Origin of the sequence: Brackiella oedipodis DSM 13743 (assembly GCF_000621025.1) — a bacterium.
GTDB lineage: Bacteria > Pseudomonadota > Gammaproteobacteria > Burkholderiales > Burkholderiaceae_B > Oligella > Oligella oedipodis.
Window position 1 is genome coordinate 113,494 of the sequence record NZ_JHZJ01000009.1, and the last position, 57,671, is coordinate 171,164.

Below are 57,671 nucleotides of genomic sequence, written 5' to 3' on the forward strand. Positions count from 1 at the left end.
TGAAGTCATTGGCCATCACATCTAATTTTTTTTGAGTCTCGCCTTGCACATTTTGTTGTTCTAGACTGCCCAGTACTCCCCCTAGGGCGCCTTGACGCACGGCTTGATGGATACGGCGACATGAGGCAGCGATTTGCTGGATGAGGGCGATTAACTGCGCATCGAGTTGGTGCTGTGCCTGATGCTGCTCTAAAAATTGTGCGAGCGTTTGCGTAGACATATCGTTTCCTTTGAATAAATATAAATTTCTAGTGCTTTGCTGATAATTTCATGAACGTTGCGCGATAAATTGTTGGCACTAGCCACCCGTTGAATAGCTTTGTGCATGGCATCGCGATAGGGCTGCGCATAGCGCTTCCAGTTATCAAGACAGCGGGCTAGGCGTGCTGCCACCTCTGGATTAATTTGGTTGAGATACAACACTTGATCCGCCCAAAACTCATAACCTTCACCATTTTTATGATGGAAATTCTGCATATTATTCATGCAAAATTGGAATAATAAGGAACGCGCCCGGTTAGGGTTGCGAATATTAAAGGCTGGATGCGCCATCAATGCTTCCGCCTGTGCCAGACTGACAGAAGGCGAACTGGCCTGAATGGCAAACCACTTATCAATCACGAGTGCATCATGCTGCCAGTGTTCAAAGAAGCGAGCTAGGGCATGGCTGCGGACATCTTCAGGGCCATAGTCGGTGATCGCACTCAGGGCAGTGATGCCATCGGTCATATTATTATGGTTCTTAAACAGCGTTTGGCTATACACTTGTGCTTCAGGATGCTCGATGCTCATGAGCATTTTCAGTGCTTGTTGGCGCAAACGACGTTTACCCACACTAATCGGATCAGGACTATAGGCGCGCTCGGGTTCATGAGCCTGCAAGATGGCCCAGTACGCTTGGCTAAATTGTTTGGCTAGCGTCTGCTGCAGGAGTTGATGAGCGGCCACCAGAGCTTGCGGATCCGCTTGGCGCATTTGTTCTAACAAAATCCTTAAGCTAGGCAAGCTCAATAAGCACGCTTTATAGGCCGGATCGAGCTGTTGATCTTGCAGAGTGGCCTGCCAAATCCTGAAGATCTCAGGCTTGATAGAGTGGCTATCAGGGTTAGCCGAGTCGCTAGCAAATTCTTCGGCCAGCGCCAAGGTAGTGCTTGTCAGTAACTCTTGTAAGGCTTGCCAACGTGTAAAGTGATTACTATCGTGGCTGGCCAGGACAGCCAGGTCGCTATCGCTGTAGTCATATTCCACCACTACGGGCGCCGAAAAATCACGCAATAAAGAAGGAATAGGGGCTGATTTGACTGCGTTGAGCGTCCAAGTCTCTTGGGCTTGCTTGAGTTCTAATAGCACTTCTTGCTGTGTTTGACCGGCTAACTCAAAGCTCAATGCCTGCCCTTGAGCATCTAATAAGCCAAGTTTAAATGGAATATGGAAAGGCTGTTTATGGAAGTCTTGACGGCGTTTTTCAACGCCGACGAGGTCGCACGATTGTTGCAAGGTAATTTCGCAAGTCTGCGCCGCTTTATCATAGTTTAGGGTGACTTCTACCCTTGGTGTGCCCGCTTGGCTATACCAATGTCGAAATACGGCTAAATCCTTGCCTGGATGTTGTTCCTTATAGACGGCTTGCATAGTTTCAAGAAAATCATCGCAAGTTACGGCCTGACCATCAAAGGTATGGAAATAATTGGCAATACCTTGCTGAAAACCCGCTTCACCCAATAACGTGTGTTGCATACGAATGACTTCAGCGCCTTTTTCATAGACAGTAGCGGTATAAAAATTACCGATTTCTTCGTAACTATCGGGTCGGATAGGATGCGCCATAGGGCTGGCATCTTCTGGGAACTGCGCCATTCTCAGTAGGTTGACGTCCTCAATACGCTTCACAGCTCGTGCGCTTTGGGCAGCCGTATCGTCCAGGCCACGCGCCCGTATATCCGCCGAAAACTCTTGTTCACGAAAAACGGTTAAACCTTCTTTGAGACTAAGTTGAAACCAATCGCGACATGTGACGCGATTGCCACTCCAGTTATGAAAATACTCATGTCCAATAACATCTTCGACGCCGATAAAATTTTGGTCGGTCGAGGTTTCTGGGGTGGCCAAGACATAGGCAGCATTGAAAATATTCAGTCCCTTATTCTCCATGGCGCCCATATTAAAGTCGCGTACCGCCACAATCATGAAACGATCTAAATCAAGCTCAAGATTAAAGCGTTTTTCGTCCCATTTGAGTGCTCGCTCGAGACTTTGCAAGGCCCATAGTGATTGTTTACCTGAGCCTTTATCGGTATAAACTTGCAATAAAACTTCTTTACCGCTTTTGGTTTGCGTGGTGGTTTCACGAACATCAAAATCACCCGCGACTAGGGCAAATAAATAACTTGGTTTTGCAAAAGGATCATGCCAGACGGCTTCATGGCGGCCGTGTTCGAGCTCACGTTGTGAAACTAAATTACCATTTGAAAGTAGGTAAGGAAATTGAGCCTTGTCTGCTTGCATCGTTACGGTATAGATACTCATCACATCGGGGCGATCTGGAAAGAAGGTGATGCGTCGAAAACCCTCGGCCTCACATTGGGTAAAGAATTGCCCTTGAGAAATATATAAGCCCATGAGATTGCTATTAGTGCTGGGATTACAACTATTACAAATCTCTAGCACAAACTCGCCTTGCATGGCCGTAATCGTTAAGAGGTCACCCTGCAAATCATATTGCTCGGTGCCCAGCGCTTGTTGATTGCAATGAATACTTTGTAATTCTATATTCTCGCCATTGAGAACCAGATCACATGCCTGCGCCTGTTTGGCTTTAAAATGCAGCTTACTTTTGACAATCGTATGCTGCGGTTGCAAATCAAAAAATAACTCTACGGTTAGCAGTTCAAAAGGATAAGGTTGATAATCACGACGATAAACCGTGGTGGCTTGAGATTGAGTAGTAGACATACATGACTGTGCTTAAAAATGTGCAAGAAAGCTTATTGGACTCGTTGATGAGAGCTAGGGGTTATTATATAAAGCTCAGAGGACGGACTCAATAATGCAGTGTGGTACTGATAGGATAAACCAAAATGAATTGCCAAAAAATAATGACTAGCTGGCAGCAGCGTTGTTTGGCGTTGTTGCTGATCTTGATGTTAGGCGCTTGCGCTAGCCAAGAACCCGCGACGCTGACCACGCAACAACAAGTATTTTCTGAATGGCCATTACATGCCACAAATAAGACCTATACCATTGTAAATCTCAATGATTTGGATTTAGAACAAAAACAATATGCCAAGTTATTAGCGAACTATATGCCACGCACAGGTCTAACACCGGCCGCTAAAGCCAGTCAGGCAGGTTTTGAAGTGTCTTTTAGTTATGGTAGCCAAGACAAACAAAGTCTAGTGCAAGATGTTTTGTATGATGAGCCGTTTATTTATCCGAGTATTTGGTATAGTGGTTGGCGCGGCCCCTTTTGGGGCGGTGGTTTTTATACCCAACCCCAAGTCATCACCCGCACGGTTGAATATCGGCGCTATCGTCTCCATATAACGATTACGGATGCCAAACACAAAAAAGCCGTTTACCAAAGTAATGTCATTACCGATTCAGACCGTCTAACCCTGAGCCAGGCGATGCCGTACCTGATGCTATCGGCCTTCAAAGATTTTCCGGCTGCTAATGGCAGTAGTCAATATATCCGACTTAATTTTTCACTTTATGACACAAATCACGCAAACAATCACACCGACAATTAATTTAGCGACCCCGACTGAGGATGCCTTGGCAACGGCCTCGACACTGTTATTAGCCCCATGGGGCTTGCAAACGCACCATTTGGATCAAGCGCTCGCAGATATTTATAGTCATCATGTCGATTATGCGGATTTGTATTTTCAATATTCTCGCGCCGAGAGTTGGGCGCTCGAAGAGGGCATCGTTAAAGCAGGTAGTTTTGGGATTGAACAAGGTGTAGGCGTGCGTGCCGTCAGCGACGAAAAAACCGCCTTTGCTTATTCCGATACCTTATCGCCTCAAGCCCTACAAGAAGCCGCCGCTGTGGTCAAAACCATTGGCCAAGCGGGAGCCAATGGGCAACAAAGAATCCTGACCCCAAGGGCTTTACAGGCACCCTCTTTATATCAAGCCATTGATCCTAGTAATAGCTTGGATGCAAGCCAAAAAGTGCAGTTACTCGAACGGCTTGAGGGCTTTGCCAAAAAAATGGATCCCAGGGTCATCCAAGTCATGGCGGGTTTAGCCATGGAGTATGAGGCTGTACTCATTGCTAATAGTCAAGGTCGCCTAGTGGCAGATGTGCGTCCTTTGGTGCGTCTTTCGCTCACAGTCATCGCCGAAAAAAATGGTCGCCGTGAGACGGGGGTTGCAGGTGGTGGTGGCCGCTTTGATTTGGCCTATTTTGATGATGCCAAACTCAAGGAGTATGCACAGCAGGCCGTGCGTTCAGCACTGATTAACCTCGAAGCCCGACCAGCGCCAGCGGGTCAAATGCCAGTGGTCTTGGGCAATGGATGGCCAGGTATTTTGATTCATGAAGCGGTGGGTCATGGTCTTGAAGGCGATTTTAATCGCAAAGGTTCCAGCGTGTTTTCTGGACAAATTGGCCAGCGCGTAGCAGCCAAAGGCGTCACCGTGGTCGATGATGGCAGTATTGCGCAACGCCGCGGTTCGCTCAACATCGACGATGAAGGTAATCCGACGCAACGTAACGTCCTGATCGAAGACGGTATTCTCAAAGGCTATATGCAAGATACCCTTAACGCTCGTCTCATGAACTTGCCAGTGACCGGTAACGGCCGGCGTCAATCCTTTGCGCATTTACCGATGCCGCGAATGACCAACACTTATATGATGTCTGGCGAGCACGATCCACAAGAAATCATTGAGTCAATTGACAATGGTCTTTATGCCGTCAATTTTGGTGGAGGTCAGGTTGATATTACAAGTGGCAAGTTTGTCTTCTCGGCTTCCGAAGCCTACAAAGTAGAAAACGGTAAAATTCTCTATCCAGTAAAGGGCGCCACCCTTATTGGTAGTGGCCTAGAGGCCATGAACCAGGTCAAAATGGTGGGAAATGATATGGCCTTAGATACGGGGGTAGGGACTTGTGGTAAAGAAGGTCAAAGTGTGGTGGTTGGCGTGGGTTCGCCGACGCTGCGTATCGATGGCCTAACCGTTGGCGGTACCGCCTAGCTCGTCGCCACCCTGGGTAATTGTGCGCAAATGGCTACAAAGCACACAAAAAATCCTGTAAAAACTAGTATTTCACAAAAATTGTGCTAGGATTAAATCATGAATAAGCTTGCAGTGTTTGTCTTTTATTTTTTTAGTTTTTCAATGCCATGTGCGGAGAAAAGGACAACACTTGCTTAGCTAACCCAAATCCTTAAAAGCCGCCAAGACCACTGGCGGCTTTTTTAGTTTTTGATCACAAGAGGGTGGGGCTAAAGCCACCCATCACAAGAGGAGAAAGCAGGTGTCGTATAATACCGATGATAATCGTATCCAAGAAATTCGCGAGCTCAGTCCGCCATCCCATTTAATCAGAGAGTTTCCTTGTACCCCAGAAGTATCTAATGTGGTGCACAATGCTAGACAAGCCATACATAATATCTTGCACGATCAAGACGATAGGCTTGTGATCGTGATTGGTCCATGCTCTATTCATGACCCCAAAGCCGCGCTTGAGTATGCAGATCTGCTCCAAAAAGCCCGCCAGACTTATCAAAATGAACTAGAAATCATTATGCGGGTGTACTTCGAAAAACCCCGCACTACCGTCGGTTGGAAAGGTCTGATTAATGACCCAGATTTAGACAAAAGCTTCAATATCAATAAAGGCTTACGAACGGCTCGTGATTTATTGGTTAAAATTAACCAAAAGGGCTTACCAGCGGGTTCAGAGTATTTAGATATGATTTCGCCACAATACATTGCGGACTTGATTTCTTGGGGCGCCATTGGTGCGCGTACCACAGAGAGTCAAGTGCATCGAGAACTGGCCTCCGGTTTATCGTGTCCTGTGGGTTTCAAAAACGGCACAAACGGTGACACTAAGATTGCCATTGATGCCATTAAAGCCGCCTCACAACCGCACAATTTCTTGTCTGTCACCAAGGGCGGTCATTCTGCGATTGTCAAAACCAAGGGGAATGAAGATTGTCATATCATTCTGCGGGGCGGTAAGCAGCCGAATTACCAGGCCGAGTTTGTGGCGAGTGCCGTGCAGGATCTACAAAATGCCAAGGTCAAAAGCAAACTCATGATCGATACTAGCCATGCTAATAGCTCCAAAAAGCCTGAGAATCAGCCCTTGGTGGCCGCCGATATCGCGCAGCAAATCGCCAATGGTGATCCACATATTTGTGGTGTCATGATCGAAAGTCATTTGGTGGCGGGTCGTCAGGATCATATTGAAGGCGAGCCTTTGGTATACGGCCAGAGTATTACGGACGGCTGTATCGATTGGGCCACCTCAGAACAAGTATTAGCGCAGTTGGCGCAAGCCGTCAAAGAGCGCAGAACCAAAAGTAAGGTATGAATCAAGAAGTATCAGCACATAGTGCCAAGCACGTTGTCATCGGATTGTCTGGAGGGGTGGACTCTTCAGTCAGTGCTTGGCTGCTCAAACAACAAGGCTACAAAGTCACGGGTCTTTTCATGAAGAACTGGGAAGACGATGATGATTCCGAATACTGTTCTTCGCGCCAAGATTGGTTGGATGCCGCCAGTGTCGCAGACCTTCTAGGCATAGATATAGAAGCGGTGAATTTTGCCGCCGAATACAAGGAGCGTGTCTTTGCTGAGTTTTTACGAGAGTATGCGGCTGGACGCACACCTAATCCAGATGTCTTGTGTAATGCAGAGATTAAATTCAAAGCGTTTTTGGATCACGCCATGCATTTAGGGGCTGATTATATTGCGACAGGGCATTATGCACGCGTGCGGCAAGTACATATCAATGACAGGACTGAGTATCAGCTCCTAAAAGGCTTAGATGCTAACAAAGACCAAAGCTATTTCTTGCATCGCCTTAATCAGGCGCAATTAAGCAAGGCCTTATTTCCCCTCGGAGAAATTACCAAGCCTGAAGTACGACAAATTGCTCAGGACTTAGGGCTGCCCAATGCTGCCAAAAAAGATTCTACGGGCATTTGCTTTATTGGTGAGCGACCGTTTCGCGAGTTTCTCAATCGTTACTTACCTACGCACGAAGGCCCGATTCTGACCGATGAGGGTCAAGAAATCGGGCGTCACCACGGTTTGGCTTTTTACACCCTTGGCCAACGTAAAGGCTTAGGCATAGGGGGCGTCAAGGGGTATCAAAGCGATTCAGGCGAAGCGCCTGCCTGGTATGTGGCGCGTAAAGACTTGGCTAACAATATTCTGTACGTTGTCAATGGTCACGATCATCCCTGGCTGTTACAATCTGACTTGCAGGCCGCGGATGTGAGTTGGATTGCCGGTTATGCTCCACAAGCGGGGGCTTACGGCGCCAAAACACGCTATCGTCAAGCTGATGCGCCGTGCCAATTATTAGACAAATCTGATCAACAAACATTCTCTTTACATTTTCAACAACCCCAATGGGCCGTTACACCTGGGCAATCTGCGGTGTTATACCAAGATGATATTTGCTTAGGGGGCGGTATTATTATCTAAGATTACCTATGAAAATCGCTTCGCAACTTAGTTCCTTAAATGCTTTATCACCGCTTGATGGTCGCTATGCCTCCAAAAGTGATGCACTTCGCCCCTACCTGTCTGAAGCGGGGTTTATGGCGCATCGGGTTGAGGTTGAAGTGGCGTGGCTCAAGGCCTTGGCGGCAGCAGCGCTACCTGAACTGCCAGCTTTTGATCCTAAAGCGCTACAAGTGCTTGACGACTTAGTCGCAAATTTCACCGAGGCCGATGCACAACGCATCAAAGAGATAGAAAAAACCACCAATCATGATGTCAAAGCGGTGGAATATTTCCTCAAAGAAAAGGTCGCGGATCACGCCGATCTCGCGAAAGCCGCCGAATTTATTCATTTTGCATGTACCTCTGAAGATATTAACAATACCTCTCATGCGCTGATGCTATCGCGTGTACGAGATCAGGTGATTGTTCCTAAATTGCAGCAGGTTTTGCAATTTTTAGTGCAAGCGGCACATGATTTTGCTGAGCAACCACTTTTGTCACGCACTCACGGTCAACCGGCGACACCGTCTACCATGGGTAAGGAATTTGCCAATATTGCTGCACGCCTCAAAAAAGCCATCAGCCATATCCAAGCGGTGCAACCTTTAGCTAAACTCAACGGTGCTACCGGGAACTTTAATGCTCATTTAAGTGCCTATCCAGAGATTGATTGGCCAGCGCTTAGTCATAACGTATTGAGTCAGTTTGGCCTAACCCAAAACCCCTACACGATTCAGATTGAGCCGCATGATTGGATGGCCGAATTATTTGATGCCATCGCGCGAGCTAATACGATTTTGATCGATATGAATCGTGATATTTGGGGCTATATTGCCTTGGGGTATTTCAAGCAACGCCTCAAAGAGGGCGAGGTAGGCTCATCGACCATGCCGCACAAGGTTAACCCTATCGACTTTGAAAACTCAGAAGGGAATTTGGGCTTGGCCAATGCCGTTCTCAAGCACCTCTCCGAAAAACTGCCAATCTCACGTTGGCAACGTGACTTAACGGATTCTACGGTACTGCGTAATCTCGGTGTGGCCTTAGGCTATTGTATGGTGGCGTATGATTCCTGCCTCAAAGGCTTAAACAAACTGGAGCTCAACGCAGAAGCGATCAATGCCGACATTAATAATACCTGGGAAGTACTAGCCGAGGCTGTGCAAACCGTTATGCGTCGTTATGGTCTGCCACAACCTTATGAGCAACTCAAAGCCTTAACGCGTGGTCGCGGCATTACGCAAGACGCTTTGCAACGCTTTATTGCAGACCTAGAGCTCCCTACTGAGGCCAAAAACTACCTCCAAAACCTCACGCCACAGACTTATCTGGGTATAGCAACGCAGTTAGCCAAAGATATCAAAGAGTAAACCCTGTGTTTACCTCAAAAAAAACCGCTAAGATGTATGCCACACCTTAGCGGTTTTTTTGTAGCTTGCGCCTTTACATATAACGACCAATGTATTTAAAAGGCACGGCTTGACTTAAGGTATCGACCTCACCAAGTGTCGTGAGCCAATACACAAATAAGGCACAGCAAGCCAGCGCAATAATAGCTTTGACAAAGAGCTTGGGTTCGTGCGTAACGTCCAGACAGGCCACGCTAATTTCGTTGATCATTAAGACCCTGCCCGTAAAGAACGGCCGGATCACCCGTAGCTTATGTTTGAACAAAAAGATAGAAAAAATTGTCATGTGAATGACGACGACAAGCAGCGCGGCACAACCAGAAACAAAATGCAAAAGATTAATGGAATCTTGCCAACCTTCGGGGAGATGATGACTGAGAATGCCTTTGTAGGCGTCTGGGATATAGATTAAGAAATCAGTCGCTGACCACAATAATAACAGCACGAGAATCATCACAATCGAGAGACCCGCGAGAGGATTATGACCAAAGCGATGGTATTTTTTGCTCATCACAAATTCATAAATGGCCTTAGGACTCTTTAGGAATTGTTGAAAGCGCGCATAATAGGTGCCAATAAAGCCCCACACAATACGAAATAGTACTAAAGTTAGGACGGCATAGATGCTGCGCCGATGCCAGCTATCAAATAGTTCTTGTTGGGACTCCTGTCCATATAGCAGGCCTTGCATACTAAAAATGGCTAGCAGAGTGGCAATGAACAAAAGCCAGTTACAGATACGCGTTGGCCAATCCCAAATATTAACTGTACTGAGCTTGTCTTTTTTGAACATGATCGAATGAGAATTTAAAAACGATTTAACATTATAAATTATAGGTTTGCTGCCTACATTAACCAACCGTAATTTACATAAAGGCAACAGGCGCGTATTTTGAGAGCGTAGATTTTTCCAATTGCGAGTCATGAGTGAAATTTTTCACATAGGGGCTAGGGATAACGTTAAACTTTTATAATTAGTTCTTTTATAGATGAAGGGGTCATTGGCTTTATGGATTTGCAATCGTTGAATGTCAAGCTGTTACAGCGAGTGGGCAGCTTAGGTTTAATACTCGCTCTAGCGGCTTGTGCCTCGTCTCCAGCCAAGAATCCAGTCAAACATAAGGTCCGCAAAGAGGTGCCTCGAGTGGCCTTTGATGCCTCACAAATCAAGGCCGGCTCCGAAAAAACCATGCTCGTGGGCTTGGCCTATATCCTAGAAGGCACCACCCACGTACGCCATGCGTCCAACATTGATGTCGTACTTAATCCTGTGACTGAGAGCAGCACACAATGGTTTAACGAGGTCTGTCACAAAGGTCGTGTCCTGGAAGGTGAGGGTGAGGCGGCGTATCGTCAACATATCTACACCACCAAAACCAATGAATACGGTCAATATGTGTTCTTGGATGTGCCCGTTGGGGAGTATTATCTGACCAGTCGCATGTATTGGTTTGATACCAAACCGATGAGTGGTCCAGTGCAGTATGGTGGATTGGTAGCCAAAAAACTCAAACTAGAGTCTGGCCCCAATACCATCAATATCACCTCTGATGATCGCTGTCCAATGTATTATCACTAGTTAAGTATTTGCTTTAAGAGTTAATCATAAGTGAGTGTAAATATTAGCAAAATGGCTTGATTATTGAAACTTTGGCTTATTACAATAGAGAGCGTTTATCAACATATTTATAAGGTAACCATTTTATGAACAAAATGCGTATTGCAACGCTGACAGGCGTAGCCTTGTTGTCTTTGAGTTTGAGTGCATGTTCTATTTTCCATCGCGGAGAATCAGGTCACAAACACGTCACTTCGCTCCAAAAATACAAAGAAGCACGCGCCGGTAACAATCCTGAGCGCTTAGTCATTCAGTCTCGTGACAATAATAATTTTGTCATCTATATGGGTAGCCTCACTGCCAAAAAGGGCAAAAAAAATCAAGGCCAAACGCTCGATGTGGCTGGTAAAACCTATCACACGTCTAATTTGAACATTCCATTACACGAGATTAAACGCCCGTTTGTTGCCAAGACGAATGACGGCAAACCTGCCTTGGCTTTACGACTTAAGCCAGAAGCTGTGAGCAAATTACAACAAGCCCGCAAACAAGGTTACACCGTGATTTTGGCCAGCCTCAATAACTCTGTATTCTCTGAAGTCAATGGCGCAGGCGCCAACTTAGCGGATGGTGTGTTATTATTCCCAATGCCTACACTCGTTAGCGCGAGGGATGCAGCAGACGCCTTACGTTAATAAGTGAATTATTATTCCAGTATTAGGTACTTTACTGTAGCTAAAATTTGACAACAGACTACATAACTGGGTATAAATACTGCATAATACGGTTTACGTAGATCGTAATAGTTTTCAAACCATAGAAGGAAATTTTTTCATGAAATTATCTCGCAAATTAGCATTACTAGCTTTACCTTTAGCATTAGCGGTTACTGGTTGTGCTAACCACAATCACCATCACGATTCTGACGCTGCTGCAGCTCAAACTGTTCAAGCCGCTGACTTACAAGTTTTCCAAGCGTCTAACACTGCAGTACAAGGCTTCCGTCCTGTAAAAATTTCTGAGAAACAAACTATCTACGTTTCTCAAGCGCCAGTTTTCTCTCGCGCTCAAGTGACCGATGTTAACTTGGCTCAAGACCAACAAGGCCGTTCTTTCGTAGTCCTAACGCTTGATCCAGCAGCTCAACAAGCACTTTCTAAAGTACCTAATACTCGTGGTTACGTGACGCTAGTAGGCGGTCAAGTGGCTTCACTCAGCGGTACTCGCCAAAACAACAACTTCTTGTTGCAAACTCGCAGCCCACAAGTTTCTTCAGCAATCGTTAGCTCTGTCTTCCCACAAAAAGCAGCAGCTATCGCTAACAGCGCTAATGCGACTAACGCTACCAACGCTAAGAAATAAACACAATATGTTTGTGCGCATTGCACGATTGACTAAGTCGATCAGGTGCAATGCCGCTTTCAAGGCTTCAGGCACGTTTACCTAGTAAACGTGCCTTTATTTTTAACTAAAACAAGGGGAGGTCAAATGCAGTATTTTGCGCTTAGGTTTTTGGTGTTTGGCATTGTGATTGTCCTAACACCTATTTTCTTTATCTTGGCGGCTGTGTCATCCAATGTGTGGTGGGTATTTGCCATAATTACCCTCGCACTATCGCTGGTGGGTATTTGGGATTTAATCCAACCCAACCACTCGGTACGCCGTAACTATCCTGTCATCGGTAATTTGCGTTTTATCTTTGAGGCGATTCGCCCAGAAATTCGTCAATATTTCATCGAAAGCGACGAAGACAATTTACCTTTTTCTCGTGAAGAGCGCAGCATCGTATATCAACGTGCCAAACAGCAAATCGATAAACGTCCTTTCGGTACCATCGAAAATGTGTATCGAGATGGCTACGAGTGGATTGGCCATTCCATGGTGCCCAGCAAAATCGAGGACTATGACTTTAGACGTCGGATAGGGAGCAAAGCTTGTACGCAGCCCTATGATTGCTCTATTTTCAATATTTCAGCCATGAGTTTTGGGGCCTTATCTGCCAATGCCGTGTTATCTCTTAATAAGGGCGCACAGTTAGGTGGTTTTGCGCATGATACGGGTGAAGGCGGGATTAGTCGTTACCATATCAAGCATGGTGGAGATCTTATTTGGAATATTGGTTCGGGGTATTTTGGTTGTCGAGACGCAGAGGGTAATTTTAGTCCCGAAGAGTTTGCAAAACGCGCTACCATGCCACAAGTCAAAATGATCGAGATTAAATTATCCCAAGGTGCCAAGCCCGGTCATGGTGGGGTATTACCGGGACCCAAAGTGACCCCTGAAATTGCCGAAGCTCGAGGCATCCAAGTGGGGCAAGAATGCGACTCGCCCAATAGCCATAGTGCCTTTTCTACACCTGTGGGTCTCTTAGAATTTGTGCAACAATTGCGGCAATTATCGGGTGGTAAACCCGTCGGCTTTAAGCTCTGTATTGGTCATGTCTGGGAGTGGTTTTCTATCGCTAAAGCCATGGTAAAAACAGGCATTGTACCTGACTTTATTACCGTTGATGGCGCCGAAGGTGGGACGGGAGCAGCACCTGTTGAATTCTGTGATCATGTAGGGCTACCCATGAAAGAAGCCCTACGTTTGGTGCACAACACCCTCAAGGGTATTGGCCTGCGTGATCAAGTCAAAATCGCCGCCGCAGGTAAAATTGTGACCGGTTTTGATGTGCTCAAGACACTTGCGCTAGGCGCAGACTGGTGCAATAGTGCGCGTGGTTTTATGTTCTCTTTAGGGTGTATCCAGGCGCAAAAATGTCACACCAATACCTGTCCGACAGGCATTGCAACGCAAGATCCTATGCGTCAAAAAGCCCTTGTGGTGGAAGACAAGAGCTGGCGCGTTAAAAACTTTCATCACAATACCTTGCTGGCCTTTGGCGAGTTATTAGCGGCGACAGGTCTTGAGCGACCTGATCAATTACAAGCTCACCACGTCGTTTCGCGCGTCTCCAGCAATGAGATTAAGCTATGGTCCGCCTTGTACCCCGAAGTAGAAGAGGGTGCTTTATTGCGTGGAGAATATAAGTTACGGATTTTTGAAGTGGCCTGGCCACTAGCAACGCCGGATTCGTTCAAACCACAAAATACGACCGAAGCGGTAGAGAAAAAAGTCAACCAAGCTTACAACGATTCTTCTTCAGAGCAGGATCACGATCAGGATTAAAGTGTCCAAGATATTGTGCTCACCGTAACCATGGTGGTAAACCACAAAAAATGCCAAGCAAATTTGCTTGGCATTTTTTGTTGCACGGTGGAACGGTTGAGTCGTTAAGCGGTAGGGCTAATGACTCATTTGTTGTTCTTCTTGTTGACACAATGACACAAAGTTCTGAATAAAGCGTCGACGCTCTGGTAATTGGTCTTTGTTTTGGACTTTTTGGGTAAAGGATTTTACAAAGGAGAGCATCATATCGACATTGTCATCAGGAATGGCTTTGTTACTACTGATGTAGTCATTGATCGTATCGGTGCTTTCACCCTCTTTGTACATATCGTAGATGTGACCTACAACATCGCCCGCTTGTTGACAACTCAGGGCAGGTGATGAGCCAGTATCAGGTGCTGAATCATCTGAGGTTGACTCAAAGGCTTCTTCAGCGCTCAGTTCCTTAGGTGCTGGGGTGGTGATTTTAGGGCTTGTTTGGGCTGGGATATTACTGTCTTGGTTGACAGAGGCGTGCTCATTGTCATCGAATAGAACTTTTTGGGCCGCTTGCCAGAGAATAAATATCACGGCGGCCACTATAATAAATAATAATAGAAATTTTCCAATGGCTTTCATACAATATCCAGAATGAACCAGGCGTTAATCACGTTAATCATTAAGTATGCAAATCATGCAGTATCAAAGATGATACAGCAAATTGACTTATACTGGTTATCTTTTTAGGATATATGTCGGTATCTAAATCTGTCAAAAAATTTTTTAATAAGGACAACCATGAGCAGTAAGCGATGGGTATTAAGCGTATTGGCCGCTTCTTCATTAGTAGGGCTTGGTGTGAATGCTCAAGCGTCCGAAAATGCGAATGCTGATTTAGAGCATGTTACGAATGCACAGGCTTGCATTGATCGCATGCAGAAATTTAACGAAGAGCAACTCGATGGACAAATAGATGCTCAAGAGCTTGCTTATGCGATTTTGCATTTACAAAAGGATAATCGCCTACCCCAAAAATATCTTAGTAAGCACAAAGCCCGCTCACTCGGTTGGGTGCCGGGGGCAGCCTTTGATGATATAGAAGCGCTCAAAGGCAAAGCGCTGGGTGGTGATCATTTTGGTAACTATGAAAATAAACTACCCCGTAATGGCTATCATGAGGCCGATCTCGATTATCAAGGTAAGCAGCGCAATGCCAAACGTCTGGTTTATACACCCTATGCCAAACCCGCCTATGTCACCATTAATCATTACCAAAGCTTCATAAAGGTACCCTCATGTCAGTAGTTTATAATTCTCGCCAACTCAAAAAACTCTTTACCAATTTGGCGGCTGACGGCGCGCAATTTTGCGAGCTCAGAGACTTGCACTCTCTCCAGGACGCTTATGCCCTCATACAAAAGCAATTGCATTTGCCTGAGCATTTTGGCGCTAATTTAGATGCGTTGTATGACGTGCTGAGCAATGATGTCACAGGACCGGTGGTCATGGTGTGGCCTGATCGGCTTCAGAGTAAAGAAGCCATGGGGGATGATTACCGCGCCTTACTGAATGTTTTATTAGATGTAGCCGCCCAAAGAGAGGATTTTGTCCTATTCTACTAACAAAAAAACCGAATCCTAGGATTCGGTTTTTTTTGAGGTTGCGCAGCGCTTAGTCTGCTGATTCTGCTGAACCTACCGCTTGAGCGTCAATCACAGCCAAGGCGGTCATATTGACAATGCGACGCGTAGTCGTGCTGGTGGTCATAATATGAACGGGTTTTTTGGCACCCAATAAAATAGGACCCAATGCGACACCATGGCTACCCGTCATTTTGAGCAGATTATACGTGATATTACCGGTATCTAGATTAGGCATGATCAAGAGATTGGCCTTACCTTTGAGGCGATTATCCGGGAAGCTATTGTGACGGATGCTAGCAGAAAGTGCGGCATCGGCGTGCATTTCACCTTCGACCTCAAGTTGAGGTGCTTTTTCACGAATAATTTCGAGCGCCCGCGCCATTTTTTGAGCAGATTCGCTGTTTTTACTACCAAAATTAGAGTGTGATAGCAAAGCGGCTTTAGGGTTGACACCTTGGCGTGTCATTTCTTCGGCGGCCATAATAGTGATCTCTGCGATTTGCTCTGCAGTTGGGTTCTCATTGACGTGCGTATCGCAAATATATAAGGTTTGCTCAGGCAAGATTAAGACGTTCATCGCGGCGAGCGTACCACTTGGATAACGCGTGCCCGTGACCTGTTTGATGTATTTAACTTGGTTATCAAAGTCAGTGCTGACACCACAAATCATGGCGTCTGCATAACCCATCTCGATCAATAAAGCGCCGATTAAGGTATTGTGTTTACGCACCATGGCTTTGGCGATTTCTGGACTAATGCCTTTGCGAGCACGTAATTTGTAATAACGCTGCCATGTCTCATTGAAGCGATCGTCATGTTCTGGGTTGACGACTTCAAAATCTTCGCCGGCTTTGATACGCAGATTTAGTTTGTTAATGCGCATCTCGATGACGTTTGGACGACCCACTAAGATAGGTTTAGCGATTTTCTCGTCAATCACTGTTTGTACCGCACGTAAGACGCGATTATCCTCGCCGTCAGCATACACAATGCGCTGGCTAGCACCTGTACGTGCTTGTTTAAAGAGCGGCATCATTAATTGACCTGAGTGATAAATAAAGCCACTGAGTTTCTCGACATAGGCTTCCATATCCTCTATCGGTTTGCGAGCCACGCCGGAATCCATCGCCGCTTGAGCGACGGCGGGAGCGATTTTGATGATTAAACGCGGATCAAAAGGTTTAGGAATGATGTAGTCAGGACCAAAGTGTAAGTCCTCATCACTATAGGCGGAAGATACTTCATCATTTAGCTCCGCTTGCGCTAATTCAGCAATGGCCTTAACGCAAGCGAGTTTCATTTCTTCGTTAATGGCACTGGCTTGTACGTCTAAGGCACCGCGGAAAATAAATGGGAAGCACAAGACGTTATTGACTTGGTTAGGGTAATCAGAGCGACCCGTGGCAATGATGACATCAGGACGTACGGCTTTGGCATCTTCAGGGGTGATTTCTGGGTCTGGGTTGGCCAATGCCAAAATAAGTGGATCTTTGGCCATGGTTTTTACCATGTCTTGAGTCAAGATGCCTTTGGCAGAACAACCCAAGAAAACGTCAGCGTCTTTGATGACACTGGCCAGGGTGGTCTCTGTGGTGTCTTGTGCATAAAGAGCTTTGTTGCGCTCCATATTTTCTTCGCGGCCTTTACGAATGACCCCCTTGGAATCGCAAACATAAATGTTTTCTTTTTTAAGGCCTAGTTTGACAAGGAGATTTAAGCAAGCAATCGCCGCTGCTCCAGCACCAGAGCAAACTAACTTAACATCACTAAATTGCTTTTTAACCAACGATAAACCATTCATGATGGCGGCCGCTGAAATAATCGCCGTACCGTGTTGGTCATCGTGGAACACAGGAATATTCATGCGTTCACGCAATTTTTCTTCGATGTAAAAGCACTCGGGCGCCTTAATATCTTCGAGGTTGATACCCCCTAGCGTTGGCTCGAGGGCCGCAATAATATCGACCAATTTGTCAGGATCGGTTTCGGCCAGTTCAATATCAAAAACATCAATCCCAGAGAATTTTTTGAATAAGCAACCTTTGCCTTCCATGACCGGTTTAGAGGCATAAGGACCGATATTGCCTAAGCCCAGAACCGCCGTGCCATTGGAGACCACGCCGACTAAATTACTACGAGAAGTGTAGCGATAAATATTGCTTTGGTCTTCATAAATAGCCATACACGCTGAGGCGACCCCTGGCGAATAAGCCATGGACAAATCATCTTGGTTCGTGAGGGGCTTGGTAGGTACCACGGAAATTTTGCCGGGACGCGGAAACTCGTGGTAGAAAAGGGCGGATTCACTGTAATTCTTAGGCATTGAGGCCTCCTTGAGATAAAACTTAAGCGTACATTTTACGCTATTCAAATCGGGCTTTATATGGCAACATAGCACTGTGCGTGAAATTACGCGCCTATTGAGCCCAAATAAGGAACAGTTAGCAAATATACGCAATTGTGGTTTATACTAAGAGCAGTGGTTAAAAAGTGCAAGTGACATTCATAGTTCCTAAGCCGCAGATTTATTTGTAAAATGCAAATAATCATTCAGTAACATTCATCTCTGGTGATTGCTTTTTCGTACTTTCAGTATCATCTTCAACAAGGTGCAACGATCTAAAATGACTAGTTTACAAGACAAAATATCGAATTCTTATCTGTCTGGTGGCAACGCCACCTACATTGAGGAACTGTACGATGAGTATCTTACAGACCCCGAAAATGTAAGCCCTGAATGGCAGGAATATTTTGATAAATTGCAGCATTTACCTGCAACAGATGGTAATGTAAGCACGCGTGATTACCGTCATACCAGTATTGTAAGATCCTTTGCAGAGCGCGCTAAACATCCACAATCAGCGCAAGCACAATCGCAAAGTCTAGAAATTGCTCAAAAGCAATTGAAAGTACAATTGCTAGTCTATTCATTCCGCACACTAGGTGTTCGTCATGCCCGTTTAGATCCGCTCAAACGGGCACATCGTTTTATGCTGCCACAACTTGATCCAGCTACCTACGGTTTCACAGATTCAGACCTAGACACTGAGTTTTTTGCTAGTAACACCTATTTCACAGACAGCAACACCATGAAGCTTCGCGATTTAGTCGATGCTTTACGCAGTACTTACTGTGGTTCTGTCGGTGCCGAATTCCAACACGTCTCTGATCCTCACGAAAGAGAGTGGATTGAGCAACGTCTTGAGAGCTCACGTAGCAGCATGCAAATCAGCACAGAGGGCAAAAAACGCATTCTCCAACAATTGACCGAAGCTGAAGGTCTAGAGCGTTATTTACATACTCGCTACGTGGGTCAAAAACGCTTCTCCCTAGAAGGCGGAGAAAGCTTTATTGTGGCCATGGATGAATTAGTCAACCACGGTTCCCAAACCAAGGTTAATGAATTCGTCGTGGGTATGGCTCACCGCGGTCGCCTCAATATGTTGATCAACATCATGGGCAAAATGCCAGGTGACTTGTTTGCCGAATTCGAAGGCAAACAAGCCGGTGAACTCACTTCTGGTGACGTAAAATACCATAATGGTTTTTCAAGCGACTTATCCGCCGCAGGTGGTCCAGTCCACTTATCCTTAGCGTTTAACCCATCTCACCTAGAAATCGTCAACCCTGTTGTTGAAGGTAGTGCGCGTGCCCGCCAAGAGCGCCACGGTAATACTGACGAAGTGCTTCCTGTCTTAGTGCATGGTGATGCGGCCTTTGCGGGTCAAGGCATTGTCATGGAAACCCTTAACTTAGCGATGACACGCGGTTACGGTACGGGCGGTACGGTTCACTTTGTGATCAATAACCAAATCGGTTTCACCACCTCTGATCCTCGCGACGCGCGCTCAACCTTGTATTGTACTGACGTCGTTAAAATGATCGAAGCGCCTGTCTTCCACGTCAACGCCGATGATCCAGAAGCTGTCGCCTTTGTGACTCGCTTAGCTCTTGACTACCGCATGAAATTCAAAAAAGACGTAGTGGTAGATATCATTTGCTATCGTAAATTAGGTCACAATGAGCAAGATACACCAGCCCTTACGCAGCCATTAATGTACAAAACCATTGGCGCTCACCCTGGTACTCGCCAACTTTATGCAGATAAACTCGTCTCCACTAAAGTGCTTGGCGAAGACGAACCAGAAGCCATGGTCAAAGCTTACAGAGACTTACTCGATAAACGCCAAGAATCTGTAGAGCCAGTACTCACTGACTACAAAAATAAATACGCGATCGATTGGAAACCGTTCTTAGGCGCTAAATGGTCTGATCAAGCCGAAACCGCCTTGCCTGAAGCTGAACTCAAACGCTTAGGTGAACGCATCACGACTATTCCAGAAGGTTTCAGTGCCCATAAATTGGTACAACGTCTCCTCAATGATCGCCGTAAAATGGCAGAAGGTGAGATGAATCTTGACTGGGGTATGGGTGAACACTTAGCGTTTGCCAGCCTAGTCGCTACGGGCTACCCAGTACGCATCAGTGGTCAAGACTCTGGTCGTGGTACCTTTACTCACCGTCATGCCGTATTGCATGACCAAAACCGTGAACGTTGGGACGGTGGTATTTATATTCCTCTCCAAAATGTCTCCGACAAACAAGCGCACTTTACCGTCATTGACTCTGTGCTTTCAGAGAATGCGGTCTTAGGTTTTGAATATGGTTATGCGTGCGCTGAGCCAAATACCCTTACGATTTGGGAAGCCCAATTTGGTGACTTCGCGAATGGTGCACAGGTAGTGATTGACCAATTTATCACTTCAGGCGAAGCCAAATGGGGTCGTCAATGTGGTTTAACTTTAATGTTGCCACACGGTTACGAAGGTCAAGGCCCAGAGCACTCATCTGCCCGTATTGAACGTTTCTTGCAATTATGTGCAGATACCAATATCCAATGCGTGCAACCAACGACGGCATCACAAATTTTCCACTTGTTGCGTCGTCAAATGATCCGTCAATTCCGTAAACCATTGGTCATCTTTACGCCAAAATCATTGCTACGCAACAAAAACGCAGCGTCTCCAATGTCTGAGTTTACCGAAGGGGGCTTCAAAACCATCATTCCTGAAGTCGATAGCAACATCAACAAAGACAAAGTCAAACGCATTCTTGTATGTTCTGGCCGCGTCTACTATGACTTAGTCACTTACCGCCAAGAGCATGAACTTAATGATGTCGCTATTCTTCGTATTGAGCAACTGTATCCATTCGCTCATGATGAGCTCGATAAATTATTTGCTCAATATCCTAATGCCGAAGAAATTGTTTGGACGCAAGACGAACCTCGCAACCAAGGCCCTTGGTTCTACATTCAAGCTCCACTTTATAACCACATGAAAGTGGGCCAAAAACTAATGTATGCTGGCCGTCCATCTTCTTCTTCACCTGCCGTAGGCTATATGGCCAAACATGGTGAACAACTCAAAAACTTAATTGAACAAGCTTTTGGTTCAGAAACCGAAGTCTTAATCGTCAAAAACTAATAGTTATTTAAAGGTAGAATTATGTCAATTGAAAATGTTTTAGTCCCTCAATTCTCAGAATCGGTTTCAGACGGCACCTTACTTGAATGGAAAGTTCAAAAAGGCGAAGCTGTGACCCAAGGCCAAACCTTGATCGAAATCGAAACTGACAAAGTCGTCATGGAAGTTCCTGCACCGGTAGACGGTGTCATCACTGAAATCGTTGAAGAAGAAGGCGCTACTGTTGAGTCAGAGCAACTACTCGCCAAAATCGACACCGAAGCACAAGCCAGTGCCAGCACCGAAGCAGCGCCAAAAGAAGAGTCCGCTGCCAAAACAGAATCTGAAGATGCTTCCCAAAAACAAGAGCAAAGCACCGAGAAAGCGGTTCAAGAAACCAAAGCAGATAACTCTAAAGCCGGTATTGCTTCACCAGCGGCCTCTAAGATTCTTGCTGAAAAAGGCGTCAACGCTGCTGACGTCAAAGGCTCTGGCCGTGATGGTCGCGTCACTAAAAATGATGCTCAAAATGCCTCTAAAGGCGCTGCTGCGGCGGCTCCTGCCAGCGCTAGCACTAACTTGTCTGGCCGTGCCGAAGAGCGTGTCCCAATGTCTCGCTTGCGTGCACGTATCGCCGAACGCTTAATCCAATCACAACAAGAAAACGCTATCTTGACGACATTCAATGAAGTCAACATGAAAGCTGTGATGGATTTACGCAGCCAATACAAAGAAAAATTCCAACAAGAGCATGGCGTTAAACTTGGCTTTATGTCTTTCTTCGTCAAAGCAGCGGTTGCAGCGCTCAAAAAATACCCATTAGTCAATGCCTCTATCGATGGTAAAGACATTATTTACCACGGCTACTATGATATCGGTATTGCGGTTAGCTCCCCACGCGGTTTAGTCGTACCTATTCTTCGCAACGCTGATCAACTCAGCTTTGCAGAGATTGAAAAACAAATCGCCGAGTTCGCCGTTAAAGCCCGTGACGGTAAACTTAGCCTTGACGACTTGAGTGGCGGTACCTTCTCTATCTCTAATGGCGGTACTTTCGGTTCTATGTTGTCTACACCAATCATCAATCCACCGCAATCTGCCATTCTTGGTGTTCACGCCACTAAAGAACGTGCTGTGGTAGAAAATGGTCAAATCGTGATTCGTCCAGTCAACTTCTTGGCACTTTCATACGACCACCGCTTAATCGACGGTCGTGAGGCTGTACTCAGCTTAGTCGCCATGAAAGAAGCACTCGAAGATCCACAACGCTTGTTGCTCGATCTATAAACTCGAATCTTCGTCACAACGCCCCTCTATAGGGGCGTTTAACATAAACTGAATTAAGAGAGAAACATATGGCAAAAGAATTTGATGTAGTAGTGATTGGTGCAGGTCCTGGTGGTTATATCGCGGCTATTCGTGCGGCGCAATTAGGCAAAAAAGTCGCTTGCGTAGATGCGTGGGTAGATTTAGACGGTAAACCAAAACCAGGTGGCACGTGCACTAACGTGGGTTGTATCCCTTCCAAAGCCTTATTGCAATCATCTGAGCATTACGAGCAAGCCCAGATGCATTTTGCAGAGCACGGTATAGAAGTCGGTTCTATCAAGCTCAAACTTGATACTTTGTTAGGCCGCAAAAATACTGTGGTAGACCAAAATAACCAAGGAATTCAATTCTTATTTAAGAAAAACAAGATTGAATTTATCGTCGGTACTGCGCAATTTGTCGGTGCAGAGAACAATCGCTACAAGCTCAGCGTCAGTGCTGGTGAAAAAACCATCGAGATCGATGCAGAGCACGTAATTATTGCCACTGGTTCAGAACCACGTGCACTACCGGATCTACCTTTTGACGAGAAATTAGTACTCTCTAACGCTGGGGCGCTTGATATCCCTGCCGTCCCTAAAAAACTCGGCGTGATCGGTGCCGGTGTTATCGGCCTTGAGTTAGGTAGTGTTTGGCGTCGTCTCGGTGCAGAAGTCACGGTACTTGAAGCTATGCCTGAATTCTTGGCCGTAGCTGATGCCCAAGTCGCTAAAGAAGCCAAAAAAGTCTTTGCGAAACAAGGTCTCAACATCGAAGTAGGCGCCAAAGTCGAAAACGTCAAAGTCAATGATAAATCCGTGACAGTGACTTACAAAACCGCTAAAGATGAAGAAGTCAGCGCTGAGTTCGATCATTTAATCGTATCTATCGGTCGTATTCCGTTTACCAAAGGTCTCAATCCAGAAGCCGTGGGTCTTAAATTAGATCAACGTGGTTTCATCGAAGTAAACGAGGAATGCCAAACCAATCTACCAAATGTTTGGGCTGTCGGTGACGTGGTTCGTGGTCCTATGTTGGCCCACAAAGCCGAAGAAGAGGGCGTAGCCGTGGCTGAACGTATCGCTGGCCAACACGGTCATGTGAATTACAACACCATTCCTTCAGTGCTCTATACCAGCCCAGAAATCGCTTGGGTCGGTGCTACTGAGCAACAACTCAAAAAAGACAAACGTGAAATTAAAGTTGGTACCTTCCCATTCATGGCCAATGGACGTGCTCGTGCGCTAGGTGATACTACTGGTTTTGCCAAAGTCATCGCTGATAAAAACACCGACGAAGTCTTGGGTGTTCACATTATTGGCCCAATGGCCTCTGAGCTCATTGCCGAAGCCGTGACCATTATGGAATTCAAAGGCGCTGCCGAAGATATCGCTCGTATTTGTCACGCTCATCCAACGCTCTCTGAAGCGGTCAAAGAAGCGGCATTGGCTGTTGATAAACGTACGCTCAATCTCTAATTAATCATATGTAGCCGTTCGCTGCATATTTTTGATTAATCATTAGCCGTTGTTATAAGCTAAAGGCTTGTAACAACGGTTTTTTTATATCTATCAAAACGTAAAAGTTTATAATATTTGCTTTGTTCTCTAGCTCGAGCCAGATCCATGAATCAGCCAGTCATTCAGTATTATCAAGATCAGCTGCAACGCAAAGGGTTTAAGCAAGACGCCGCCCAAAAAAACGCGATTGAGCATTTGCAACGACTGTATAACGATTTGCAAGCGCCGCGACGCGTAAAACCGCAACAAGGATTTTTTTCTAAATTATTGCAGCGCAGCCCGAGCAAAGAAGCGCTCCCCAAAGGCGTGTATATGTGGGGGGGTGTTGGCCGTGGCAAGAGCTTTTTGATGGATGCTTTTTTTCAAAGTCTTCAAGGCGACGACAAAATTCGCATTCACTTTCATGAGTTTATGCGCAGTATTCACCATCGTTTGCGTGAGATACGAAGTTTGCCGGACCCACTAGACAAAGTAGCCCGTGACACAGCGGATAAGTATCGCGTTATTTGCTTTGATGAGTTCCATATTTCAGATATTGCCGATGCCATGATTTTGTATCGCTTGCTCGATAAATTATTTGAGTATGGCTGTACCTTTGTGATGACCTCAAATTACGAACCGAATACGCTTTATCCCGATGGCTTGCACCGTGATCGTCTGCTACCCGCCATTGATCTGATTTATGAGCATATGGAGATTATCTGTGTAGATACGGGCGTGGACTATCGTTTGCGCAGTCTCGAGAACGCTCAGCTGTACTATCAACCCTTGGGCCCAGAGACGGACCAGAAACTCGTCAAATTATTTACCGATCTTAGTGGTGAACCGCCTCAAGCGGATGTCATCACCATCGAAAATCGTGAGATTGCCGTCAAAGGCGTGGCCAAAAATACCGTCTGGTTTGATTTCGAGAACTTGTGTCAAACGGCCCGTTCCATGAATGATTATTTAGAGCTAGCGAGCAGATTTGAAACAATTATCCTTAGCGACGTGCCGAAAATGTCGCAAGCGATGTCATCGCCAGCGCGCCGTTTCACCTGGTTAATTGATGTTCTTTACGACTTCAAAGTTAAATTTATTATGTCTGCAGAGTGCGATGCCGAAGAGCTTTACACCGAAGGCACACTCGCCAATGAATTCACGCGCACGGTGTCACGTATTATAGAAATGCAGTCCAAAGATTATTTAAAAGAGGTTAGACGTAAAAATGTGGACTTATAACAAATCACATCAAGTATTTTCACCACTCACGCATAGTGCCTTGCTTTTGTTTCAAGATGACAAATATGACTGTGTCTTACTGCTCTCTAAGAGTTTTAAGGCGCGTCTACTACAAAAATTGAATCAAAAAGTCCATCACTAATTCATGCGGAGTCCTTTATTTATGTCTAAAACAAGAGTTCTTACAGGTATTACCACATCAGGCACACCGCATTTAGGCAATTATGCGGGTGCTATCCGCCCAGCCATCTTATCGAGTCAAGACGCTAATGTCGATGCGTTCTTTTTCTTAGCGGACTATCACGCCTTGATTAAATGTGATGATCCGCAGCGTGTGGCCGATTCACGTCGTCAAATCGCCGCCACTTGGCTAGCTGCGGGCTTAAACCCAGAGACGGTGACATTTTATCGGCAGTCCGACCTACCAGAAATTCCTGAATTGTCTTGGATTTTGACCTGCATGACGCCGAAAGGATTGATGAATCGCGCCCACGCCTATAAAGCAATGGTCGACAAAAACCTCGAGAAACAAGAGGAACCGGATGATGGCGTGACCATGGGGTTGTTTTCTTATCCTGTACTCATGGCAGCGGATATCCTCTTATTTAAAGCCCATAAAGTCCCTGTCGGCCGTGACCAGATTCAACACCTCGAAATGGCTCGCGATATTGCGCAACGTTTTAACCACCATTATGGTCAAGGCCAAGACTATTTTGTGTTGCCAGAAGTGCTGCTTGACGACAATGTCGCGACTCTACCGGGCTTAGATGGCCGCAAAATGTCCAAAAGCTATAACAACACCATTCCTTTATTTGAAGGTAGTGATAAGGACCTCAAAAACGCGATTGCGCGCATCCAAACGGACTCCAAGGCGCCAGGAGAGGCCAAGGAACCTGATGATAGTGCGATTTTCTTGCTTTACAAGGCTTTTGCTAAACCTGAACAAAGCCAAGCTTTTGCGCAGCAATTGCGTGAGGGCATGGCTTGGGGCGAGGCCAAACAGCAGTTATACAGCCTCTTGCAACATATGATTGCGCCTATGCGTGAGCGCTATATGGATTTAATGCAACGTCCAGATGATCTCGAAGATATTTTGTTAGCAGGCGCCCAAAAAGCGCGCCGTATCGCCACACCATTTATGGCACAAATTCGAGAGGCAGTAGGGCTAGTAAGATCTAACAGTATGGTCACACAAGGCGCTCGCGCAAGCGCTGAGCCAAGTGGCAAAGACAAAACCAATAAATCCAAAAAAACGGCGCGCTTTATTAGTTTCAGAGATGAAGCAGGGCAGTTTATGTTCCGACTATTAGATGCGCATGGCCAAGAAATCCTTCGCTCAGTGCCTTTTGATCAACCTAAAACTGCAGGACAATGGATTAAAACGCTACAAAATTCGGCTATCGATGATTATTTAATTGCCACAGACGACCTAACGCAAGCGGGCTTGCAATTCCAACAACAAAAAATTGCTAGTGCCATCGATGCTCATCAATATTCTAGCGTGCAGGCTTGGCAAGAAGATCTCAAACAACAACTAGCGAGTTTTAGCGAAGACTAAAAAAGGGGGAGTGATGAATGCTGTTGTCGTGGCTATTGCCATTGTTGTAGTCCTGAGTCTGCTACGGATTTCTGTGGTACTTTCCATGGTCGTGGGGGCCGTTGTGGGGGGCCTAGTGGCGGGTCTACCGTTTCTCGATGTCGTGCATGCCTTTGAAAAAGGTCTAGGAGGCGGCGCGGTCATCGCACTAGGTTATGGAACCTTGGGCGCATTTGCCGTCGTACTTTCGCGCACGGGGGTAACGCAAGCCTTTGCCGATTTACTCATTCAGAAGGTCAACCACAATGCCAAGCTCGGCAAAACCGCCAAGGGTTTGGTATTTATTATATTTCTGAGTCTGATTGCTATGGGGTTTGCGGCCGAGAGTATTGTACCAATTCATATTGCTTTTATACCCATCGTGGTGCCACCACTGTTATTGGTATTTAACAAACTACAGCTAGATCGCCGAGCGATCGCTTGTGCGCTGACCTTTAGTGTGGTCACGATGTACATGGCGGTGCCTCTAGGGTATGGCGCCATTTACCTCAATGACATCCTCATGAAAAGTATTAATGAGGCCGCGCAACCCTTCGGACATGTTTATAAGCAGTCCTTGGCCATGAAAGCCATGGCTATTCCGTGCTTAGGTATGTTAGTAGGGGCACTTACTGCGATTCTTTTTACCTATCGCAAAAAACGTGTTTATCAAGATTTGCCCATTGCTGATGATAGCAATGATAGCCCAACCCCTAAGCTCAATCTTTTACAAAAATTGATTGTATTGGGGGGCATTGTCTTGGCCTTGGTCACGCAAGTGGTGACTAATTCCATGGTCTTTAGTGGTGTCGTCGGTTTTTCGGTGGTCTCACTCAGTGGTGTAGTCAACTGGAAGGAGCAAGATCATTATTTCTTGCAAGGTATGCGCCTGATGGCCATGATTGGCTTTATTATGATTACGGCCAATGGTTTTGCAGAAGTCATGAAAACCACCGGTGAAATCCCACAATTAGTCAGTGCTAGTGCCGAGATGATTGGCCACAACAAAAGCATTGCCGCCTTGGTGATGCTGATTATCGGTTTACTCATCACACTTGGCATTGGTTCATCGTTCTCAACCATCCCAATTATTGCCACCATTTATGTGCCTATGTGCATCCAATTTGGCTTTTCACCGTTGGCCACGATTGCGTTAATTGGTGCCGCGGGCGCTTTGGGGGATGCTGGTTCGCCAGCCTCGGATTCGACCTTAGGTCCGTCTGCCGCCTTGGGAGCAGATGGTCAGCATAACCATATTTGGGATACGGTGGTGCCGACCTTTATACACCTTAATCTGCCCTTAATCGCCGCAGGATGGATTGCCGCGATGATCTTATAATTTGTAGAATTATTTCTTTAACTTCGCAAACGCCTGTGCCATCGCTCCTTGAGGCACAGGTTTTTTGTGCTGCGAAGACTTGGCCTGAGCGCTGGATGCTTTGCGACCAGACTTAGGGTTGTGGGTGGACGTGGTACTGGCATCATCGTTCAGACGCATTGTCAAAGAAATACGTTGACGTTGAGGATCTGCTTCTAGGACTTTAACAGTGACCGTTTGGCCCACACGGACTACATCGCGGGGATCTTTAACAAACTGTTCTGATAGGGCGGAGATATGGACCAAACCATCTTGGTGCACGCCGATATCAACAAAGGCCCCAAAATTCGCCACATTGCTGACGACCCCCTCCAGAATCATGCCCGGCTGCAAGTCTTTAATGGTTTCAATGCCATCCTTAAACGTAGCAGTTTTAAATTCAGGGCGGGGGTCACGACCCGGCTTTTCGAGTTCACTAAAAATATCTTTAACCGTAGGCAAACCAAATTGCTCATCGGTAAATTGCGCAGGTGACAGGCCCTTAAGTGCATCTTTTTGACCCATCACCGCTTTGATATCGGTGGCGGCTTGATTGAGAATACGCTCTACCACAGCGTAGGCCTCAGGGTGTACCGCCGAAGCGTCGAGCGGATTATCACCATTGATAATACGTAAAAAACCAGCCGCTTGCTCAAACGTTTTGGCGCCAAAACGACTAACCTGTAGCAAATCTTGTCGATTTTTAAAGACGCCATGTTGATTGCGCCATTCGACGATATTATTGGCCAAGCTATTGTTGAGCCCAGATATATGAGCCAAGAGTGCGGCCGATGCTGTATTGACATCTACGCCCACAGCGTTGACGCAATCCTCGATGACCTTATCGAGGGCATTGGCTAATTGTCGTTGGTTGACATCGTGCTGATATTGCCCCACACCAATGGCTTTAGGATCGATTTTGACCAATTCAGCCAATGGATCTTGCAAACGACGCGCGATAGAGACGGCGCCGCGCAGGCTGACATCTAAATCCGGGAACTCAGCGGCCGCCAAAGAAGAGGCGGAGTATACCGACGCGCCAGCTTCGGACACGACTATTTTGGTCACGCCTGTGATCGCAAATTCCTTAAATAAATCACTCACCAGTTTTTCTGTTTCACGGGAGGCGGTCCCATTGCCGATGGCAATTAACTGGATATGGTGACGGTGAATGAGTGCCGCCAGGCTGCGCAACGCTCCTTCACGATCTTTACGTGGTTCAAAAGGATAAATCGTAGTGGTTTCTAGCAACTTCCCGGTGTGATCGATTGCCGCGACTTTTACACCCGTACGAATCCCGGGATCTAAGCCGAGGACGTTTTTTGGACCCGCGGGTGCTGCCAATAACAAATCTTTAAGATTGCGAGCAAATACTTGGATGGCTTCGAGCTCAGCACGTTCACGTAAGTGATTGATAAATTCATTTTCAAAGGCGGGTAATAATTTGACACGCCAAGTCCAGCGCGCGAGCTCGGCCAACCATTTACCTCTATCAGCCTCTTTGCTGGCAAAATCAGCTCCCAGGTGTAGAAAATCGTTAATTTTGAGTAAAGCTGGATGTGGGATTTCTTGTTCTAGGGTTGGATTTAAACCCAAGTGTAAGTGTAAAAATCCTTGCTGGCGTCCTCGTAGAAGTGCTAAGACTCGATGGGAAGGCATTTGCTGGAGGACTTCATTAAAATCAAACCAATCTCGGAATTTATCGCCTTCTTGTTCTTTACCTTCGATCACTTTGGCATAAATATGGCCAAAGCGCTCGATATAGTCACGCATATAGGCTAGTAAGTCGGCATTTTCTGCAAAGTTTTCGGCCAGGATATCACGCGCGCCATTTAAGGCGTCTTTGCTGTCATTAATATTGTGCTCAGGATTGAGATAATCATTGGCGAGTTGATATGGATCCGCTTTGGCATCCTGCAGAATGGCTTGCGCCAGAGGTAATAAACCAGCTTCTTTAGCGATTTGTGCACGGGTGCGACGCTTAGGCTTATAAGGTGCGTATAGATCCTCTAGGCGCTGTTTGGTATCGGCGTGTTCAATTTGGGCGGCTAGTTCTTCAGTGAGCTGACCTTGTTCTTCGATAGACGCCAAAATGGCCAAGCGCCGTTCTGCCAGTTCGCGTAAATATAATAAACGCACTTCAAGCTGCCGTAGCACGGTATCGTCAAGCCCCCCTGTCACCTCCTTGCGATAACGGGCAATAAAGGGCACGGTAGCCCCCTGATCCATGAGAGCCACTGTGGCATTAATTTGACCAGGACGGACGTGTAACTCCTCAGCTAATTGCTGATAAATTCTTGCTTGATCAACCGCTTTAGTGTCGGTCGGTGCATTTACTTCTGTCATAAAAGCCTTTTTGAGAATTTTTATAAAACCTAAATTTTGCCATAGATTAATTATGGAACGTTTAAATTCGCTTCTCTAGGCTGTAGATGAGCCATGATTGGCATTGAAGATACGTAGTTAACTCTAAGATAAATAAGCGTTTTTTTAAGAAAAAGCATGCCGTATGAATTAAAATAATAGTTTACGGATCTTTTTTGTAGTTGCGCTTTGCAATGCCGATTTATCACCACGTTACCGATTACTTTAACGCCGATGGGCCTTTTGCCAAAAAATCACCCCATTATCGCTTTCGTCAAGCTCAGTTGGAGTTGGCACAAGCGATTGAGCAAACCATCCAAAAAAACGGCACGCTGGTAGCAGAGGCAGGTACAGGTACGGGCAAGACCTGGGCTTATTTGGTGCCAGCTTTTCTGAGTGAGGGTAAGGTCATTATTTCTACCGGTACCAAGACACTCCAAGATCAACTGTTCAACAAAGATGTGGCGGCCGTGCGTCAGGCCACAAAATTACCAGTCCAAGTCGCCTTACTCAAGGGGCGTGCGAATTACGTCTGTCACTACTATCTCAATCGCCTCGAAGAAGAAGGCAAGAGTTTAGCCTCCAAACGCGAGGCCGAGGATTTTCAAAAAATCAAACGTTTTGCACAAAGTTCAGCGACTGGTGATAAGACGGACTGTAGTTCAGTCAATGAAAACGCGCCAATTTGGATGCGCGTGACCTCCACCCAAGAAAACTGTCTGGGCAAAGACTGCCCTTTTTTAGACGAGTGTTTTGTGTTAAAGGCGCGCAAACGCGCTCAAGAAGCCGAAGTGGTGATTGTGAATCACTCTTTGTACATGGCTGACTATATGCTCAGACAGCAAAAAATTTACGATTTACTGCCGGCCGCCGATACGGTGATTTTTGATGAGGCGCACCAATTGCCTGATTGTGCTACGGACTTTATGGGTAGCATGGTGAGTACGCATCATGTACATGAATGGTTGCGCGCCGTACAAGTTGATTTTAGTAGCTTACTCAAAGATGTCTCCCAAGAATGGAAGAGCGCCCCTACGCAGGCCCAAACAGCGCTGTCAGAATTAATTTTGGCTTGCCGTTTTTTAGAAAAGACCTCTTCACAACGCAAGGTGTATACCCAAATTCCAGAGTTAGATAAGTTTTTGCCAGTGTATAAGCAATTTTTGCAACAGATCTTAGAGCTCGTACTCATCCTGCAAAAAGTGCAAGAACGTCATACCGATTTAGGGGCGCGCGCCAAAGAGGGCGCTAAGCTTTATGAGTCATTTCTGGATTGGTTACCCTCGTCTGAACAATCCCCAAAAAATCATCCCTTGGGACTCGATCTCAGCTCAGAAGAGGCCAAAGCCATTATTCAAACCCTCGCCGAAAAGCATGATCCATTGGCAGAAGTCCAAGCCGCCGATCAGCCTGAGGCGACGACCTCAGAGACAGGCAAGGAGTCTGAGGTAACGCCGCAAGTAGAGATCGATTATATTCGCTGGTTAGAACTCAATAGCACACGCCAACATATTCGTTTTTCAAAGGCTCCCCTCAGTGTGCAGGAATTTGGTCGTAGTAAATTGCCCGACCAAAGCTGGGTCTTTACCTCCGCCACCATTTCAGTCAATAAGCAGCCCGATTTTTTTACCAAGACCCTTGGCTTAACAAAATATACCTATAAGCATTGGGATTCGCCTTTTGACTATCAAGACCGTGCACTGATGTATGTGCTACCGCGTTCTGCACCCCTATATACGGAGGAAGGTTATAACAGCTATCTTGTGGATACGGTTCTCAAGTTATTACCTTACACATGGGGAGGAACCTTGATTTTGTGTACCAGCTTACGGGCGGTCGATGAAATAGCGGCATTATTGCAGCAGGCGAAGGAAGAGCAGTTACACCATAAGACCGTCTTTAAACAGGGTGATAGCCCACGTGCTGTGCTGGCTGAACAGTTTCGAGAAGACGGCAAAGCGATATTAGTGGCGAGCGCCTCTTTTTGGGAAGGTGTGGATTTTCCTGGGGATGTATTGACATTATTGGTGATTGATAAGTTACCATTTGCACCGCCAGATGACCCTGTACTTGAAGCCAGGATCAAAGCCTGTAAGGAGAGAGGGGGGAATCCGTTTATGGAATTTCAAATCCCTCATGCAGCGATTGCACTCAAGCAAGGCGTTGGTCGCTTGATTCGAACCGAACGCGATAGTGGCGTGCTTGTGATTGGTGATACGCGCTTAGTGGATAAGCCTTATGGCAAGTTACTCTGGAAGAGTTTGCCGGAATTTGCCCGCAGTCGTGAACTGGAGTATGCGATCAATTTTATGCAGGCGCAAACTAAAGCCAGCGCCTAGTTCGGTAATCCTTACAAACAAGTCTAAAAAAAACCGCTCCAGCGGGAGCGGTTAATGACATAAAGATCTGCTAACAAATGATTAGTTGGTGAACCAACCTTTGGGGCTAAAGTGGTCGATCCAAGATTTGTCTTTGTCCAGCCCCCCCTCTAGGTACTCTGTATTCGGGAAGTTTTGTAATAAGACGCGACGGGCGTCACTGGCTTGCTCTGGTTTATGCAGAGCATCATAAGAGAGCATCATAATATAAAGTGCACGCTCTGCAGCCGTCACACCTGTAAAGTCACGAATCACGGCTTGGGCGCGGTTAATCGCTGCCACATAGGCGCCACGGCGATAGTAGTATTCGGCGACATTGACCTCATTTTGAGCGATGGTGCTCACTAACCAAGATAAGCGTAGTTTGGCATCGCGCGCATATTTTCCATCTGGAAAGCGTTTGACCAACTCACTGAAGGCCGCATAAGATTGGCGCAGACCCTTAGGATCACGCTCAGAGGGATCTTGACCCGTGTAGCTATTCAGAAAAGCGCTTGGCGGTGTGAAAGTAATCAAACCTTTGAGGTAGAGCATGTATTCGACCCCAGGGTGACCGGGATACATTTGTAAGAAACGGTCGATAGCCGCCGTGGCTTTTTCGGGTTCATCGTCCTTGAAGTCGACATAGGCTTGGTCGATTAATGACTGTTGCGCATAACTAGAATAAGGGAAACGCGTCTCAATGGCTGATAAGTAAGCACGGGCTTTTTTCCATTCGCCGCCACGTACACTTTCGCGAGCTGCATTGTAAATTTGTGGTGCGGTCCATTCAATGGTTTCGTCATCCACTACTTCTTGCGTACTCGAGCAAGCTACCATTAATCCCGACAAGGCCGCCAGAAGGGCAGCATTAAGCAATTTTTTGGACATAAATAAATTCACTCAAAGGTTAAAAGCCGTGCATATAATTTCATATAATTATATAGCAACGAAATATTATATTATTAAATCTTAAAAAAGCACCACAACTAATGACCCAGCCCTCGCAAATAGATACCACTGAACAAGCGTCAAGCAAAGAATTAGTATTCGAATTGCCTCTCGAACAAGAAACGCAGCGTTTGGATAAGTATCTCTCAGCGCAGCTCCCTGAGCATTCGCGCAGTCGCATTCAAGATTGGATTACGCAAGGCTTTGTCACCGTCAACGGCCGCGCCGTTAAGCCCAAACATCAAGTAGTTGGACTCGATCGGATTCACGTGATCCCACAAGCCGCACCCGAAGACAGCGCTTTTGAACCTGAAGATGTCGACTTTGAGGTCATAGCGGAGCACCGAGATTGGCTGGTCATCAATAAGCCGGTAGGCCTAGTGACCCACCCTGGCGCTGGCAATTGGTCGGGCACCTTACTCAATGGCTTATTATTTAGGTACCCAGAGTTAGCACGTGTGGCGCGCGCAGGGATTGTGCATCGACTCGATAAGGATACTTCTGGCTTATTAGTGGTAGCGCGCACTGAGACGGCGCAGACGGCTTTAGTACGACAATTACAGGCCCGCACCGTCGGGCGTCTATATACAGCACTAGTCAAAGGCCATACCAAAGCCGCTGGACAGGTCGACAAAGCGATTGGCCGTGATCCTAAAGTTCCCGTTCGTATGAGTAGTGAAGCAGCGATCGCCCCGAAACCCGCCTTGACCGAATATCAGGTCTTACGACGTGGTGACTGGCAAGACCATGCGATTAGCATGGTGCAATGCAAATTACATACAGGACGCACGCACCAGATACGGGTGCATTTATCAAGCATTCAACATCCGCTGCTTGGAGATACGCTTTATCAAGGGCCTGAGTGGGCGGGGGCAGAGCGACAAATGCTGCATGCGCGCGTCCTACAGTTTAAAGATCCCCAAAGTCAAACCCTCCAGCATTTTGAGGCGCCGTTGGCACCAGATATGTGTGCTGTGATAGAGAATATTCATTGGCTGCCAAACGAGGAAAACCCATGACCGATTTGCACGCTCTTCGACAGATTTGTTTAGCCACGGGACCACGGCTTGAGGGGATTGCCTATGGTACGACTTTACGTCAAGGCGGCTGTTCTGAAGGCGCCTGTGATTCCTTAAATTTAGCCTTGCATGTCAATGATCAAACGGCGCATGTACTACAAAATCGTGCCTTAATTCAATCCTTGTGTGGCCGCCAACCGCATTGGCTCTCGCAGACCCATAGCGCGATTGTGTTTGATCCATCACAACCGGATACGGTCCAATACAATGAACGTCATGAGCCGATTGCCGATGCGGCAGTGACTGATTCAAGCCAAGATGTATTGGCGGTACTTACAGCAGATTGCCTGCCAGTCGTGCTGGCCGATACCCAACGCCGCATCATTGCCGTCGCGCACGGAGGCTGGCGTGGTGTACTCAACGGCATTTTGCAAAACACCATTGCCGCTATGCGACGTAAGCAGGCGCAGGTTGATTTTGCTTGGATTGGGCCGAGCATTAGCGCTGCGGTGTTTGAAGTGGGAGTGGATGTTTATCAAAGCTTTGTGCAGCAAGATGACGCTTTTGCGCAATTTTTTAAGCCCATCGCACCTGAGGTGGATTTTTATGCGTGCTTGGCGCAACAACCTCTTAGACATCCATGGTCGCAAGCTAGTGCCAAGGCACTGAGTAGTTTAAGTACCCGTTTGTGGCCTGGAACTGCCTTTAAAGTCCTAAAAAGTTCACCGCAGTTAGCGACTAATGCTATATTTAAAGAGCAGGATGTTGTTTTTTATGATGATCTCATAAGTGATGGTGCAGTCTCTGGTGCCACGCTTGAGGTGACGAAGTACTTATTTGATTTGGCGGGAGCGGCGAGCTATATTTTGCAAGGCGCAGGCGTTACACAGGTGTTTCGTAGTGATTTATGTACCTATTTACATAACGACTGCTTCTTCTCCCATAGGCGCTCCGCTCAACAAGGCAGAATGGCGACGTTGGTCTGGCTCCAAACCTAAATTCAAGTACTTGTCCCTATGAGGTCTTTGCTGGTTTCTTCACTATCACAAAGTTTAGGAGGGACTTTATGAACGATCCGAAAACCGCCAGTACAGAAAGCACCTCAGATACTGTGACTCAGCGCCAGTCGCCAAATAGCGCCAAGGACACGATGAGTACACCTCCTAGCGCTCCCAGCACGGTCAGCATTGAACACCACAACGCTAACGAGTTATTCCCCGTTACCAATGAATCTGCGGCAAAAATAGAGCAGGCTAGTGCTCAAGCGGAACCGGACACTGCCTCAGACCCGTTATTAGCTTGGCATAGTGATTTTGTAAAACCTTGGCTACAAATTCAAGAAACATTCAATCAAGGCTTTCTGCAGCTCTGGCAAGACAGTGTTAATCAGTCATTAGCTCCCCTCAAAGACAAACGCTTTAGCCACGCCGCCTGGCAGCAATGGCCGCATCTCAATTACTTAGCCCATTTATACGATTTATCCGCGAGCACACTTAGAGAGATGGCCAAGCAGTCGCCATTGCCCGAAGAACTCAAACAAAAAATTGAGTTTGCGCTCGAGCAATGGTTAGCCGCCATCGCTCCTAGCAACTACTTTGCCCTCAATGCCGAAGCCTTAAGTCAATGCCTAGAGAGTCATGGCGCTTCTTTACAAATGGGTAATCTCAACTTATGGCACGATCTGCAACAGGGTCGCATCTCAATGAGTGACGAGAGCGCCTTTGAGGTTGGCCATAACCTAGCGACCACCCCGGGTAAGATTGTTTATCGGAATCGATTATTTGAATTAATCCAATATACACCGCAACAAGCCAATACCTATCGTATTCCACTACTTATGGTGCCGCCTTGCATTAATAAATTTTATATTTTGGATTTGCAAGCGCATAACTCCTTAGTGGCTTACGCGCTGCAACAAGGCTTTACGGTATTTATGATGTCCTGGCGTAACCCCATGCCCGAAGATCAAGATGGTATTCAAGAAGCGCGCTGGGATGATTATATTGACCAAGGCGTTTTGCAAGCCGCCAAGGTGGTACGAGACATTACGCAAACACCCCAAATCAATGCCTTAGGATTTTGTGTGGGTGGCACGCTACTGGCGACCGCGGCGGCCATTACAGCTGCAAGACAAGAGCCGCTTTTTAAGAGCTTGAGCTTGTTGACGACGTTTGTGGATTTTTCGGATACGGGCATTATTGATGTCTTTGTCGATGAAGCCTTTGTGAGCCAAAAAGAAGCCGAGATAGGCCAGTCGGGTCTGTTTCCGGCTCGCGACCTCATGAATACCTTTTCCTTTATTCGTCCGAGCGAATTAGTGTGGTCCTATGTGAGCAATAATTATTTGCTAGGCAAGTCACCCTTGCCCTTTGATTTATTGTATTGGAATTGTGACAGTACCAATATTGCTGGGCCTTTTTATTGTTGGTATTTGCGTCATACCTATTTAGAAAATAAGCTCATCAAGCCAGGTGTGACTGCCGTCAATGGAACGCCATTGGATTTTTCCAAGATCCAGCTTCCTGTCTTTTACTACAGCAGCATCAAGGATCATATTGTGCCGTGGCATACGGCTTTTAAATCAGCGCAGTATTTGGGATCACAAGTTAGCTTTGTATTGGGTGCTTCCGGCCATGTAGCAGGTGTCATTAATCCACCCTCCAAAAATAAACGCCATTATTGGTCCATACCAGGTCATTTACTAACTCCCTCAGACAGTGCTGAGGAATGGCTAAAAAATAGCCAACAAACGCCAGGCAGCTGGTGGCCAGCCTGGTCAACATGGTTAAGTCAGTACGCAGGTGAGCGTGCAGCAGCGCACCCGACAGCAGGTAACCAGCAGTACCCAGTTTTAGACGATGCCCCCGGCGACTATGTCAAGGTGCGGGCGATTGAGTAATCAGAGTAATGACGTGCCAAGTCGTGGCATGAAGGTTTTTGAGGGCAGCGGTAATTAATTATAGGAGTCGGAGATGAGCAAAAAAATAGCGTATGTGACTGGTGGTATGGGAGGACTTGGGACGGCTTTTTGTCAAAGCCTAGCGCAACAAGGATTTAAAGTGGTCGCCGGTCATAGTTTGCAACGTGATCCAAGTGATTGGCTAAAGCAGCAACACAAAGCAGGTTTTGAATTTATCGCTTCGGCATGCGATGTCACGGACTGGGACTCCTGCGTGGCGGCTTTTGATAAGGTCAAAAAAGAGCATGGCGTGGTGAGTGTCTTAGTCAATAACGCTGGCATTACCCGTGATGCAAAATTTCGCAAAATGAAAGTCCAAGCCTGGCATGATGTGATCAATACCAACCTCAATAGTCTCTTTAATGTCACCAAACAAGTCGTCGAAGATATGGTTGGGCAAAAGTGGGGGCGCATTATCAATATTGGTTCTATCAACGGCCAGAGGGGGCAGTTTGGGCAAACCAATTATTCAGCGGCAAAAGCGGGGATTCACGGGTTTACAATGGCCTTGGCGCAAGAGCTAGCCAATAAACACATTACTGTGAATACAATTTCACCGGGCTATGTGGGCACTGAAATGGTTCGTGCTGTGCCCGCGGATATTCTCGACAAACTTGTGGCGACCATCCCCCTAAAACGTCTCGGTGAACCCAAAGAGATTGCTTCACTCGTGGCATGGCTAGCTTCCGAAGAGGCGGCTTTTGCAACGGGTGCGAATTTCGATATCAATGGTGGGATGTATATGAATTAAAAGTCTATTTAACAGGCTAAAGCGCTTCTGACCCTAGGGTTATGAGCGCTTTTTTGTTGTGCTAAAAACGCATCAGAAGTAAGTCAATTAAGCACAATCACATAAAATACCTATTGTGGTTAAAATACAACAAACCTATAATTAACATAAACTACATCTTGTAACTACATGATTTTGCATACGAATTACCTGCAAAGCCCTGTAGGGGCGGGGCATTTGCAAGAGTTGTTTAAGGAATCATCTGTAATATTTAGAATAAATTGGTTAATATATAGACAGGTATATGAATTTTTCACCTAATGAATCACATTTAGTAAGTGCAAAGTTCGTTACGATCTTTTTATGGGTTTGGCTAGGCGTACATTTGGAGTTCTTCGAATGATTCAGCCTATCGCTTATTCATAAATAAACTTTTTTTTCAAAGGAGTGTTGTTATATGAAAACAATGAAATTGAAAGCGTTAATGGCCGCTGTTGTCGGTGCTGTAGCCTTATCTGCGTGCAGCAGCATCAACGGTGTTGATACCCAATGGCCTGACTATTCAAAAGCCCACTACCAAGATCGCCAAAAAGCGTATCCTAACCCACAAGTCTTTGAAATGATCAAACCAACGGTTAGCCGTTCTAAAGTCTTTGACTTGTTAGGTGCTCCTCACTTTGACGACCTTAACCTTGCTAGTGCTCATACTTGGGACTATGTGTTCCACTTCCGTACACCAGGTGTTGGTGCTAACAACGAGTCTATCTGCCAATTCAAAGTGGTCTTCGATACCGACGGTTATGTCCAAAGCTACTACTGGCACGCTGCTGAACCAAAAGACATCGATTGCCCTCCAGCAACTGGTCGTGTAGCCCCACAAAAAGTGGCTGTAGATGCTGATGCTTTATTCGGTTTCGACAAAGACAAAATCCGCCCAGAAAGCCAACAAAAACTAGACGCGCTAGTGTCTAACTTAGGTCGCCTACAAAATATCACAGCGATCCAAGTCGTTGGTTACACTGACCCTATCGGTAACCCAACTTACAACCAAGGCTTGTCTGAGCGTCGTGCTCGCAGCGTTGGCCAATACTTAGTTAAACGTGGTGTGCCTGCCAATGCTATCCAAGCCGCTGGTCGTGGCGAAGCTAACCCAGTCGTTAACTGCGAAGGCAAAGGTCGTGAAGCAATCAAATGTAACGCACCTAACCGCCGTGTAGAAGTTCAAGTACAAGGTCAAGCTGTGCCAGCCGCTGCCCAAACGACTCGCGCTCAACAATAATGGCTGAGTGAGTAGTGCAGTAGTTTTTGTATTACTGCACTACGACAGAGTAATAAGCCCGAAAGTTCAGCTTTCGGGCTTTTTTTTGCCTGTTTTGCGCTATCTCTTGAGCTGGCACAAGCAATCCGTACTAATTTGTAAGGATATTATACAAACTGCAACCAATCCTCGTTAAGATGAAAGAATAAAGATTCGTCATCGGCTGTGTTCAACACAGCGCTCTTTTAAGGAGAAAAACATGAAGCTAAAAACCTGTAGCGCCTGTATTTTGCTGGCCTTAAGTTTAAATAGTGGCTTAGCTTGGGGTCAAAGCAATGATAAGCCACAGGCAAGCTCAACAGTAGCTGCGCCAGAAAAACAAGCGGTGAGTACAAAATCCACCCAAGAGTTGCCAGTGATTGAGGCTGAGAGAGTAGCGCCCCCACATGTTCCTAAACCGATAAACCGCGATTACCCCGCTAAAGTCGTGGTTAAAATGCAAACCATCGAAAAAGTCATGCGTCTAGCCGATGGCGTTGATTACCGTTACTGGACCTTTGATGGTACGGTACCAGGGACTTTCTTGAGGGTGCGAGAGGGTGACACGGTCGAAATGCATTTCTCTAATCATCCAGATTCAAAACTGCCCCATAATATTGACTTACATGGCGCTACAGGGCCAGGCGGTGGTGCTGCGTCCAGTATGACGTCGCCAGGTCATACGTCCGTGTTTTCTTTCAAAGCCTTACAAGCCGGTTTATATGTCTATCACTGTGCCACGGCGCCAGTGGGTATGCATATTGCTAATGGCATGTATGGTTTGATTTTGGTGGAACCGCCAGAAGGGCTCTCTAAAGTCGATCACGAGTACTATGTCATGCAAGGGGATTTTTATACCAAAGGCGCTTATGGTGAGACAGGGCTACAGCCTTTTGACATGAAAAAAGCCATTGATGAGCACCCTGACTACGTCGTCTTTAATGGTTCGGTAGGTGCGTTGGCTGGCAAAAATTCATTGACTGCCAAAACCAATGAGAAAGTACGTTTATTTGTTGGTAATGGTGGCCCTAATTTAGTCTCTTCTTTCCATGTTATTGGCGAAATTTTTGATAATGTCTATGTAGAAGGGGGCAAATTAGTCAATCACAATTTGCAAACGACCTTAATCCCTGCTGGGGGCGCGGCGACCGTGGAATTTACCACGAACGTACCAGGCAAGCTTACACTTGTTGACCATTCTATTTTCCGTGCCTTCAATAAAGGAGCCTTAGGTACGATTGAGGTCAGTGGCCCAGAAGATAAAGCTATTTACTCCGGCAAAATACGGGATGAAGTTTATTTGCCAGAGGGCGCAGCGATTCGCGCCTATGACACCGGTGAGAAACCCCAAGCCATTAAGGCCAAAAACAAAGACGAGCAAATTGAGTTTGGTAAACGGGTCTATGTCAATAACTGTCAAGCCTGTCACCAGGCGGATGGTCAAGGCATTGCTAATGTCTTCCCGCCATTGGCTAATTCAGACTTCTTGAATGCTGACCACAAGCGCGCCACCGAGATAGTGATGCATGGTTTTAATGGGGCGATTACGGTAAATGGCCATCACTATGATGCGGTAATGCCTGCCTTACAACTGAACGATGAGGATGTCGCTAATGTGGTGACCTTCTTATTAAATAGTTGGGACAACAAAGGCGGTGTGATGGATGTCAATGAGGTCAAAAAAATCCGTCAAACGCATCAAAGTGCCGACAAGAAATAAAACTTAGTTGTCTAGCTAGCAATAATATAAGCCTCATGCCCTTGCGTTCGTGATGCAATGTGCGCCTGAGGCTTATGTTTTCTTATAAGTTTATGTTTATGGCGAGAAGGTTCATTATGTGCAATGCGCAGAATTTTCAAGAGCCGCGTCAGTGTAGACGTGGCTTGAGTGCTATGGCTTGTATCATTCTGATCACGCTAGGCGTAGGTTCAGAAGTGAAGGCCCAACAACGCCAAGCTCCCTTGGATGCGGTTGCTCAAGTCAATATACAAGGCGGGGAATTTCGCTCCTTATATTCGAGTCAAGCCAGCCCTTTAGTATGGGTCAAAGCCTTTAAGATCGACAAAACGCCGGTGACTAATCAAGCTTTTTATAACTTTCTACAAGCTCAACCGCAATGGCAACCGCAACACATCAAGCCCATGTTTGCCGAAGCCAATTACTTGCAGCATTGGCAAAAAACCACTAAAGACGGTCAAGTAAGCTACCAACCTCCACCTAAGCAACGACAATCGCCCGTGACCAATGTCTCTTGGTTTGCCGCTCAGGCCTATTGCAAGGCGCAAGGCAAACATTTACCCAGCACGGCCGAATGGGAGTTTGTCGCAAAGGCTTCTGAGCATTTGGCTGATGGGCGTCATGATCCAGCCTATACCGACACCATACTGCGTTGGTACGAAAGCCGTGCGAGTAATGATTTGCCCGCTGTGGGGCAGCAGCCCGCTAACTATTATGGTGTACAAGATCTTCATGGATTAATTTGGGAATGGACGCAAGACTTTGCTAGCGCCAAACAACGTGCGCTCGATAAAAGCAATCTGCAAACGATTAACAAAGATGGCATAGACAGTCGTGTTAATCTTGGCGCATTTTGTGGCGCAGCGGCGAGTGGGGTGGCCGATCCCAGTGACTATGCGGCGTTTATGCGAGATTCTCTACGCAATAGCTTGAAGGCTAATTATGTGTTGCCTAGCCTGGGTTTTAGATGTGCCACCTCGCGCTAAGAGGCGGGGTAATTTACCAAAAAAACAACAAAATAGTTTTCTTATGGATGGTTGTTGTATGAAAACATCAAAAAACCACCCGAATATGTAAAAACCGTGGTTTTTACACCAAAAAAACAGTCACTAAAAGCATTTTTGTGTACACTAAAACCGTAGACCGAGGCGTAAGTAAGACTTAGAATTATTCCAAGTTTTCTTGCGATTACATAAACCACGGACTGGTGCTGTTAATGGTTGGTTGTGGTAGATAGCCAACAAAATAACAGTAAATTCACTGAAAAACAGGTTTTTTTGCTAATTAAGGTGGTAAAAAAATCTATTATTTGTTGCAATAGATACAACATCCCTCTTAGGGATTTTGTGGGTGGTAACTAAAGATAACATTGGTTATTAGCCTTATTATCAAATCTACGGAGATTTTCGAAATGAAAAAAACATTGCTTGCTGCTGCTTTATTAGCTGGTTTTGCTGGTGTTGCCCAAGCTGAAAGTTCAGTAACTCTTTATGGTTTAGTTGATGCTGGTTATGGTATCGACCAAACTAAAACGACTCGTGATAGCAACGAGCGTATCGGTAGCCGTACTATCAAAAACCCTGTGACTGGTCTTCCACAATACATCGAAGGCACTAAAATCGGTGGTTTCTCTAAACGTGAACGTAACCTAGGTGCTCAAAGTGGTGTTGCTAACGGTAACCGCTGGGGTATGAAAGGTTCTGAAGACTTAGGTAACGGTACTTCTGCTATCTTCAAATTAGAAAGTGGCTTTAACTTAGGTAATGGTAAATCTTCACAAGGTGGTCGTTTGTTCGGTCGTGAAGCCTTTGTTGGTTTGACTGGCGAAGACTGGGGTACTTTCACTATTGGTCGTCAATACAATGCTGGTGATGCTTTCTTAGCTCCTATCGACCCAATGGGCACTAACTTCGGTACTGCATCTGCAACTTCTGCTTTCGGTGACTCTCTTTCTGGTCGTTTCGACGGCGTTATCAAATACGTTTCTCCAAACGTTGAAGGCTTCCAATGGGCAGTCGGTGGTGTGGCTCAATCTAACACCGTTGACTACGAAGGTTCTTTAGGTTTTGATCCTGCACAACGTCACCAAGACGGTAAAACTAAAAACGAAACTTACGGTGTAACGACTGGTTTCGGTTATACTTACGGCCCATTGTACATCGGTGCTGGTTATGACTGGGTTTGGGGTCGTTCTAAAGAAGACAACTGGGACGGCAAACAATTCGGCGGTGGCTATAACAACTCTATCAGCCGTATGCACGCTTGGAACGTTGGTTTAACTTACGACTTCGACGTTGTTAAATTACACTTAATGTATGGTCAACAACACGGTGGTTCTTACGCTGCTTTAATGCGTAACGGCGACAAATTCGAAGACGACTTGTTCAACCCATTAAACGGTGGTGATTTCGTTCGTCACGCTGACGCAGACGGCAACACGACTGGTTACTCTGACCCAATGGGCGAAGGCTACCACTCTCAAGCTTGGGTAGCTGGTATCTCTGCTCCAGTTACTGAAGCCGGTACTTTATTCGTTTCTTACCAAGGTAACCACCAAAAAAATGGTAACGCTGAAGCTAACTGGTTGAACGGTGTTCAATTACACGACGCTGACCAAAAAGCTATCGGTCACATCGCTTCTATCGCATACAAACACCAATTGTCTAAACGTACTGCTGTTTACGCGACTGGTTCTTATGGTTGGTCTAAAAACAACTTCCACGACCAATACGATACTACTGAAAAAACTAAATCTATCTTCGGCGCTATCGGTTTACAACACCGTTTCTAATCGTCGCTTAAGCTAGTATTAGTTAGTTTAGTGCACAAAACCGCCCTCCAGAGGGCGGTTTTTTTATGCTTATTTCATTTATGTATCAAATCAAGATTAAAAAGCATAGTGGCTAAACCTATGGCTGATAGGCCATGACTCAATGAGGGCTGCAACAAGCAAGCAGAAGGTGAGAGTAAGCTTTGTAAGCGGGGACCAAGCATAATTAACTACAAATCATAAACATCAAACACTCAGCAAAATGCACAAGCCCAAACATCAAGCAATAAATATTAGATATCAGTAGGAGGTGCAAAGGTGCGGCAGTCGTCACATGGTTTGTTGCCCAGCATCTATCATGTAGTGACTAGTTGAGTTACACCTGTTAACACCAGTCAAACGACAGAAATATGAAAATGTGCTTAAAATTCACTTGATTGTTGTATAAAAACATCAAAATAAATCGCTAAAGTGTAATAAACGTCGTTTTTTAGCAAAAAGAACTGCAGATATCTAAGCTTAGGAGTACACTGAAACTGTAGACCGAGGCAGGATCAAAACTTAAAGTAATTTCTTAAGTTTTCTTCATCATACATACCCCGGCCTTTAATCTGTTTGTTGTTGAGGCTTGGCTGCAATAGCTGGCCAACAAAAGGGCAGGAAATAAATCTATGGTGGTTTTTTTGTAACGCCCATGTTTCAAAAAACTCCATCTTTGTTCAAATAGATACAACACCTTTTCCCAAGGGTGTCGTTAGTAACCATTCAGTAATCTCGGTTATTAACGTTTTATCAAGTCTACGGAGAGTTTCAAAATGAAAAAAACATTACTTGCAGCTGCTTTATTAGCTGGTTTCGCTGGTGTTGCCCAAGCTGAAAGTTCAGTTACTTTGTATGGTGTCGTTGACGCTGGTTACGGTATTGACCAAACTAAAACAACTCGTACCAGTAACGAACGTATTGGTAACCGTACCATCAAAAATCCAGTAACTGGTTTGCCTCAATTCGTTCAAGGCGAAAAATTAGGTGGTTTCTCTAAACGTGAACGTAATCTTGGCGCACAAAGTGGTGTTGCAGGTGATAACCGTTGGGGTATGATGGGTTCTGAAGACCTAGGTAATGGTACTTCTGCTATCTTCAAACTCGAAAGTGGTTTTGATTTAGGTAACGGCCGCACAACTAACGGTGGTCGCTTATTCGGTCAAGAAGCTTTTGTTGGTTTAACTGGTGAAGACTGGGGTACTTTCACTATCGGTCGTCAATACAATGCGGGTGACGCTTTCTTAGCTCCAATCGACCCTATGGGTACTGACTTCGGTCTTGGTGGTGCAACTTCTGCTTTCGGTAACTCACTATCTGGTCGTTTCGATGGCGTTCTTAAATATGTGTCTCCAAACGTTGAAGGCTTCCAATGGGCAGTCGGTGGTGTGGCTCAATCTAACACTGTTGACTACGAAGGTTCTTTAGGTTTTGATCCTGCTCAACGTCACCAAGACGGTAAAACTAAAAACGAAACTTACGGTGTAACAACTGGTATTGGTTATACTTACGGACCTTTGTATATCGGCGCTGGCTATGACTGGATTTGGGGTCGTTCTAAAGCAGACAACTGGGATGACGGTAAATTCGGTGGCGGCTATAACAACTCTATCAGCCGTATGCACGCTTGGAACGTTGGTTTAACTTACGACTTCGACGTTGTTAAATTACACTTATTGTATGGTCAACAACACGGCGGTTCTTACGCAGCTTTAATGCGTGATGGCGATGACTTCGAAGACGGTTTGTTCAATCCACTTAATGGTGGTGACTTAGTTGCACACACTAACAAAGCGGGTGATGTCGTGGGCTACGCTGACCCATTAGGTGAGGGTTACCACTCTCAAGCTTGGTTAGCAGGTATTTCTGCTCCAGTCTCAGAAAACGGTACCTTATTCATTTCTTACCAAGGTAACCACCAAAAAAATGGTAACTCAGAAGCTAACTGGTTCAATGGTGTTCAATTGCACGACGCAGACCAAAAAGCAATTGGTCATATTGCTGCCATTGCCTACAAACACCAATTATCTAAACGCACTGCCGTTTATGCCACTGGTGCTTACGGTTGGTCCAAAAATAACTTCCACGACCAATACGATACCACTGACAAAACTAAAGCAGTATTTGGTGCTATCGGCTTACAACACAGCTTCTAAGCATGCTTAACTGACTGTAGTATGAATAAAAACCGCCCGAGTAGGGCGGTTTTTTCATGTCTTTTTTAATCGAGAGGACTACTCATAAACGCAGATGACTCCCTGTCATAGAAGTAGAGAAGGGGAGGCTAAGCGCTAATTACCTGAGTAAGATTAGCCTCTCTCAATATGTCAAACCCCAAATCCCAGCAGCATGCTGTTTAAGTAAGCCTAATTTTGGGTAAAAAACAATATAGCAGACTAAATAAATACCCAGGCCGTATCTCTTTCTAATCCATGAGTTATTGCTAAAGCAGCAGGACTGTTATTGATAAGCAGTCGTTATTTGGCTCACACAGGTAGCATCTACACTTTCTATACCACTGTGGTCGCTGCATTTTTGATGCACTATGAATTACCACTAAACAACGTGCTTAAACTGGAAACATCCGTTGGTCTTATCTAATGGCAAGGATTAAATAGGGGGTGTAATGCTTTTTACGTATTCTAATCTTTGGATGCGAACAGGGTTATTCATATCACTGCAAGTTATATGCTATAGAATAGGAATTAGATCCCTAGGGCTTTTACTAGGGTTTGGCTCTTAATATTTGTTGCAATTTTACGTATACGAGTTTACTGCAGTCTTGCCTTGTTTATATTTAGTTGATAACAAGATAATGAATTTTAAAAGAAGTTATTGATAAATGATAATAGAACTCATTTATTTAACGTAAAATATATTCACAATAGCCCAAAAAAATGGCTTATAAGTATTAGAAATGCTACAATTATTAAGATATAGGTGTCTAGGCAAATATATTTTCTAATAGCGCAAGCTTAAATGTGCTTGGGTGCTAAGCCATAATATTCATACGACCACTAATGGTTAATCCTTACGGATACTTCTAGCGTCTACCTAGTGGCGCTCGCCAATGTCGAGGTAGTTAAGTGCATTTGCAATTGTTTTTACCATACGTCCAAGCTACATATGGTTAAGGTAGTTGTGCAGCCTCGCTCTAAGAACTTATGTTGCCACTCTATTGCCTGAAGCAGGTTCAGGTTTCTTATCTTTTATGGATGTAAATATATGCAGGTAGCTGAATATTTTCCAGTCTTGTTATTTATTATCGTAGCACTGGGCTTAGGTGCCTTACTCATTTGTTTAGGTGCTATTCTCGGTCCCAACCGACCAGATCCCGAAAAGAACTCTCCCTTTGAGTGTGGCTTTGAGGCCTTTGAAGACGCTCGTATGAAGTTCGATGTGCGCTATTACTTAGTCGCGATCTTATTCATTTTATTCGATCTGGAAATTGCCTTTCTATTCCCATGGGCTATTGCCAATAGCCACGTCGGCATGGTTGGGTTTTGGACAGCCATGGTATTTATTGCCATTCTAACAGTGGGTTTTGCCTTCGAATGGAAGAAAGGCGCCCTTGAGTGGGACTAAATCTGGAGTTATACAATGTCTGAACAAAATCAATTAAACAACAAAGGTTTTTTAGTTACCAGCACTGATAATGTCTTGAACTGGGTAAAAACCAACTCATTATGGCCTGTGACCTTTGGTCTAGCCTGTTGCGCCGTCGAGATGATGCATGCAGGTGCTGCGCGTTATGACCTTGACCAATTTGGTATTATTTTCCGCCCAAGTCCACGTCAATCTGACTTGATGATTGTTGCCGGTACGCTCTGTAACAAAATGGGTCCAGCACTTCGCAAAGTGTACGACCAAATGACGGAGCCTCGCTGGGTGCTGTCTATGGGGTCCTGTGCCAACGGTGGTGGTTACTATCACTACTCTTATTCTGTAGTACGTGGCTGTGATCGCATCGTGCCGGTAGATATATACGTTCCAGGCTGTCCTCCAACGGCCGAGGCCTTGGTATATGGTTTGTTGCAACTCCAAAATAAAATCGCTCGAACCAATACAATCGCCCGTCAGGCATAGGAGATTAAGATGACAGCTCAACTCAAACAAAGCCTTGATACCATCTTAGGTTCTAATGCCAATCTGCTCGAATCCTGTGGTCAATTGATCCTCGAAATTCATCCTCAGAACTGGACCAGTGTTTGTCAACAATTGCGCGATGAGCCTAGTTTGCGCTTTGATATGTGCATGGATTTATGTGGTGTTGACTACAAATTATGGGGTCACCCATCGACCAATTACACCGAAAAACAAAAACAATTCCCTGGTCGATTTGCAGTGGTCGCCCAACTGATGTCTACCGTACATAATTGGCGTTTACGCGTTCGTACATTTGCGACTGACAACGAATTTCCTGTTGTGCCAACGCTACTCAATGTCTGGCCAAGTGTTAACTGGTTCGAGCGTGAGGCCTATGATTTATTCGGTATTGTGTTCCAAGGTCACCCAGACTTACGTCGTATCTTGACGGACTATGGTTTCATTGGTCACCCATTCCGCAAAGACTTCCCGTTATCAGGTCACGTCGAAATGATTTACGACGAAACCTTAAGACGTGTGATTTACCAACCCGTGACGATTGAGCCACGCGAAATTACACCACGCATTATTCGTGAAGAAGGTTACGGAGCTAATTAATCATTATGTCTGAAATCAAAAACTACACCTTAAACTTCGGTCCACAACACCCTGCCGCGCATGGTGTGTTACGTCTTATCCTTGAATTAAGTGGTGAAGTGATTCAACGTGCTGACCCACATATTGGTTTATTGCATCGTGGTACCGAAAAACTCGCCGAGAACAAAACGTTCTTACAGGCACTTCCATACATGGACCGTCTCGACTACGTGTCTATGATGTGTAATGAGCATGCTTACTGTTTGGCCATCGAGAAACTCTTAGGCATCGAAGTACCGATCCGTGCCCAATATATCCGAGTCATGTTCGATGAGATTACCCGTATTCTTAATCACTTGATGGGTGTGGGCTCACATGGCTTGGACGTGGGTGCAATGGCCGTGATGTTGTACGCATTCCGTGATCGTGAAGACCTTATGGATGCCTACGAAGCGGTCTCAGGAGCTCGCATGCATGCGGCGTATTTTCGTCCGGGCGGTGTGTATCGTGATTTACCAGACACCATGCCGAAACACCAATTCAAAAATTCTAAGTTCCGTAGTGTACGTGAGCAAAAAGCCATGAACCAGGCACGTGAAGGCTCCTTGCTCGACTTCTTAGAAGACTTCTGTGAGCGCTTCCCGCATGCCGTCGACGAATACGAAACGCTGCTTACCGAAAACCGTATCTGGAAGCAACGTCTCGTCGACGTTGGTATTGTCGATCCTGAACGCGCTAAGGCCTTAGGTTTCAGTGGCGTTATGTTGCGTGGTTCAGGCGTCGAATGGGATTTGCGCCGCAAACAACCGTACGAAGTCTATGATCGCTTGGATTTTGATATTCCGGTGGGAACCAATGGCGATTGCTATGACCGCTATTTATGCCGTATCCAAGAGTTCCGTGAAAGCACCAAAATCATCAAACAATGTATCGATTGGCTTCGCAAAAACCCGGGTCCCGTCATTACCGATAACCACAAGGTAGCGCCGCCAAGCCGTGAACAAATGAAATCAGGTATGGAAGACCTGATTCACCACTTCAAACTTTTCTCTGAAGGTTTTCACGTGCCAGTAGGCGAGGCTTATGCGGCTATCGAACATCCAAAAGGTGAATTCGGTATTTACTTGATGTCAGATGGTGCCAACAAACCTTACCGCCTCAAAATCCGTGCACCTGGTTTTGTCCATCTGCAATCATTTGACGAGATGGTACGCGGTCATATGCTGGCCGATGCCGTCACAATTATTGGTACTCAGGATATTGTATTCGGTGAAATTGACCGTTAAGCAATGGATTGAATGAAGGATAAATATATGTTGTTATCTGAACAGGCTTATCAGGAAATAGACAGAGAATTAGCCAAATATCCTGCGGATAAGCGAATTTCTGCAGTCAAAGCTGCATTGCGAGTAGCACAAGAAGAAAAAGGCTGGGTCTCGCCAGAGATCGTTGCCCATATTGCCGAGTACATTGGGGTTGAGCCGATTGCTGTCCAAGAAGTGGCCACTTTCTACAATATGTATAATTTGCAACCCGTTGGTCGCTATAAATTATCAGTCTGTACGAACTTACCCTGTGCCTTGCGCAATGGTGCCAGTGCAGCCGAATATCTCTCCAAAAAGCTCGGTATTGAATTAGGTCAAACCACGCCAGATGGCTTGATTACGCTCGAACAATCAGAATGCCAAGGTGCTTGTGGCGATTCTCCAGTGATGTTGATCAATGACTTGCACCAATGTGTTCGCATGTCCGAAGAGAAACTCGATGAACTAATTAAAGATATCCAAAACGAGGCGAAGGCATCATGAGTATTATCGAAAAATATTCTCAAGGCTTGCTGGCCAACCCGAGCGGCAATGCCGATAACTCTATGATTTTTCATGGTCGCCATATCAACCCAGTCATCTATAAAGATTTGAATGGTGATAATTGGGATCTCGAAAGTTATAAAGCGCGTGGTGGTTATGCCGCACTAGAACGCATCATGGCGGGCGAACTCAGCCAAGATGACGTGATTGGCATTCTTAAAGACTCTGGCCTACGTGGCCGAGGTGGAGCAGGTTTCCCTACGGGTCTTAAATGGAGTTTTATGCCACGCAAACTACCAGGTCAAAAATACGTTGTCTGTAATTCAGACGAGGGTGAACCTGGTACCTTTAAAGACCGTGACGTTTTGCGTTTTAACCCGCATGCCGTGATTGAAGGCATGATTATTGGTGGTTTCGCCATGGGTGCCAGTGTCGGTTATAACTACATTCACGGCGAGATCTACGAAGTGTATAAACGCTTTGAAGAAGCGCTTGAGCAAGCGCGTGCCGCTGGTTATTTGGGGGGGAAATTCCAAGGAACCGACTTTAGCTTCCAGCTATATGCACAACATGGTTTCGGTGCTTATATCTGTGGTGAAGAGACGGCCTTACTCGAGTCGCTTGAGGGCAAAAAAGGCCAACCGCGCTTTAAACCACCTTTCCCAGCCGGCTTTGGTGTGTATGGTAAACCGACCACCATTAATAACACTGAAACCTTTGCTGCTGTACCTTTTATTCTACAAATGGGTGCCCAACAATACCTTGAATTAGGTAAACCCAATAATGGTGGCACTAAGATCTTCTCGATTACAGGCGATGTTGAGTTGCCTGGTAACTACGAAATTCCTCTCGGTACGCCATTTTCTAAATTACTTGAATTAGCCGGTGGCATGCGTAATGGTCGCAAACTCAAAGCCGTTATCCCTGGGGGCTCAAGCGCTCCGGTGCTCCCGGCTGAGATTATGATGGCCACTGATATGGACTATGACAGTATTGCCAAAGCGGGCTCGATGCTCGGTTCTGGTGCCGTGATTGTCATGGACGAAACACGCTGCATGGTCAAATCATTACTACGCTTGTCTTACTTTTATATGCACGAAAGTTGCGGTCAATGTACGCCGTGCCGTGAGGGTACGGGTTGGTTGTGGCGTATTGTTCACCGTATCGAGCATGGTCAAGGGACCCAAGGTGATCTAGAACAACTCGATCGCGTCGCGGCCAATATTATGGGTCGTACCATTTGTGCATTAGGCGATGCCGCGGCGATGCCAGTACAAGGCATGATGAAACATTTTCGTGATGAATTCGCATACCACATTGAGCACAAGAAATGTGTGGTTGCGCCATATTTATAATAGGTTAAAGAATGGTTGAACTTACCATAGACGGCAAACAGGTGTCAGTCCCCGAGGGTAGCATGGTCATGCATGCCGCTCAGGAATTGGGCTTATACGTACCGCATTTTTGCTATCACAAAAAATTATCTATTGCTGCCAACTGTCGTATGTGTTTGGTTGAGGTTGAGAAAAACCGTAAAGCCGTGCCTGCTTGTGCTACTCCTGTAGCCGAAGGCATGGTGGTGCACACGACTTCACCGATGGCGGTTGCCGCCCAAAAAGCGGTGATGGAATTTTTACTCATTAACCACCCACTCGACTGTCCGATCTGTGACCAAGGTGGCGAATGTCAATTGCAAGACTTAGCCGTTGGTTATGGTCACTCAGAATCGCACTACCACGAAGAAAAACGTGTGGTGTTCCACAAAAGTATGGGCCCACTAGTCTCTGCAGAAGAGATGGCTCGTTGTATTCACTGTACGCGTTGTGTGCGCTTCGGCAAAGAAATTGGTGGTATCCAAGAAATCGGTATGATTAACCGCGGTGAGCACTCTGAAATCACTACGTTTGTTGGCAAAGCGGTCAAATCAGAACTATCAGGCAATATGATTGATGTCTGTCCGGTCGGTGCGTTGACTTCTAAGCCTTTCCGTTATGCTGCGCGCACTTGGGAATTAGCTCGTCGCCGCACCATTAGTCCTCACGATAGTGTCGGCACCAATGTCATCGCACAACTCAAAAACAACAAAATTCTACGCGTGGTTCCATTCGAAAACGAAGACGTCAATGAGTGCTGGATCAGTGACCGTGATCGTTGGTCATACGAAGGTCTATACGCCGATCGTGTTACTCAACCGATGATTAAAAACGATGATGGCGTTTGGCGTGAAGCCAGTTGGGAAGAAGCCCTTACTGAAGCCGCTAAAGGTCTGCAAAAAGTGCATGACTCAGAAGGGGCGGGGCAAATCGGTGCCTTAAGTGCCGAATATGCGACCCTCGAAGAAATGCGCTTACTCGGTCGTTTGGTCCGTGGCTTGGGTTCTGAACATATCGACAGTCGTTTGCGTCTGAGCGATACCGCTTTTGATGAAGCGCTCGCTGGCGTACCTTGGTTAGGGATGCCAATTGTCGATCTCAATAATCAAGATACGATTTTGGTGGTAGGTAGCCAAGACCTTCGTCGTGAACATCCTTTATTTGCGCAACGTTTACGTCAAGCAGCCAAAGCCGGCACTCGTGTGATCTTGCTCGATAGCACCGGTGCCGATGCCTTGATTCCGCAAGCGCAACGCTTAACGGTCGCTCCAAGTCAATTTGCGGCCACATTAGCGCAACTTAACGAGGCTTTACAACAAGAGACCCAGGATGACAATTTAGCAAAAGTCGTTTCAAGTCTCAAAGCCGAAGGCAAGATCGCTATTTTAATGGGCAATGCGGTGGTCAACCATGTTCAAGCGAGCAATATCATTGCCCATGCTCAACAACTTGCTAAAAGCCTTAACGCCACTTACGGTTACTTGACGTCAGGGGCTAATACCGTGGGTGCTTATGTGGCCGGTGCTGTACCGCAAAATGGTGGTATGAACTATGCCAAGATGCTTAATAATCCACTCAAGGGATTTGTGGTGTTGCATGCCGAGACCTTAGATATGGCCAATACACCAGCCGCGCTCGAGATGTTGAACCAGGCGTACAGCGTTGCTATCACACCTTACAAAACAGATGCCTTCCATTGGGCGGATGTGATCCTACCTGTCGGCCCCTCTACCGAGACCTCAGGTACCTTTATTAATGCTGAAGGACGCGCCCAAAGCTTTAAAGGCGTAGCTGCCAATGTCGGCGATAGCCGTCCAGCCTGGAAAGTCTTGCGTGTGCTTGGCAATCTGCTTAAATTGGCTGATTTTGACGATGAGAGTTCTGAATCAATTCGTGATGAAGTGCTCGCTCAAGGCTTTACTTCTCGTCTTAATAACGAGGTCCGTGTCAGTCCTTCAACCACAAGCCCACAAACCGATAAACTCGAGCGTGTCTCTGATGTGCCTATTTATCGCAATGACCCTATAGTGCGCCGTGCCGAAGCCTTACAGCAAGCTTCAGTACCTGCTTTTGTGGCGATCAATCAAGCCACAATCGAAAAACTATCTCTGACAGCGGGCTCCGCCGTACGCATCAAAACACCGAGTGCCACGGTTGAACTGCCTTTAATCGAAGACAATCATCTAGCTGACAATGTCGTGCGCATTCCGAATGGTTTCCCAGAAACCGCTGTGCTCGGTTGTATCAATAGCCAATTAACTGTGGAGAGCGTCTAATGCAGAACAATATTTGGTCGTGGTTTACCGACGGTGTCGACGCTGTTAACCAGTATGGCGAAAACTTACTTGGCCCAACCGTATGGTTAGTCGTTTGGACACTGATTAAGATTATCGTGATTGCCTTGCCTGTGATCTTATGCGTGGCGCGTCTCACTTTCTGGGAACGCCGTATGATTGGTCGCATGCATGTGCGTTTGGGACCTAATCGTGTAGGCCCTAATGGTTTGATCCAGCCTTACGCTGACGTCCTCAAATTACTCACCAAAGAGGTGTTAATTCCTAGTCGTGCCAATAAGATCTTGTACTTAATCGCACCGATAGTGACGTTATTGCCAGCCCTTGCGGCTTGGGCCGTAATTCCTTTTGGTCCAGAAACGGTGTTGGCAAATGTCAATGGTGGTCTTATGTACGTCATTGCGATTACCTCAGTAGGCGTTTATGGCGTGATTATTGCAGGCTGGGCCTCCAACTCTAAATACGCGTTCTTAGGTGCCATGCGTGCTTCAGCACAAATGATCTCCTATGAATTGGCGATGACCTTTGTCTTGCTCACTATTTTGTTAGTGTCAGGCAGTCTCAATATGAATGCCATTGTGTCTGGTCAAACCCATGGTTGGTTTGCTAGTCATGGTGTCACCTTCCTGTCTTGGAACTGGTTACCACTCTTGCCAATTGCCGTCATTTATTTGATTTCTAGTGTAGCCGAGTGTAACCGACATCCATTTGACGTGGTTGAGGGTGAATCAGAGATTGTGGCGGGCCATATGGTCGACTACTCTGGCATGGCATTCGCCTTATTCTTCCTGGCTGAATACGCCAATATGATTTTGTTATCTGCGCTCACCTCAATTATGTTCTTGGGTGGCTGGTCCTCACCACTGGATTTTGCGCCATTTACTTGGATTCCAGGTTGGATCTGGTTAGGCATCAAAACCTTCTTTGTGGTGTCAACCTTTATTTGGTTCCGTGCGACATTCCCACGATTCCGTTACGACCAAATTATGCGCTTAGGTTGGAAAATATTCATTCCATTAACGGGTGTTTGGTTTGTCGTGGTCGCTATTTGGATGCAAACCCCATTTAATATTTGGAAGTAGGGGAAAGATATGAGTGTAATAAGAAACTTTTTTAGCAGCTTATTGCTGACTGAAATGATTAAAGGTCTGGTGCTAACGGGTAAATACTACTTTAAACCAAGCATTACTTTACTCTATCCGTACGAAAAAACACCTACCTCTAACCGTTTTCGTGGCTTGCACGCTTTGCGTCGCTACCCAAATGGCGAAGAACGCTGCATCGCCTGTAAATTGTGTGAGGCGGTCTGTCCAGCCATGGCCATTAGCATTGAATCACATGAACGTGAGGATGGAACTCGTCGTACCACTCGCTACGATATCGACCTGACGAAATGTATTTTCTGTGGTTTTTGTGAAGAAAGCTGTCCAGTTGATTCCATAGTCGAAACACATATTCTTGAGTATCACGGTGATACCCATGAGGACTTGTATTTCACTAAAGATATGTTGTTGGCGGTAGGTGATCGCTATGAATCAGAAATTGCTGCGCGTCGTGAAGCAGACGCCGCTTACCGATAAACAGGGGTAGTCGATGTTTTCTACGATTTTATTTTATGTTCTGGCTGTTATTTTAGTGATTGCAGCCGGCCGTGTGATTACGGTGCGCAGTCCGATTACCGCCGTATTGCATTTGATCCTGGCATTCTTTACCGCGGCCATGATGTGGATTTCAATTGGTGCTGAATTTTTAGGTTTAGTACTGGTGATTGTTTATGTCGGTGCTGTGATGGTGTTGTTCCTGTTTGTGGTCATGATGATTGATGTCGTGCCAGAGACCTTACGCAGTAATTTCCGCACTTATTTACCACTAGGCTTATTGGTGGGGGCCGTTATGGTGCTAGAGATTGCCTTTGTGTTTGGTTCTTCTTATCTCGACTCAGGTGCGGCACAAATGCCGGCCGATGGCTATAACAACTCCGTGGCATTAGGCGTGCATATGTACACGCAGTACTCTTTTGCCATTCAAATTGCGGCCATCATCTTGTTAGTAGGGATGATTTCAGCGATTGCCATTAGTTATCGTGGCCGCAAAAATGGTAAATATGTGCCGGTTAGCAAGCAACTTAAGGTACATGCCAAAGACCGTTTACGTATTGTAAAAATGCCTTCTGCGCAGCCTCAAGCAGCAGAACCCGTTAGCGAAGAAGCAGAAGGAGAGGATAAAGAATGAGTATTTCATTAGCACATTACTTAATCTTAGGCGCAATTTTGTTCGCCATGGGGGTCTTTGGGATCTTCCTAAACCGACGTAACCTAATTGCTTTATTAATGTCTATCGAATTGTTATTGCTTTCCGCTAATTTCAATTTCGTGGTGTTCTCTTTCTGGAATCCTATTAACGGCATGCCCGATAATGCTGGACAAGTATTTGTCTTTTTCATTCTTACCGTGGCTGCCGCGGAAGCTGCTATTGGTCTAGCGATTTTAGTTATGTTATTTCGCAAAATTAATTCTATTAACGTGGACGACGTCGGTCGTCTCCAAGGGTAAGGGGAGTGAACATGCAAAACACAGAACTTTCTCCTATCTTACTCAGTATCATCGCTTTTGCCCCTTTATTGGGCTCCATCATTACAGGCTTTTTTGGTACGGGGTTTGTAGGTAATCAGATTAATCGCCGTGCTAGCCACATTATTAGTATTGCTTTGGTGGCAGTATCAGCCGTTTTATCCTGCTATGTGCTGTATTTGGTCGCCTTCCAAGGTGCGCACTATGAAGGTGCCCTCTATACATGGACGTGGATTGGTAAAACCCAAATTGAGATTGGTTATTTAATCGATCCTATCAGTGCCATGATGATGGCGGTAGTGACGTCTGTCTCTCTCATGGTGCATATTTACACCATTGGTTATATGGCCGATGATGTCGGTTACCAACGTTTCTACTCTTACATCTCATTGTTTACCTTTTCAATGTTGATGTTGGTGATGTCAAATAACATGTTGCAATTGTTCTTTGGCTGGGAAGCCGTCGGTCTCGTCTCTTATCTCTTGATCGGTTTCTATTTTGATCGTGACAGCGCCGTCTTTGCCAATATGAAAGCCTTCCTCATGAACCGTTTTGGTGACTTTGGCTTTATTTTGGGTATCGGTTTATTGGTCGCTCATATCGGCTCATTTAATTACAACGATGTGTTCGCTAATATCGACAAACTTCAAGGTGGTGTAATTCCAGGCACAAACTGGTCTTTGATTACGGCTTCTTGTATTTGTTTGTTTATTGGTGCCATGGGTAAATCAGCCCAAGTGCCACTGCATGCGTGGTTGCCTGACTCCATGGAAGGTCCGACCCCAATTTCTGCCTTGATTCACGCGGCTACCATGGT

Annotated in this window: 47 protein-coding genes (2 of these 47 only partly in view); 39 read left to right on the forward strand and 8 right to left on the reverse strand. The window is 46.0% G+C overall.

Translation table 11 applies throughout. The features are described 5' to 3' along the window. Positions 1-220, reverse strand: partial view of a class 1 fructose-bisphosphatase gene (locus Q335_RS0100560; RefSeq protein WP_028356952.1) — the start only. The gene continues 785 nt to the left of window position 1, outside the view; 220 of the gene's 1,005 nt are visible here — the first part of the coding sequence; the start codon lies at positions 218-220; the stop codon falls past the left edge of the window. Continuing rightward, entirely contained in the window at positions 190-2,952 is a 2,763-nt protein-coding gene (gene pepN, locus Q335_RS08790) for an aminopeptidase N (protein WP_051532187.1), read from the reverse strand. Before pepN ends, Q335_RS0100560 begins: the two co-directional genes overlap by 31 nt. A 125-nt stretch (positions 2,953-3,077) precedes the next feature. On the opposite strand from pepN, the gene Q335_RS0100570 reads away from it, so the two are divergent. The 5 genes from Q335_RS0100570 (at position 3,078) to purB (ending at position 9,065) form a co-directional block, all read left to right on the forward strand. Continuing rightward, positions 3,078-3,749 carry a DUF4136 domain-containing protein gene (locus Q335_RS0100570; RefSeq protein WP_028356953.1) on the forward strand — a complete coding sequence of 224 codons (672 nt, stop codon included), beginning with the start codon at positions 3,078-3,080 and terminating at the stop codon, positions 3,747-3,749. Then, positions 3,712-5,205 carry a metalloprotease TldD gene (gene tldD / locus Q335_RS0100575; protein WP_051532188.1) on the forward strand — a complete coding sequence of 498 codons (1,494 nt, stop codon included), beginning with the start codon at positions 3,712-3,714 and terminating at the stop codon, positions 5,203-5,205. The genes Q335_RS0100570 and tldD overlap by 38 nt, the downstream gene beginning before the upstream one ends. Positions 5,206-5,488: 283 nt before the next feature. Then, on the forward strand, positions 5,489-6,553 hold the full coding sequence (aroG, locus tag Q335_RS0100580; RefSeq protein WP_028356955.1) for a 3-deoxy-7-phosphoheptulonate synthase AroG: 1,065 nt from the start codon (positions 5,489-5,491) through the stop codon (positions 6,551-6,553). Continuing rightward, a complete protein-coding gene (mnmA, locus tag Q335_RS0100585) occupies positions 6,550-7,674 on the forward strand; it encodes a tRNA 2-thiouridine(34) synthase MnmA (RefSeq protein WP_028356956.1) in 1,125 nt (374 codons plus the stop codon). Before aroG ends, mnmA begins: the two co-directional genes overlap by 4 nt. 8 nt (positions 7,675-7,682) lie before the next feature. Beyond that, positions 7,683-9,065: an adenylosuccinate lyase gene (purB, locus tag Q335_RS0100590; protein WP_028356957.1), complete on the forward strand. Its 1,383-nt coding sequence runs from the start codon at positions 7,683-7,685 to the stop codon at positions 9,063-9,065. A gap of 73 nt (positions 9,066-9,138) precedes the next feature. On the opposite strand, the gene Q335_RS09925 is transcribed toward purB, so the two are convergent. Further along, positions 9,139-9,897 carry a cytochrome b/b6 domain-containing protein gene (locus Q335_RS09925; RefSeq protein WP_169733491.1) on the reverse strand — a complete coding sequence of 253 codons (759 nt, stop codon included), beginning with the start codon at positions 9,895-9,897 and terminating at the stop codon, positions 9,139-9,141. 216 nt (positions 9,898-10,113) lie between these two features. Here Q335_RS09925 and Q335_RS0100600 point away from each other — a divergent pair, with 216 nt between their 5' ends. The 4 genes from Q335_RS0100600 to Q335_RS08805 all read left to right on the forward strand — a co-directional run bounded on the left by Q335_RS0100600 (position 10,114) and on the right by Q335_RS08805 (position 13,833). Next, positions 10,114-10,683 carry a carboxypeptidase-like regulatory domain-containing protein gene (locus Q335_RS0100600; protein ID WP_038369114.1) on the forward strand — a complete coding sequence of 190 codons (570 nt, stop codon included), beginning with the start codon at positions 10,114-10,116 and terminating at the stop codon, positions 10,681-10,683. 125 nt (positions 10,684-10,808) lie between these two features. Then, positions 10,809-11,357: a hypothetical protein gene (locus Q335_RS0100605; protein ID WP_028356959.1), complete on the forward strand. Its 549-nt coding sequence runs from the start codon at positions 10,809-10,811 to the stop codon at positions 11,355-11,357. 139 nt (positions 11,358-11,496) lie between these two features. Then, on the forward strand, positions 11,497-12,024 hold the full coding sequence (locus tag Q335_RS08800; protein ID WP_051532190.1) for a hypothetical protein: 528 nt from the start codon (positions 11,497-11,499) through the stop codon (positions 12,022-12,024). Between the two features lie 126 nt (positions 12,025-12,150). Beyond that, positions 12,151-13,833, forward strand: coding sequence for an FMN-binding glutamate synthase family protein (locus Q335_RS08805; RefSeq protein WP_038369116.1), 1,683 nt, complete (start codon positions 12,151-12,153; stop codon positions 13,831-13,833). Between the two features lie 117 nt (positions 13,834-13,950). Here Q335_RS08805 and Q335_RS08810 read toward each other — a convergent pair whose 3' ends face one another. Next, on the reverse strand, positions 13,951-14,451 hold the full coding sequence (locus tag Q335_RS08810; protein WP_051532191.1) for a hypothetical protein: 501 nt from the start codon (positions 14,449-14,451) through the stop codon (positions 13,951-13,953). A gap of 159 nt (positions 14,452-14,610) precedes the next feature. Between Q335_RS08810 and Q335_RS08815 the strand changes: the two genes are divergently transcribed. Both Q335_RS08815 and Q335_RS0100630 read left to right on the forward strand, forming a co-directional pair. Beyond that, positions 14,611-15,117, forward strand: a complete 507-nt coding sequence (locus tag Q335_RS08815) for a ribonuclease domain-containing protein (protein ID WP_051532192.1) — start codon at positions 14,611-14,613, stop codon at positions 15,115-15,117. Then, a complete protein-coding gene (locus Q335_RS0100630) occupies positions 15,108-15,434 on the forward strand; it encodes a barstar family protein (RefSeq protein ID WP_084493483.1) in 327 nt (108 codons plus the stop codon). Before Q335_RS08815 ends, Q335_RS0100630 begins: the two co-directional genes overlap by 10 nt. Positions 15,435-15,483: 49 nt before the next feature. Here the strand turns inward: Q335_RS0100630 and Q335_RS0100635 are convergent, their stop codons facing one another. Continuing rightward, the gene (locus Q335_RS0100635; RefSeq protein ID WP_028356962.1) at positions 15,484-17,778 is read right to left on the reverse strand and encodes an NADP-dependent malic enzyme; all 2,295 of its coding nucleotides are present in this window, start codon (positions 17,776-17,778) and stop codon (positions 15,484-15,486) included. Between the two features lie 301 nt (positions 17,779-18,079). Between Q335_RS0100635 and Q335_RS0100640 the strand changes: the two genes are divergently transcribed. The 6 genes from Q335_RS0100640 (at position 18,080) to Q335_RS0100670 (ending at position 27,884) form a co-directional block, all read left to right on the forward strand. Next, positions 18,080-20,941 carry a 2-oxoglutarate dehydrogenase E1 component gene (locus Q335_RS0100640; protein ID WP_028356963.1) on the forward strand — a complete coding sequence of 954 codons (2,862 nt, stop codon included), beginning with the start codon at positions 18,080-18,082 and terminating at the stop codon, positions 20,939-20,941. 21 nt (positions 20,942-20,962) lie between these two features. Next, a complete protein-coding gene (gene odhB / locus Q335_RS0100645; RefSeq protein WP_028356964.1) occupies positions 20,963-22,207 on the forward strand; it encodes a 2-oxoglutarate dehydrogenase complex dihydrolipoyllysine-residue succinyltransferase in 1,245 nt (414 codons plus the stop codon). Positions 22,208-22,275: 68 nt separating this feature from the next. Next, on the forward strand, positions 22,276-23,706 hold the full coding sequence (lpdA, locus tag Q335_RS0100650; protein WP_028356965.1) for a dihydrolipoyl dehydrogenase: 1,431 nt from the start codon (positions 22,276-22,278) through the stop codon (positions 23,704-23,706). A 147-nt stretch (positions 23,707-23,853) separates the two neighbouring features. Further along, a complete protein-coding gene (gene zapE / locus Q335_RS0100655) occupies positions 23,854-24,969 on the forward strand; it encodes a cell division protein ZapE (protein ID WP_028356966.1) in 1,116 nt (371 codons plus the stop codon). Between the two features lie 163 nt (positions 24,970-25,132). Beyond that, positions 25,133-26,527 (forward strand): tryptophan--tRNA ligase, encoded by a 1,395-nt coding sequence (locus Q335_RS0100665; RefSeq protein ID WP_156929863.1) that lies wholly within the window; start codon positions 25,133-25,135, stop codon positions 26,525-26,527. Between the two features lie 13 nt (positions 26,528-26,540). Then, positions 26,541-27,884 (forward strand): Na+/H+ antiporter NhaC family protein, encoded by a 1,344-nt coding sequence (locus Q335_RS0100670; RefSeq protein ID WP_028356968.1) that lies wholly within the window; start codon positions 26,541-26,543, stop codon positions 27,882-27,884. A gap of 9 nt (positions 27,885-27,893) precedes the next feature. On the opposite strand, the gene Q335_RS0100675 is transcribed toward Q335_RS0100670, so the two are convergent. After that, positions 27,894-30,248, reverse strand: a complete 2,355-nt coding sequence (locus Q335_RS0100675; protein WP_028356969.1) for a Tex family protein — start codon at positions 30,246-30,248, stop codon at positions 27,894-27,896. Positions 30,249-30,460: 212 nt separating this feature from the next. On the opposite strand from Q335_RS0100675, the gene yoaA reads away from it, so the two are divergent. Beyond that, positions 30,461-32,605, forward strand: a complete 2,145-nt coding sequence (gene yoaA / locus Q335_RS0100680) for a DNA repair helicase YoaA (protein ID WP_038369118.1) — start codon at positions 30,461-30,463, stop codon at positions 32,603-32,605. 81 nt (positions 32,606-32,686) lie between these two features. Here yoaA and Q335_RS0100685 read toward each other — a convergent pair whose 3' ends face one another. Further along, a complete protein-coding gene (locus tag Q335_RS0100685; protein WP_038369119.1) occupies positions 32,687-33,514 on the reverse strand; it encodes an outer membrane protein assembly factor BamD in 828 nt (275 codons plus the stop codon). A 101-nt stretch (positions 33,515-33,615) separates the two neighbouring features. Here Q335_RS0100685 and Q335_RS0100690 point away from each other — a divergent pair, with 101 nt between their 5' ends. Together Q335_RS0100690 and Q335_RS09930 are read left to right on the forward strand one after the other, a co-directional pair. Next, complete coding sequence (locus Q335_RS0100690) at positions 33,616-34,593, forward strand: RluA family pseudouridine synthase (protein WP_051532193.1); 978 nt, start codon at positions 33,616-33,618, stop codon at positions 34,591-34,593. Continuing rightward, a complete protein-coding gene (locus Q335_RS09930) occupies positions 34,590-35,591 on the forward strand; it encodes a purine nucleoside phosphorylase YfiH/LACC1 family protein (protein ID WP_051532194.1) in 1,002 nt (333 codons plus the stop codon). The genes Q335_RS0100690 and Q335_RS09930 overlap by 4 nt, the downstream gene beginning before the upstream one ends. A gap of 16 nt (positions 35,592-35,607) precedes the next feature. On the opposite strand, the gene Q335_RS10470 is transcribed toward Q335_RS09930, so the two are convergent. Beyond that, complete coding sequence (locus Q335_RS10470) at positions 35,608-35,694, reverse strand: hypothetical protein (RefSeq protein ID WP_483771097.1); 87 nt, start codon at positions 35,692-35,694, stop codon at positions 35,608-35,610. Between Q335_RS10470 and Q335_RS0100700 the strand changes: the two genes are divergently transcribed. From Q335_RS0100700 to nuoL, 19 genes are all read left to right on the forward strand, one after another. After that, positions 35,660-37,492, forward strand: a complete 1,833-nt coding sequence (locus Q335_RS0100700) for an alpha/beta fold hydrolase (protein WP_245588258.1) — start codon at positions 35,660-35,662, stop codon at positions 37,490-37,492. The genes Q335_RS10470 and Q335_RS0100700 overlap by 35 nt on opposite strands. Positions 37,493-37,565: 73 nt before the next feature. Beyond that, positions 37,566-38,303, forward strand: coding sequence for an acetoacetyl-CoA reductase (gene phbB / locus Q335_RS0100705; RefSeq protein WP_028356974.1), 738 nt, complete (start codon positions 37,566-37,568; stop codon positions 38,301-38,303). Positions 38,304-38,739: 436 nt separating this feature from the next. After that, positions 38,740-39,561, forward strand: coding sequence for an OmpA family protein (locus Q335_RS0100710; protein ID WP_038369121.1), 822 nt, complete (start codon positions 38,740-38,742; stop codon positions 39,559-39,561). A gap of 238 nt (positions 39,562-39,799) precedes the next feature. Next, a complete protein-coding gene (gene nirK, locus Q335_RS0100715) occupies positions 39,800-41,299 on the forward strand; it encodes a copper-containing nitrite reductase (RefSeq protein ID WP_028356976.1) in 1,500 nt (499 codons plus the stop codon). A 173-nt stretch (positions 41,300-41,472) separates the two neighbouring features. Further along, entirely contained in the window at positions 41,473-42,303 is an 831-nt protein-coding gene (locus Q335_RS0100720; protein ID WP_156929864.1) for a formylglycine-generating enzyme family protein, read from the forward strand. A gap of 425 nt (positions 42,304-42,728) precedes the next feature. Next, a complete protein-coding gene (locus Q335_RS0100725) occupies positions 42,729-44,108 on the forward strand; it encodes a porin (RefSeq protein WP_028356978.1) in 1,380 nt (459 codons plus the stop codon). 794 nt (positions 44,109-44,902) lie between these two features. Next, positions 44,903-46,282 (forward strand): porin, encoded by a 1,380-nt coding sequence (locus Q335_RS0100735; RefSeq protein ID WP_028356979.1) that lies wholly within the window; start codon positions 44,903-44,905, stop codon positions 46,280-46,282. A gap of 1,069 nt (positions 46,283-47,351) precedes the next feature. After that, positions 47,352-47,711 (forward strand): NADH-quinone oxidoreductase subunit A, encoded by a 360-nt coding sequence (locus Q335_RS0100740; protein WP_028356980.1) that lies wholly within the window; start codon positions 47,352-47,354, stop codon positions 47,709-47,711. 15 nt (positions 47,712-47,726) lie between these two features. Continuing rightward, positions 47,727-48,212, forward strand: a complete 486-nt coding sequence (locus tag Q335_RS0100745) for a NuoB/complex I 20 kDa subunit family protein (RefSeq protein ID WP_028356981.1) — start codon at positions 47,727-47,729, stop codon at positions 48,210-48,212. 9 nt (positions 48,213-48,221) lie between these two features. Then, positions 48,222-48,830 carry an NADH-quinone oxidoreductase subunit C gene (locus Q335_RS0100750; protein WP_028356982.1) on the forward strand — a complete coding sequence of 203 codons (609 nt, stop codon included), beginning with the start codon at positions 48,222-48,224 and terminating at the stop codon, positions 48,828-48,830. 5 nt (positions 48,831-48,835) lie between these two features. Next, entirely contained in the window at positions 48,836-50,095 is a 1,260-nt protein-coding gene (locus Q335_RS0100755; RefSeq protein WP_028356983.1) for an NADH-quinone oxidoreductase subunit D, read from the forward strand. 27 nt (positions 50,096-50,122) lie between these two features. Next, positions 50,123-50,617, forward strand: coding sequence for an NADH-quinone oxidoreductase subunit NuoE (gene nuoE, locus Q335_RS0100760; protein ID WP_028356984.1), 495 nt, complete (start codon positions 50,123-50,125; stop codon positions 50,615-50,617). Then, positions 50,614-51,972, forward strand: a complete 1,359-nt coding sequence (nuoF, locus tag Q335_RS0100765) for an NADH-quinone oxidoreductase subunit NuoF (protein WP_028356985.1) — start codon at positions 50,614-50,616, stop codon at positions 51,970-51,972. Before nuoE ends, nuoF begins: the two co-directional genes overlap by 4 nt. An 11-nt stretch (positions 51,973-51,983) precedes the next feature. Further along, the gene (gene nuoG, locus Q335_RS0100770) at positions 51,984-54,266 is read left to right on the forward strand and encodes an NADH-quinone oxidoreductase subunit NuoG (RefSeq protein WP_028356986.1); all 2,283 of its coding nucleotides are present in this window, start codon (positions 51,984-51,986) and stop codon (positions 54,264-54,266) included. Continuing rightward, the gene (nuoH, locus tag Q335_RS0100775) at positions 54,266-55,366 is read left to right on the forward strand and encodes an NADH-quinone oxidoreductase subunit NuoH (protein ID WP_028356987.1); all 1,101 of its coding nucleotides are present in this window, start codon (positions 54,266-54,268) and stop codon (positions 55,364-55,366) included. The genes nuoG and nuoH overlap by 1 nt, the downstream gene beginning before the upstream one ends. A 9-nt stretch (positions 55,367-55,375) precedes the next feature. Beyond that, entirely contained in the window at positions 55,376-55,864 is a 489-nt protein-coding gene (nuoI, locus tag Q335_RS0100780; protein WP_028356988.1) for an NADH-quinone oxidoreductase subunit NuoI, read from the forward strand. 13 nt (positions 55,865-55,877) lie between these two features. Further along, positions 55,878-56,516 carry an NADH-quinone oxidoreductase subunit J gene (locus Q335_RS0100785; RefSeq protein WP_028356989.1) on the forward strand — a complete coding sequence of 213 codons (639 nt, stop codon included), beginning with the start codon at positions 55,878-55,880 and terminating at the stop codon, positions 56,514-56,516. Beyond that, positions 56,513-56,836, forward strand: coding sequence for an NADH-quinone oxidoreductase subunit NuoK (gene nuoK / locus Q335_RS0100790; protein WP_028356990.1), 324 nt, complete (start codon positions 56,513-56,515; stop codon positions 56,834-56,836). The genes Q335_RS0100785 and nuoK overlap by 4 nt, the downstream gene beginning before the upstream one ends. An 11-nt stretch (positions 56,837-56,847) precedes the next feature. Then, positions 56,848-57,671: the 5' portion of an NADH-quinone oxidoreductase subunit L gene (gene nuoL, locus Q335_RS0100795; protein WP_038369123.1), read on the forward strand. 1,198 nt of this gene lie beyond the right edge of the window; the window shows 824 of its 2,022 coding nt (coding positions 1-824); the start codon lies at positions 56,848-56,850; the stop codon falls past the right edge of the window.

Excerpts from the sequence above, each read along its gene's own strand:
- nuoG (WP_028356986.1), top strand. The coding sequence starts at position 51,984 with ATGGTTGAACTTACCATAGACGGCAAACAGGTGTCAGTCCCCGAGGGT.
- Q335_RS09925 (WP_169733491.1), bottom strand. The coding sequence starts at position 9,897 with ATGTTCAAAAAAGACAAGCTCAGTACAGTTAATATTTGGGATTGGCCA.
- nuoE (WP_028356984.1), top strand. The coding sequence starts at position 50,123 with ATGTTGTTATCTGAACAGGCTTATCAGGAAATAGACAGAGAATTAGCC.
- Q335_RS0100635 (WP_028356962.1), bottom strand. The coding sequence starts at position 17,778 with ATGCCTAAGAATTACAGTGAATCCGCCCTTTTCTACCACGAGTTTCCG.
- Q335_RS0100675 (WP_028356969.1), bottom strand. The coding sequence starts at position 30,248 with ATGACAGAAGTAAATGCACCGACCGACACTAAAGCGGTTGATCAAGCA.
- Q335_RS0100685 (WP_038369119.1), bottom strand. The coding sequence starts at position 33,514 with ATGTCCAAAAAATTGCTTAATGCTGCCCTTCTGGCGGCCTTGTCGGGA.
- Q335_RS0100605 (WP_028356959.1), top strand. The coding sequence starts at position 10,809 with ATGAACAAAATGCGTATTGCAACGCTGACAGGCGTAGCCTTGTTGTCT.
- Q335_RS0100745 (WP_028356981.1), top strand. The coding sequence starts at position 47,727 with ATGTCTGAACAAAATCAATTAAACAACAAAGGTTTTTTAGTTACCAGC.
- Q335_RS08805 (WP_038369116.1), top strand. The coding sequence starts at position 12,151 with ATGCAGTATTTTGCGCTTAGGTTTTTGGTGTTTGGCATTGTGATTGTC.
- mnmA (WP_028356956.1), top strand. The coding sequence starts at position 6,550 with ATGAATCAAGAAGTATCAGCACATAGTGCCAAGCACGTTGTCATCGGA.
- phbB (WP_028356974.1), top strand. The coding sequence starts at position 37,566 with ATGAGCAAAAAAATAGCGTATGTGACTGGTGGTATGGGAGGACTTGGG.
- Q335_RS08815 (WP_051532192.1), top strand. The coding sequence starts at position 14,611 with ATGAGCAGTAAGCGATGGGTATTAAGCGTATTGGCCGCTTCTTCATTA.
- nuoI (WP_028356988.1), top strand. The coding sequence starts at position 55,376 with ATGAGTGTAATAAGAAACTTTTTTAGCAGCTTATTGCTGACTGAAATG.
- Q335_RS0100570 (WP_028356953.1), top strand. The coding sequence starts at position 3,078 with ATGAATTGCCAAAAAATAATGACTAGCTGGCAGCAGCGTTGTTTGGCG.
- yoaA (WP_038369118.1), top strand. The coding sequence starts at position 30,461 with ATGCCGATTTATCACCACGTTACCGATTACTTTAACGCCGATGGGCCT.
- Q335_RS0100720 (WP_156929864.1), top strand. The coding sequence starts at position 41,473 with ATGGCTTGTATCATTCTGATCACGCTAGGCGTAGGTTCAGAAGTGAAG.
- Q335_RS0100750 (WP_028356982.1), top strand. The coding sequence starts at position 48,222 with ATGACAGCTCAACTCAAACAAAGCCTTGATACCATCTTAGGTTCTAAT.
- Q335_RS0100670 (WP_028356968.1), top strand. The coding sequence starts at position 26,541 with ATGAATGCTGTTGTCGTGGCTATTGCCATTGTTGTAGTCCTGAGTCTG.
- Q335_RS0100640 (WP_028356963.1), top strand. The coding sequence starts at position 18,080 with ATGACTAGTTTACAAGACAAAATATCGAATTCTTATCTGTCTGGTGGC.
- nuoF (WP_028356985.1), top strand. The coding sequence starts at position 50,614 with ATGAGTATTATCGAAAAATATTCTCAAGGCTTGCTGGCCAACCCGAGC.
- lpdA (WP_028356965.1), top strand. The coding sequence starts at position 22,276 with ATGGCAAAAGAATTTGATGTAGTAGTGATTGGTGCAGGTCCTGGTGGT.
- nirK (WP_028356976.1), top strand. The coding sequence starts at position 39,800 with ATGAAGCTAAAAACCTGTAGCGCCTGTATTTTGCTGGCCTTAAGTTTA.
- zapE (WP_028356966.1), top strand. The coding sequence starts at position 23,854 with ATGAATCAGCCAGTCATTCAGTATTATCAAGATCAGCTGCAACGCAAA.
- odhB (WP_028356964.1), top strand. The coding sequence starts at position 20,963 with ATGTCAATTGAAAATGTTTTAGTCCCTCAATTCTCAGAATCGGTTTCA.
- Q335_RS0100600 (WP_038369114.1), top strand. The coding sequence starts at position 10,114 with ATGGATTTGCAATCGTTGAATGTCAAGCTGTTACAGCGAGTGGGCAGC.
- Q335_RS0100710 (WP_038369121.1), top strand. The coding sequence starts at position 38,740 with ATGAAAACAATGAAATTGAAAGCGTTAATGGCCGCTGTTGTCGGTGCT.
- Q335_RS08800 (WP_051532190.1), top strand. The coding sequence starts at position 11,497 with ATGAAATTATCTCGCAAATTAGCATTACTAGCTTTACCTTTAGCATTA.
- Q335_RS0100665 (WP_156929863.1), top strand. The coding sequence starts at position 25,133 with ATGTCTAAAACAAGAGTTCTTACAGGTATTACCACATCAGGCACACCG.
- Q335_RS08810 (WP_051532191.1), bottom strand. The coding sequence starts at position 14,451 with ATGAAAGCCATTGGAAAATTTCTATTATTATTTATTATAGTGGCCGCC.
- purB (WP_028356957.1), top strand. The coding sequence starts at position 7,683 with ATGAAAATCGCTTCGCAACTTAGTTCCTTAAATGCTTTATCACCGCTT.
- Q335_RS0100735 (WP_028356979.1), top strand. The coding sequence starts at position 44,903 with ATGAAAAAAACATTACTTGCAGCTGCTTTATTAGCTGGTTTCGCTGGT.
- Q335_RS0100785 (WP_028356989.1), top strand. The coding sequence starts at position 55,878 with ATGTTTTCTACGATTTTATTTTATGTTCTGGCTGTTATTTTAGTGATT.
- nuoH (WP_028356987.1), top strand. The coding sequence starts at position 54,266 with ATGCAGAACAATATTTGGTCGTGGTTTACCGACGGTGTCGACGCTGTT.
- Q335_RS0100755 (WP_028356983.1), top strand. The coding sequence starts at position 48,836 with ATGTCTGAAATCAAAAACTACACCTTAAACTTCGGTCCACAACACCCT.
- Q335_RS0100740 (WP_028356980.1), top strand. The coding sequence starts at position 47,352 with ATGCAGGTAGCTGAATATTTTCCAGTCTTGTTATTTATTATCGTAGCA.
- Q335_RS0100690 (WP_051532193.1), top strand. The coding sequence starts at position 33,616 with ATGACCCAGCCCTCGCAAATAGATACCACTGAACAAGCGTCAAGCAAA.
- tldD (WP_051532188.1), top strand. The coding sequence starts at position 3,712 with ATGACACAAATCACGCAAACAATCACACCGACAATTAATTTAGCGACC.
- Q335_RS0100630 (WP_084493483.1), top strand. The coding sequence starts at position 15,108 with ATGTCAGTAGTTTATAATTCTCGCCAACTCAAAAAACTCTTTACCAAT.
- nuoK (WP_028356990.1), top strand. The coding sequence starts at position 56,513 with ATGAGTATTTCATTAGCACATTACTTAATCTTAGGCGCAATTTTGTTC.
- Q335_RS0100700 (WP_245588258.1), top strand. The coding sequence starts at position 35,660 with ATGAACGATCCGAAAACCGCCAGTACAGAAAGCACCTCAGATACTGTG.
- Q335_RS0100725 (WP_028356978.1), top strand. The coding sequence starts at position 42,729 with ATGAAAAAAACATTGCTTGCTGCTGCTTTATTAGCTGGTTTTGCTGGT.
- pepN (WP_051532187.1), bottom strand. The coding sequence starts at position 2,952 with ATGTCTACTACTCAATCTCAAGCCACCACGGTTTATCGTCGTGATTAT.
- Q335_RS09930 (WP_051532194.1), top strand. The coding sequence starts at position 34,590 with ATGACCGATTTGCACGCTCTTCGACAGATTTGTTTAGCCACGGGACCA.